This window comes from Novipirellula galeiformis (genome assembly GCF_007860095.1).
Classification (GTDB): domain Bacteria; phylum Planctomycetota; class Planctomycetia; order Pirellulales; family Pirellulaceae; genus Novipirellula; species Novipirellula galeiformis.
Genome location: NZ_SJPT01000007.1, coordinates 230,686 through 288,356 on the forward strand (window position 1 = coordinate 230,686; position 57,671 = coordinate 288,356).

43 protein-coding genes and 1 tRNA gene (2 of these 44 only partly in view) are annotated in these 57,671 nt (G+C 56.1%); 22 read left to right on the forward strand and 22 right to left on the reverse strand.

Features of this window, described 5'->3' with window-relative positions; translation table 11 throughout:
* Positions 1–954: the 5' portion of an AEC family transporter gene (locus Pla52o_RS19070; RefSeq protein ID WP_146596220.1), read on the reverse strand. It extends 21 nt beyond the left edge of the window; 954 of the gene's 975 nt are visible here — the first part of the coding sequence; its start codon is at positions 952–954; its stop codon lies off the left edge, out of view.
* A gap of 281 nt (positions 955–1,235) precedes the next feature.
* On the opposite strand from Pla52o_RS19070, the gene tatA reads away from it, so the two are divergent.
* From tatA to Pla52o_RS19090, 4 genes are all read left to right on the forward strand, one after another.
* Positions 1,236–1,457: a twin-arginine translocase TatA/TatE family subunit gene (gene tatA / locus Pla52o_RS19075; protein WP_146596341.1), complete on the forward strand. Its 222-nt coding sequence runs from the start codon at positions 1,236–1,238 to the stop codon at positions 1,455–1,457.
* A 2-nt stretch (positions 1,458–1,459) separates the two neighbouring features.
* A complete protein-coding gene (locus Pla52o_RS19080) occupies positions 1,460–1,729 on the forward strand; it encodes a Sec-independent protein translocase subunit TatA/TatB (RefSeq protein ID WP_146596221.1) in 270 nt (89 codons plus the stop codon).
* Positions 1,730–2,023: 294 nt separating this feature from the next.
* A tRNA-Val gene (locus Pla52o_RS19085) sits at positions 2,024–2,097 on the forward strand.
* Positions 2,098–2,322: 225 nt separating this feature from the next.
* On the forward strand, positions 2,323–2,988 hold the full coding sequence (locus Pla52o_RS19090) for a trimeric intracellular cation channel family protein (RefSeq protein WP_146596222.1): 666 nt from the start codon (positions 2,323–2,325) through the stop codon (positions 2,986–2,988).
* Positions 2,989–3,581: 593 nt separating this feature from the next.
* On the opposite strand, the gene Pla52o_RS19095 is transcribed toward Pla52o_RS19090, so the two are convergent.
* The 6 genes from Pla52o_RS19095 to Pla52o_RS19120 form a co-directional block, all read right to left on the reverse strand.
* Positions 3,582–5,843 carry a mechanosensitive ion channel family protein gene (locus tag Pla52o_RS19095; RefSeq protein ID WP_146596223.1) on the reverse strand — a complete coding sequence of 754 codons (2,262 nt, stop codon included), beginning with the start codon at positions 5,841–5,843 and terminating at the stop codon, positions 3,582–3,584.
* Positions 5,844–5,905: 62 nt separating this feature from the next.
* Positions 5,906–6,427 (reverse strand): transporter suffix domain-containing protein, encoded by a 522-nt coding sequence (locus Pla52o_RS19100; RefSeq protein WP_146596224.1) that lies wholly within the window; start codon positions 6,425–6,427, stop codon positions 5,906–5,908.
* Between the two features lie 131 nt (positions 6,428–6,558).
* Positions 6,559–7,059 (reverse strand): hypothetical protein, encoded by a 501-nt coding sequence (locus tag Pla52o_RS19105; RefSeq protein ID WP_197169363.1) that lies wholly within the window; start codon positions 7,057–7,059, stop codon positions 6,559–6,561.
* 396 nt (positions 7,060–7,455) lie between these two features.
* A complete protein-coding gene (locus Pla52o_RS19110) occupies positions 7,456–8,562 on the reverse strand; it encodes a FemAB family XrtA/PEP-CTERM system-associated protein (protein WP_146596226.1) in 1,107 nt (368 codons plus the stop codon).
* A gap of 68 nt (positions 8,563–8,630) precedes the next feature.
* Positions 8,631–9,518 (reverse strand): hypothetical protein, encoded by an 888-nt coding sequence (locus tag Pla52o_RS19115; RefSeq protein WP_146596227.1) that lies wholly within the window; start codon positions 9,516–9,518, stop codon positions 8,631–8,633.
* A 40-nt stretch (positions 9,519–9,558) separates the two neighbouring features.
* A complete protein-coding gene (locus tag Pla52o_RS19120) occupies positions 9,559–9,927 on the reverse strand; it encodes a hypothetical protein (RefSeq protein WP_146596228.1) in 369 nt (122 codons plus the stop codon).
* Positions 9,928–10,573: 646 nt separating this feature from the next.
* On the opposite strand from Pla52o_RS19120, the gene Pla52o_RS19125 reads away from it, so the two are divergent.
* A complete protein-coding gene (locus Pla52o_RS19125) occupies positions 10,574–11,506 on the forward strand; it encodes a PEP-CTERM sorting domain-containing protein (protein ID WP_197169364.1) in 933 nt (310 codons plus the stop codon).
* 1,147 nt (positions 11,507–12,653) lie between these two features.
* Complete coding sequence (gene dgt, locus Pla52o_RS19130) at positions 12,654–14,021, forward strand: dGTP triphosphohydrolase (RefSeq protein ID WP_146596230.1); 1,368 nt, start codon at positions 12,654–12,656, stop codon at positions 14,019–14,021.
* Positions 14,022–14,084: 63 nt separating this feature from the next.
* Here the strand turns inward: dgt and Pla52o_RS19135 are convergent, their stop codons facing one another.
* The 3 genes from Pla52o_RS19135 to Pla52o_RS19145 all read right to left on the reverse strand — a co-directional run bounded on the left by Pla52o_RS19135 (position 14,085) and on the right by Pla52o_RS19145 (position 21,438).
* On the reverse strand, positions 14,085–18,611 hold the full coding sequence (locus Pla52o_RS19135; RefSeq protein WP_146596231.1) for a PAS domain-containing hybrid sensor histidine kinase/response regulator: 4,527 nt from the start codon (positions 18,609–18,611) through the stop codon (positions 14,085–14,087).
* Positions 18,612–18,891: 280 nt separating this feature from the next.
* The gene (locus Pla52o_RS19140) at positions 18,892–19,632 is read right to left on the reverse strand and encodes a dienelactone hydrolase family protein (RefSeq protein WP_146596232.1); all 741 of its coding nucleotides are present in this window, start codon (positions 19,630–19,632) and stop codon (positions 18,892–18,894) included.
* Positions 19,633–19,932: 300 nt separating this feature from the next.
* Entirely contained in the window at positions 19,933–21,438 is a 1,506-nt protein-coding gene (locus tag Pla52o_RS19145) for a TonB-dependent receptor (RefSeq protein WP_231612474.1), read from the reverse strand.
* Positions 21,439–21,706: 268 nt separating this feature from the next.
* Here Pla52o_RS19145 and Pla52o_RS19150 point away from each other — a divergent pair, with 268 nt between their 5' ends.
* The 3 genes from Pla52o_RS19150 to Pla52o_RS19160 all read left to right on the forward strand — a co-directional run bounded on the left by Pla52o_RS19150 (position 21,707) and on the right by Pla52o_RS19160 (position 24,570).
* A complete protein-coding gene (locus Pla52o_RS19150; RefSeq protein ID WP_146596233.1) occupies positions 21,707–22,117 on the forward strand; it encodes a hypothetical protein in 411 nt (136 codons plus the stop codon).
* Positions 22,118–22,187: 70 nt separating this feature from the next.
* Positions 22,188–22,826: a tetratricopeptide repeat protein gene (locus Pla52o_RS19155; protein ID WP_231612475.1), complete on the forward strand. Its 639-nt coding sequence runs from the start codon at positions 22,188–22,190 to the stop codon at positions 22,824–22,826.
* 343 nt (positions 22,827–23,169) lie between these two features.
* Entirely contained in the window at positions 23,170–24,570 is a 1,401-nt protein-coding gene (locus Pla52o_RS19160; protein ID WP_197169365.1) for a cation:proton antiporter, read from the forward strand.
* Between the two features lie 172 nt (positions 24,571–24,742).
* Here Pla52o_RS19160 and Pla52o_RS19165 read toward each other — a convergent pair whose 3' ends face one another.
* Together Pla52o_RS19165 and Pla52o_RS19170 are read right to left on the reverse strand one after the other, a co-directional pair.
* A complete protein-coding gene (locus tag Pla52o_RS19165; protein WP_146596234.1) occupies positions 24,743–25,825 on the reverse strand; it encodes a calcium/sodium antiporter in 1,083 nt (360 codons plus the stop codon).
* A gap of 146 nt (positions 25,826–25,971) precedes the next feature.
* Positions 25,972–26,760: a dienelactone hydrolase family protein gene (locus Pla52o_RS19170; RefSeq protein WP_146596235.1), complete on the reverse strand. Its 789-nt coding sequence runs from the start codon at positions 26,758–26,760 to the stop codon at positions 25,972–25,974.
* 567 nt (positions 26,761–27,327) lie between these two features.
* Here Pla52o_RS19170 and Pla52o_RS19175 point away from each other — a divergent pair.
* Together Pla52o_RS19175 and yidD are read left to right on the forward strand one after the other, a co-directional pair.
* Positions 27,328–28,437: a calcium/sodium antiporter gene (locus Pla52o_RS19175; protein ID WP_146596236.1), complete on the forward strand. Its 1,110-nt coding sequence runs from the start codon at positions 27,328–27,330 to the stop codon at positions 28,435–28,437.
* 130 nt (positions 28,438–28,567) lie between these two features.
* On the forward strand, positions 28,568–28,798 hold the full coding sequence (gene yidD, locus Pla52o_RS19180; protein ID WP_146596237.1) for a membrane protein insertion efficiency factor YidD: 231 nt from the start codon (positions 28,568–28,570) through the stop codon (positions 28,796–28,798).
* A gap of 97 nt (positions 28,799–28,895) precedes the next feature.
* On the opposite strand, the gene Pla52o_RS19185 is transcribed toward yidD, so the two are convergent.
* The 6 genes from Pla52o_RS19185 to Pla52o_RS19210 all read right to left on the reverse strand — a co-directional run bounded on the left by Pla52o_RS19185 (position 28,896) and on the right by Pla52o_RS19210 (position 37,606).
* A complete protein-coding gene (locus Pla52o_RS19185) occupies positions 28,896–32,138 on the reverse strand; it encodes an efflux RND transporter permease subunit (RefSeq protein ID WP_146596238.1) in 3,243 nt (1,080 codons plus the stop codon).
* The gene (locus tag Pla52o_RS19190; protein WP_197169366.1) at positions 32,135–33,937 is read right to left on the reverse strand and encodes an efflux RND transporter periplasmic adaptor subunit; all 1,803 of its coding nucleotides are present in this window, start codon (positions 33,935–33,937) and stop codon (positions 32,135–32,137) included. The genes Pla52o_RS19185 and Pla52o_RS19190 overlap by 4 nt, the downstream gene beginning before the upstream one ends.
* Before the next feature lie 149 nt (positions 33,938–34,086).
* On the reverse strand, positions 34,087–34,854 hold the full coding sequence (locus Pla52o_RS19195; protein ID WP_146596240.1) for a CerR family C-terminal domain-containing protein: 768 nt from the start codon (positions 34,852–34,854) through the stop codon (positions 34,087–34,089).
* Between the two features lie 126 nt (positions 34,855–34,980).
* Entirely contained in the window at positions 34,981–36,249 is a 1,269-nt protein-coding gene (locus Pla52o_RS19200; protein ID WP_146596241.1) for a tagaturonate epimerase family protein, read from the reverse strand.
* A 135-nt stretch (positions 36,250–36,384) separates the two neighbouring features.
* A complete protein-coding gene (locus tag Pla52o_RS19205; protein ID WP_231612476.1) occupies positions 36,385–37,263 on the reverse strand; it encodes an amidohydrolase family protein in 879 nt (292 codons plus the stop codon).
* A gap of 97 nt (positions 37,264–37,360) precedes the next feature.
* A complete protein-coding gene (locus Pla52o_RS19210; protein WP_146596242.1) occupies positions 37,361–37,606 on the reverse strand; it encodes a hypothetical protein in 246 nt (81 codons plus the stop codon).
* A gap of 206 nt (positions 37,607–37,812) precedes the next feature.
* Here Pla52o_RS19210 and Pla52o_RS19215 point away from each other — a divergent pair, with 206 nt between their 5' ends.
* The 4 genes from Pla52o_RS19215 to Pla52o_RS19230 all read left to right on the forward strand — a co-directional run bounded on the left by Pla52o_RS19215 (position 37,813) and on the right by Pla52o_RS19230 (position 41,880).
* A complete protein-coding gene (locus Pla52o_RS19215; RefSeq protein ID WP_231612477.1) occupies positions 37,813–38,406 on the forward strand; it encodes a superoxide dismutase family protein in 594 nt (197 codons plus the stop codon).
* 558 nt (positions 38,407–38,964) lie between these two features.
* Positions 38,965–39,894 (forward strand): sigma-70 family RNA polymerase sigma factor, encoded by a 930-nt coding sequence (locus tag Pla52o_RS19220; RefSeq protein ID WP_146596243.1) that lies wholly within the window; start codon positions 38,965–38,967, stop codon positions 39,892–39,894.
* Positions 39,895–40,242: 348 nt separating this feature from the next.
* Positions 40,243–41,127 carry a leucine-rich repeat domain-containing protein gene (locus tag Pla52o_RS19225; RefSeq protein WP_231612478.1) on the forward strand — a complete coding sequence of 295 codons (885 nt, stop codon included), beginning with the start codon at positions 40,243–40,245 and terminating at the stop codon, positions 41,125–41,127.
* A gap of 15 nt (positions 41,128–41,142) precedes the next feature.
* Positions 41,143–41,880: a M90 family metallopeptidase gene (locus Pla52o_RS19230; protein ID WP_146596244.1), complete on the forward strand. Its 738-nt coding sequence runs from the start codon at positions 41,143–41,145 to the stop codon at positions 41,878–41,880.
* 308 nt (positions 41,881–42,188) lie between these two features.
* On the opposite strand, the gene Pla52o_RS19235 is transcribed toward Pla52o_RS19230, so the two are convergent.
* Both Pla52o_RS19235 and Pla52o_RS19240 read right to left on the reverse strand, forming a co-directional pair.
* Complete coding sequence (locus Pla52o_RS19235; RefSeq protein WP_146596245.1) at positions 42,189–42,497, reverse strand: Dabb family protein; 309 nt, start codon at positions 42,495–42,497, stop codon at positions 42,189–42,191.
* 122 nt (positions 42,498–42,619) lie between these two features.
* Positions 42,620–43,150 carry an FHA domain-containing protein gene (locus Pla52o_RS19240; protein WP_146596246.1) on the reverse strand — a complete coding sequence of 177 codons (531 nt, stop codon included), beginning with the start codon at positions 43,148–43,150 and terminating at the stop codon, positions 42,620–42,622.
* Between the two features lie 217 nt (positions 43,151–43,367).
* Here Pla52o_RS19240 and Pla52o_RS19245 point away from each other — a divergent pair, with 217 nt between their 5' ends.
* The 6 genes from Pla52o_RS19245 to Pla52o_RS19270 all read left to right on the forward strand — a co-directional run bounded on the left by Pla52o_RS19245 (position 43,368) and on the right by Pla52o_RS19270 (position 52,196).
* Entirely contained in the window at positions 43,368–44,459 is a 1,092-nt protein-coding gene (locus tag Pla52o_RS19245) for a TIGR01212 family radical SAM protein (RefSeq protein WP_146596247.1), read from the forward strand.
* 383 nt (positions 44,460–44,842) lie between these two features.
* Positions 44,843–45,220 (forward strand): hypothetical protein, encoded by a 378-nt coding sequence (locus Pla52o_RS19250; protein WP_146596248.1) that lies wholly within the window; start codon positions 44,843–44,845, stop codon positions 45,218–45,220.
* 350 nt (positions 45,221–45,570) lie between these two features.
* Entirely contained in the window at positions 45,571–47,157 is a 1,587-nt protein-coding gene (gene cimA, locus Pla52o_RS19255) for a citramalate synthase (protein ID WP_146596249.1), read from the forward strand.
* A gap of 251 nt (positions 47,158–47,408) precedes the next feature.
* Positions 47,409–50,501, forward strand: a complete 3,093-nt coding sequence (locus Pla52o_RS19260) for a valine--tRNA ligase (protein WP_146596250.1) — start codon at positions 47,409–47,411, stop codon at positions 50,499–50,501.
* 109 nt (positions 50,502–50,610) lie between these two features.
* Positions 50,611–51,492, forward strand: coding sequence for a hypothetical protein (locus Pla52o_RS19265; RefSeq protein WP_146596251.1), 882 nt, complete (start codon positions 50,611–50,613; stop codon positions 51,490–51,492).
* Positions 51,493–51,785: 293 nt separating this feature from the next.
* Entirely contained in the window at positions 51,786–52,196 is a 411-nt protein-coding gene (locus Pla52o_RS19270; protein ID WP_231612489.1) for an FKBP-type peptidyl-prolyl cis-trans isomerase, read from the forward strand.
* Between the two features lie 400 nt (positions 52,197–52,596).
* Here Pla52o_RS19270 and metX read toward each other — a convergent pair whose 3' ends face one another.
* The gene (gene metX / locus Pla52o_RS19275) at positions 52,597–54,381 is read right to left on the reverse strand and encodes a homoserine O-acetyltransferase MetX (RefSeq protein WP_146596253.1); all 1,785 of its coding nucleotides are present in this window, start codon (positions 54,379–54,381) and stop codon (positions 52,597–52,599) included.
* Between the two features lie 36 nt (positions 54,382–54,417).
* On the reverse strand, positions 54,418–55,731 hold the full coding sequence (locus Pla52o_RS19280; protein WP_146596254.1) for an O-acetylhomoserine aminocarboxypropyltransferase/cysteine synthase family protein: 1,314 nt from the start codon (positions 55,729–55,731) through the stop codon (positions 54,418–54,420).
* A gap of 700 nt (positions 55,732–56,431) precedes the next feature.
* On the opposite strand from Pla52o_RS19280, the gene Pla52o_RS19290 reads away from it, so the two are divergent.
* Positions 56,432–57,671: the 5' end (the start) of a PVC-type heme-binding CxxCH protein gene (locus Pla52o_RS19290; protein WP_197169367.1), read on the forward strand. Its footprint extends 2,153 nt past the window's final position; 1,240 of the gene's 3,393 nt are visible here — the first part of the coding sequence; it begins with the start codon at positions 56,432–56,434; the stop codon falls past the right edge of the window.

Here is a 57,671-nt window from a genome sequence, read left to right on the forward strand (position 1 = left end):
GCCGATCCCCAACCACAGGGGAACGAGCAGCAAGCCTGCGATCGAGGTCGACAACACCACTCGCAATGCCGTGGAGGTGTCACGCCCGTAGAGCCGCACCAACACGATTGGAAACACCGCTGCGGGCATCGCCGCTTCGAGCATCACGACCTGTTTCATGTCGAGCGGCATTAAGCTCGTGAAGGTCGCGATCAGCGAGGCCACCGCCAGCATCATTAGCGGCAGCACGAATTGACGAATTCCGATCGCCCAACAAACCACCCGGCCTGAACCCGACCAGCTCGTTTCCCGCAAATAGTCGACGATGATTGCGCCACTGAGCAGCAACCCCATCGGGATCGCACATTCGCCCAGCATCTCGATCGCACTGAGGCACGAATGGGGAACCAACGTTTCGAGCCCAAAGCGACGCATCAAACCGGTGACCACCACCGTCACCACCGGGGCACTCAATACCGAGCGTCGCCAACCGCTGCCGGTTGCCCCCGCGATAATGGCGATCCCCACGCTCCACAGCGCCATATCGACGCCAACGTTATGCAGAATCAAATCGACTTCGGCTTCGGGATAAAACCGCTGTGCCAAGGGCAGCGGGATGTAGCCGTAGTTACAGATCCCGACGCAAAGTGCAAACGTGCGTTGCTTCGAATCGCTATCCAGCCCGATCCAATGCCCGAGCGAGCGAGCGATTCCAAACGCCAGCAAGAATCCGACGGCGGTGCTCGCGAAGCCAAACGCCGGTGGAAACCATGCCGCAGAGAACTCACTGAGCTGATCGCTGGCCAAAATCCGGTTCGCGAACAGCGCCGGCAGCAGCACTTTGGCGGTCAAATTGGCGAGCGACTGGTCCGCTTCCCGCGTCAACCAACCGGTTTGCCGGCAGGTCGCGCCGATACCGATGACAAGAAAAACGCCCAAAACACTGGAAATAATCGGCCATAAATCAGAAAACATGGGGCTGGCATCTACCCCGCGGGGCATCGTGATCGAGGAAAGGCGTCAAAATCCGAACCCCAGTAGACCGTCAATCAGATTTTTGGACCACAGGACTTTGACTCTCGAGGGCCGGACAATACAATGGTGACAACGCGAGCGAAGTGGCTCGCCCCCATCCATCCCCGACCATCGGTTCTGGAGGTGTTCGATACTTGTTGTCGATCGACCTACCCGCTTTCGCCGAAGTTTGCGTCAGGATTCTCCTTCAAGAGCCTCGGTAGCGGAGTAAGAAAATGTTAATGATGTCGATGTTTATGGAAAGTGCGGTTTTGGCTTTCGGTTTCCCCGGACTCCCCGAACTGATGATCGTGCTCGTGATTGCACTGGTCCTATTCGGTGGCGCCAAGCTGCCAAGCCTGATGCGAAACCTCGGACGCAGTGCGAACGAATTCAAACGTGGCATGGCAGAAACGGTGGATGAGGAAGAGGAAGAAACCAAATCGCCAAGCGAAAAGGCGTAGCCATGTTTGGACTATCACCATTTGAGTTGATGGTGATCGGCGTCATCGCAGTCGTGTTGTTTGGTGGCAATCTTCCTGAGGTTGCCCGCAAATTTGGCAGCAGCTACCGCGATGTGCGTCGCACTCTCAACGATGTTCAACAACAATTTCGCGAGGCGGAATACGAAGCGAAACGCGCGTTGACATTGGACACCCCCGCCGCCAACAAGCTGGACGAACCCGAGGATGAGCCCGCCGAGCCAGCGGCTCCGAAGTTCAAACCCCCGGCGTAAGGCCCGAGTGGGTCAGGCGAGCCCGAGTTTGCCAGGCGAACGAGTTTGCCAGGTGAAATTGGGTAGCGCCACAAAAACCTCCACGTTCGGCTCGCAGCGATTGATTCGCTACGAGCCTGTTTGGCCTTCGGCAATGCCTTAGGTTGCGTCGGTTTGGCCCGCTGTCGATTCCACCCGAATCGGTCGCGATGAAAGAGTAAAAGATCAGCAGGCTAACCACTGGATTCGATTTGCGAAGCCGGTTACGCTTTGTGTCATGTCGTCAGTGCAACGCGATGACGACAGAAAAATTTAGGGCGATTGGCTCAGTTGGTTAGAGCGATGCTTTCACACGGCATAGGTCACTGGTTCGAATCCGGTATCGCCCACTCTCTTTAGTTCTGGTTGTTAGCCAATCCAGACTATCCGGCAAGTTGCCGTGCACCCCACGTTCAATGGAGTTTTTCGGTACTCATTACCGAAAACTCCGTAGGCAGGGGAAAGCACGCCACGTCTACGACTGGCGTCGCGTTGCGACGATCTCGATCAAGTCCAGCACCCAAGTCTTTCGTTAGGTTGCCGCGGCCTGCCCCCAGCAGTACGATAGCCGCACCATGACGATTCCGATTGAGCCGCTCAGCCCCAGCATCCTGGCAATCATGTATTTCGGAGATGCCGTGTTTGCGATCAGCGGAGCATTGACGGCCGCGCGATACAAAATGGACGTGCTGGGGTTCGTGTTGATCGGGACGATTACCGGGATCGGTGGCGGTACGATCCGGGACCTGTTGCTGGGACGCACCGTGTGGTGGACTCAGGATCCGACCGAGCTGATCTTATGTGTGGTCGCATCGCTCGCCACCTTCTTCTTGATTACCAGCGACCTCACGCGGCGCAGGGGAATGGCTTGGTCCGACACCCTAGGGCTCGCGGCATTCAGCGTGGTTGGCTGTCACATCTCACTCCAATTTGGATCGCCGTTTGTCGTCGCGGTGTTCATGGGCATGGTCACCGCGACGGGAGGCGGCGTTCTGCGCGACGTGCTGAGCAACACGCAACCGATGATTTTGTGCGGCCAACCCTACGCTACCGCTGCGCTGCTGGGCTCGTTGAGCTACGCGAGTCTTCGACACTTTGGTTTTACTCTCGTTCCCTCCGAGATGGTGGCATGCACCGCTGCGTTCGCACTGCGTGCCTCGGCCATTCTGTTCGATATCCGCATGGGGCCGCCCGGACAATTCCTGGCATTTGGAAATAACCCCAATCATCCCAAACCATGACGGCATAAGCATTTGTTAACTTTCATGTAGCTACCGTCGCCAGACGGTGGACCTTCATGTAGCTACCGTCACCAGACGGTGGACTTTCATGTAGCTACCGTCGCCAGACGGTGGACTTTCATGTAGCTACCGTCGCCAGACGGTGGACTTTCATGTAGCTACCGTCACCAGACGGTGGACTTTCATGTAGCTACCGTCGCCAGACGGTGGACTTTCATGTAGCTACCGTCGCCAGACGGTGGACCTTCATGTAGCTACCGTCACCAGACAGTGGACCTTCATGTAGCTACCGTCGCCAGACGGTGGACCTTCATGTAGCTACCGTCGCCAGACGGTGGACCTTCATGTAGCTACCGTCACCAGACGGTGGACTTTCATGTAGCTACCGTCGCCAGACGGTGGACCTTCATGTAGCTACCGTCACCAGACGGTGGACCTTCATGTAGCTACCGTCGCCAGACGGTGGACCGCGTTCAACGCGAACGCAGCTACGGTTTGAAGCCCACGTCATTTTTCAAAATGCACGAAGAGGCTTGTGACCGAAAAGACGCCACGTTTCCGCCTGCACCCGTGACCGACGTTCCCAGCAGCGTTTAATCGACGGGTTCCCCGCTCGTCTCAAGCACGACCTCGAGCGGCCCCTGATGGTCGTCGGTCTTCCAGTAGGTGTGCCGTAGCGGCAGCGAAAATTGGATGCCATGCTTGTCGAATGCGTCGCAAATGGCGAGATTGATTTTTTCATTGAACGCCATGAATTCCCAGTAATCGGCCGCCGCGTACCAATACACGATTCGGATCGCAAATGCACTCGGCGTGATGTCGCTGAAGTAGACTCGGGTTGCGTATCTCGGATCCAATTCGTCGTGGTTTTCTAGCAGCGCACGGATGCACTCGATCGCGAGCTTCACCTTGTTTAGAGAGGTGTCGATTGGAATGTGCAGTTCGCTCGAGCGGCGAATGAACTCTCGTTTGGCAATGTTCTCAATCTCCGCGTCGGACATCTGGTCGTTAGGGATTGAAATCAGCGGTCCCGACAGCGTGCGAATTTTGGTGCTGCGTAGACCAATCTCTTCGACGACTCCTTCGTGCCCCTTGACCACAATCCGCTCGCCGACGCAGTACGGTTTGTCAAGCAGGATGCTGACGGTGCCGAACAGACCTTTGATCAGACCTTGGGCGGACAATGCGATTGCCAAGCCTCCGATCCCCGCACTGGCAATCAACGTGGTAATGGGGAATCCGAGATGGCGCCCCCCTTCGAGAAACACAATCACCGCCGCTGCGATGCCGAGCACCCGGCAAATCAGACGGATCAAATTGGCGTCCAAGCCTTGGGGCGCAATGTGCGGCAAGGCAATGATCGTCTCGGCAATGCGACTGCTGCTGCGGACAATCAAAACCAGCACCGCCAGCAGGAAAACAACGTCGGCGGAAAAGTTCACGATGTAAATTGCCGTTCCACGGACCGTCAAATATTCCCACGCCACGTACTTGAACGCGACCGGAACGAGTAACGCCAGCAACGGAAAAGTCAAACTCAACCAATAACCGACCAGACTGCGATGGCGAACACGCTCGCCGTGAGTTCTGGCCACGCGAAATGCAAAGAACATCAGCATCAAGCTCAGCGGAATCGCGGGCAGCACACTTACCCACTGCCAAATCGCCATGCCCAAAAGTCGCTGTTGAAACCAAGTCGGCAACGTGTCGACGATCGCCGCGACGGTGGGATTTCCAGGGCTCGAAAGCCACCAGTGATAAAGACCTGCGGAGACGGCCGGTGGGATTCGCCGATAGGGTAGCGAGGCCAGCTTCTCGAAGAACTCGGGGGCCCGGTCCACCGTCTCCGCTGAAAACAGGAATTCGCCCCGACGCGGTCCTTCGTCGATTTTTGTTAAAACGATTTGAGTGCCGGGGACCTGCCAACGCACCAGCGAGTCCGCTCCATCGGGGGTGTCGACCGATTCAATACCGGGAATTGCTTCGGCGGGCGGTAACGGCACCCGGTCCAAGACTTCCTTCAGACAAACGGCGGCTTCGGCATCGAAGTAGTCGCGAGCGTAATCGGGCAATTGACTCGTATCGAGACACGAAATGATCTTCGCCCCAAGTCGATCGAGGTCAGGATTACTGCGGTCGAAATGCTGCTCTCGCCGGATCGCTTGGTGAAGTTCGTTACAGGAATTCAAGAACAAGTTCAACGTGCCGCGTGGGCTCGATGTATCGCCCGATCGCATGGGCGTCTGCTTAGTCATTGTGACGTAAGCATCGTGAAGCCCTTTGGATACCGCACGTCCACCGCTGCGATACGGTAACTCCTTGACCATGCGATAGTCTTGAGCAGCCCGCCGCACTGTGCCCGGCGTAAACAGATAGGCGTTTCGATTCGGTCCCAATTCCATTCGAGCGATCGCGATCCGCGTGTGAGGAATCTGCCAACGCAGTAGCGGTTCGTCTTGATCTAATTCCAATCCGATGCCCCCGGGGACCTCATTCTCCGGCGGCAACTCGATACGATCGAGCACCTCCTTTAGGAACAGTGCCGAATCGATGCCCGCCGTGCTCCTCAGGTCGGCGGGCAACTCGCTCAAGTCAAGGCAATCGAGCATTCGCTGAGTCGTAGGCAGAAGCTCGTTCGCACGCTCCACTGAAAACGACGGGTCGCTGATCAAGTCGTACAGCTCGTTGCATGCGTCAATCAAACCATTGAGCGTCGCTGCGGGACTGGAAGTATCCGAAGGTTGCAACGGATGCCGAGCGGCTAACGTTTGCGAGCTTGCCGGCGACGGCATTACGGCGATCCCTATCAACACAAACGCAGCAACGGCCCGAGTACACTGGATCACAATCGACATCAATGGTTCTCCGCAACTTCGAATGACTTCCCTCCATCGCAGGGATCCCGCCCAAGGTGCTCTCAACCTAAGCGTTTGTCAGGGATGACGGCATACGCATCGTGCCGCAACAGCGATCGCAACTTGTCCCAAAAACCGCCGCCAAGAACAAACAGACTCACCAATAACAAAACATCCAGCACGATCGCAGCGGCCAGCCCGCCCACCCCGAAGTCCGTCTCCGAGACCGCAAAATAATGTCCGATGTAGGGCGACGCCCAGCCGACCGCAAGCGGCGCCGCGAACATCACCAAACCAATCCTGTACCGAGTCGGCCCCACTTCGTTTGCTGGGCCGCGTGAATGCAGAAAGCCGAACACTGTCGTTTTGATAATGGCGAACCCCTCCTTGCCTGCGATGGCTGCGGCAGCGACCAATATGATTTCCGCAGCCACCAGCATCACGCCACTGATGGCTGCGGTCGCGGTGGTCGTCACTCCTAACAGCGGTAAAACGGGAATCAACACAGGCCATCCGATGCTAAGAACAAACATCACAAAACCGACCTTGGCTCGCCAACGGATTTGCGACGGTTCATGACTCATGAGTTCAACCAAAGAATAAATCGTGCCAAAGGTTATCACTGCTCTCCGCTATTGTCGTGCATTTTGCGTTTGCATTTGCTGCAACACTTCATCAACGCTCAAGCTTGAGCCCCTCGTCGCTGAGAATCCCTTCAGCGACTCGAAGTGATTGCGAACGATCGTTTCCGATAGATCCATGCTCCACATTTTGTCAGCCATCCAGCGCAGGTACATTTGGCGCTCGCCGATAACACGCTCGTACGGATCTGTCTTAGATTGACGCTTTTTGGCCAGCTCGGCTGTTTACGGTGAGCCGTAGTGATATCGCCATCCTGGATAGTGAAACGAAGTTTCCAATCTTTGTATCGAAGTGCATTGAGGTTGCCGCCAGCGTCAAAGTAGAGGATCTCTGCGCGGGCGACGGGGCCCGTGCCGGTGAGCAGATCGATTTGGTTGTAGCCATCCAAACCTGCTTTGAACGACGTGTCTCCGGCTTGATATCCCTTTAACCGTTTCTCTTTGACGTCGGGTTCGCCCGCCGCGGGAAGTCCTCCGCTGACGAACGGTGTGACGACGCAATTCACATGCCCCCTGATGCGGGATGCGTTTAGAACGCGGCCGACCTCTACCGCAGCGTGCGCAGTGCTACCCACAGGGCAACCCACAAGCGACGGAGCCGTTTCCTGTCGTGGGAGGCAACTGCACCGCATTTGATTGCATGCGAATCGCACCCCCTGACTCAGAAGGCTGGCAGCAAAGAAATCCATTTCTTAACGCACTCGCATGATGCTTCCACCTGTGCTCAAGGGGTCAACGTGTGCCCTCAGGACCAATGCAGCGTTGGTCGGAAAGTGTCAAAACGCAGGATGTGTGTCTCTGGCGAATGCATCGCGGAGGGCTAATCGTCGATGCGGAGACGTTGCATTTCGAGCGGTGCGTTCGTCCAATTTTGAGGGGCGGCTTGCAGCCTTCGCCGGCAGCATTTTTGCGTTTCCGCGACAGCCGCTTAGATTCCTCTGCCACTCTCACGGTATCCCACTCTCACACTCTCACGGTATCCCTCGGACGATCGAGGGTCCAATTAGACGGGTGAACCAGACGGGCAACTTCTGCCAGACGCGGATCAAACGCTGGTTGCCGGCGGCGTCCGGACGCATCGCTTCAACCGAGCCTTTGCGCACGTAATACTGCCAGGTCGCGGGATGGGGCACGGCGCCCCATTGCGCTTTGAATTTGTAGGTGCCGCTGCCGACGCTACTGCGTCCAAAGTCAAACGTCTCGCTGCCACGCTCAATCGCGCGGCGGAGCAAATGGCGGTACATCCACATATTGGCGCCGGTCGGATTGGCCGACCGCAGACAACTCGCACTGGGCACCTCGGTGCCCGCGTCGGTATGGACCAACAAGGCGGCGGCCCGCGGACCGCCCTGGCCACTCACGACGCACAACTCGGTTTGGCCGGGAAAGGCACCAAGCACCTCGGCAAACAATCGCCGCGAAAAGACGGGGGTCCCCAGGTCGCGCATGTTAACGGCAAAGACGTCGTAGAAGTCGTCGAGTAGCTCGGTGCCACCGAACACGACCGTATGATTCGATTGGCCCGCCTTGCGGACTTGGCTGCGCAGCTTGGACTTGAACGATGCGTCAAGCTGCTCATCGGTCACGGGCAACGCCAATCGCATATGCACCTTGCTGGCGTTTTCAAAGTTCAACTGCGGATGCGATATTGGCACCTCATGTCGCAGCTCGAGGTAACGAACATCGAGCTCGTCGGCCAACTCGCAGGCGCGGGTGACCAACCGCTCGGCGGCCAACGGATCACTGGCCCACACGCCGCCAGTGTTGATGTAGGGCAATGAGACTAGAAAGCGGCCAAAGATCGGGCCTTTGACCAGCATCAGTGGTAGCAGCCCGACGATCTGCTCGGCATCACGTACAGTGATCAAGAACCCAGGGTGCTTCAGTCCTTTGGCGATCGCGGTCCACCACTGGCGGTGATGGGCGGCCAAACGCGGCCACCGAGCGTCGCTAGCGCCTGCGACGCCGAGACAATCCACATCGACATCAGCAAGGTCATGAACCTCCACACACAAATCAGCCACAAGCCCGAGCACCCCACGAGTCCAGAAACAAAAAAAGAGGCAGGTTCTCGACATGAGAACCTGCCTCTAGCAGTTTAATTGGCGCGTCCTCGAAATCAGGACGCAAACCTCATATTCAAAACCTAAGCAGCCTTCAAAGCTTTACGACGACGACGTCCCATCGCACAAGCGCCAGTCACGCAGCCAAGCAAAGTCAGCATCGAAGCGGGCTCAGGAATTGGGTTGACCGCACCAAGTGAAGAAGAGCTACCACCAGCCGCAATATTATCCTGTCCTACGATGCCACCAGCGAATGAAAGACCAGTTGCTGGTGATGTGAAATTGGCTGCCGTCAAACCGAAATCATAACTTCCGGGACCAGGCCCCAGTTGAGGCAGGTTAACGGGAATAAAACTTGTGGGGGTCCAATCACTTGAAGATTCAAGCACATTAAGCCCTGCAAACAAGTCTACGCTATTCAAATTAAAGGTGCCGCTAATTGAAGAAGTCCCGAAATCAAGAAGTGCCTCAACCTTCGCAGTAGCAAACGCTGATTGAAACGCGCCATAATTTGAAAGTGGACCAACCGCAGCAAAGTTACCCGAGACTAATGCTACGGCGGCACTTGCCTGCTGTGTAAAACCAGCGAGTTGCCCTGCAAACAACTCAGCAATCGAACCGTTGGTGCCACCAACAGCACTTCGAACTAATGAAGCATCACCAAAGTCTACATCCGCAGAAAGAACTAAACCGAGCTGATTTTCTCCTGCGCCGCCATCATTACTACTCAACTTGTAAAACAGCAGAAGTTCGTCGGATTGACTGATATCCACACCGTTTGGACCAAACGGGGGGACAACATCCGTTTGATCTGAGTAAAAACCAGATACTGAGAACCGTAACCCGTTCTCGACACTGTCATAGGGACCAGAGTCAATAACTGTTGGAAACACTGAAGCGGCGTGGGAGGTAGCGGCAACAAAAAACGCGAGTACGGAAGAAGCTAGAAACGTCTTAACGTTAATATTCATTTATTTAAACCTGAAAAAGTAGAAGTCGAGAAAACACAAATCAACTTGGTTTTCTCGGCACCACTTCAATCGGTTCAGGGAATCGCAATGCTCGCAGGGTGTCTCGGCGCCAGCGAATCCACTGGCCGTCGAGGTCGCGTGCCAACCACATCCCGGGGCCGGTCAAGCCGAACCCGAGGCTGAGTGACGAGGGCGCTCCGACCGCTTGCATGTCCGATTCTCCGTCGGCATTTTCGACCACCAACGGTGGCTCCTGCGGTTCCGGGGCCATCGATTCGACCACCTGGAGCGTTGAATCAAGCTCCAACTGGAGCGCAGCGTGAGCCGGTGAAGCTTGCAAAATGCTGAAAAACAGCACTGCGAGCAACAGCAAACTGCGCATCACGGTTGGTTTGGAAAAGCGATCCATGGGCCCGATTATGATTCGACCGAGGGGGGCATGCAATCCCATTGCTCCGAAAAACCGGCATAAACGGCACTCGCTCGCTGGGGCCGCCAAGATCCACCCCAACGAGGCTGCGAAACATCCGACGTGGACATATCCCCCAGCGCCCTGGGGCCAGAACACCCAGGGTTGCGTGAGGTCCACCCACCGGGGTTTTCGGCAACGGGGATCAGCAACGGGGATAGAGCACTTTCTCGGGGGGGGGGGGGCCGACGGTGGACCGCGTTCTGGCGAACGCAGCTACGACTTGAAGCCCACGTCGTTTTTGAAAACACCCGGCAACGGGGACGGCAACGGGGACAGAGCACTTTCTCGGGGTATTTTGACCATTTGCACAGAAAAAAGGCTGGGCGCAACGCCTGCCAATCCCCCCTTAAAAGACCAGACATTCCTGAAGGACGGAGCGTCTTCCCTTTCCATTCACACCCCCGCAGAGTGACTAGGAACACACATCCACCCCCTCTAAAGCACTAGTCAAAAAAGCGTTGACTGACTCAATCGGTGAGCTATTCTGCTGCCACCTATCTGCTGGTTCTTCGGGAAATCCTGATTTTGTCAGTTAGGAAGAATCGTTAATTTCCACGCTTTAGAATTTAGAATGTTGAGACTGATGAGTGTACGAAGATGTTTAGTTAGCTTGAATCTGGTGGCGGCTTCTGCCTTGATTGCTTGCGGGATTACCAACACCCCTGTCTCAGGGGCCGTCATTACGGGCGACCCGACAACCACTACCGGGGCTGGATTGCAGCTAATCGGAAACTCCATGGATCCGCAATTCAAAGCCGACACCATTGGTGGTGGCTTTGCCTACGATGTTTACACGGGCCGGTACACCGTGTCGGCCTCCGATGTGATCGGGGGGGCAAATGTGATTGGAAACACCGGCCAGGGCGTGCAGGGCGGAGCGTTTAATATTGGCGACGACATTTTTGTCATCGGCTGGAAGTCGACCGCTGATAATGGATCTGGGGGATTGTTTGCCTCGACAGGTGACAATTTCCTTAAGCTGGATCCGAACGGCAATGCCGGTTACCAGCCTGCTTCGGCCCCCGGCGGAGCGGTTACCAGTTTTAGTAACTCGGATGCGGGCGACGCACAGCTGCAAAACTCTCGAAATGACGGAAATCAATTCCGCTTCAGGTCGTTTCGATTCAACGATGGTTCGGGCTCTAGCTATCCGTTGCAAGACGAGGTTGCGAGCGCCCCGTTCACCGATCCCCTGGAGGACCTACCGTTCCGTGCATTCGGCGTAAATACAGGCGGTGTGACGCCGAAGGTCGAGTCCCAGATTTACTTGCTGAACGTGACTGCTTTGAACAATTCCAGTTTTAATGGGACGCCATTTAATCCGATCGGCCAAGGCCTACCCTTTTACATGCATCTTGCCGGTGAATCAGGTAGCACCGGCGTTGCGATCCCGGCAGCAACTGTTCCTGAGCCCACTTCGTTGGGTTTGATGCTTGCTGGCGCAAGCTTGCTGGGACTGCGACATCGGCGTCGAAAGAACGGTGCGTCCACCGAACCGCTTCGCAGCTCCGTTTGATTCGTTTGTGAGAGCCCCCGCGCCAGTCGCGGGGACGCTGGACAAAGGAACTTCTAGAATACCCAGGGGTGCGTGAAAACCACCCTTCGGGGTTCCTGAAAACACCCGGCAACGGGGACAGAGCACTTTCTCGCATCTCACGACGAATGGTGTTCGATCCGATCCCGATAGGGATGGAGGAGATTAGCCGTAGGTAAGCGAAGCGCCACCTGCGGAAAGCAAGCGTACGAAATCGAGTTCGACCCTGAAGGGGTCGTAGCCCGGTCGTCTATGCCCCCTTCAGGGGCAATTCAAACGTTGGTTTAGGTTTTCCAGTGGTGTTCGCTACGCTCAAACCACCGGCGAATTTCTAAAATCCCTATTGGGATTCGACCGGCAACAAGGACAGCGCACTTTCTCGTGTCGCCCGGCGGCGGACCGCGTTCTGGCGAACGCAGCTACGGTTTGCAGCCCACATCGTTTTTGAACTTGAAGCCCACCTTATTTATCGCCGGCAACGGGGACAGAGCACTTTCTCGCATCTCACGACGAATGGTGTTCGATCCGATCCCGATAGGGATGGAGGAGATTAGCCGTAGGTAAGCGAAGCGTCACCTGCGGAAAACGAGCGTGCGAAATCGAGTTCGACCCTGAAGGGGTCGTAGCCCGGTTGTCTATGCCCCCCTTCAGGGTCAATTCAAAGAACGGCAACGGCGGCAACGGGGACAGAGCACGTTCTCGGGGGGGCCGCGGTGGACCGCGTTCTGGCGAACGCAGCTACGACTTGAAGCCCACATTCTTTTTGAACTTGAAGCCCACCTTATTTATCGTCGGCAACCAGTTCGCACCAGGGACAGAGCACTTTCTCGGGGGGGGCCGGCGGCGGACCGCGTTCTGGCGAACGCAGCTACGGCTTGAAGCCCACGTCATTTTTGAACTTGAAGCCCACCTTATTTATGAAAACGTTCTAGCGGCGGAGGCGGCGACAAAGCCCTCAAGATGCACTGCGTTTGTCTTGCTACAATCCGCAGCGATCGACGAAACAATCCATTTGGCTGAAATTCATGCCACATGGATTGATGCCTCCTAAGCCAAAACGCTGGGGCGACGTCGGTCGCGTTACCGCTGCACAAACGAACTGAACATCAAAAAGATCCCCCCCCAGCTCATGTCTCATTCACTTTCCTGGCGTCGCCTGCTTTCATCGAATCGCGTTTCACGCTCTGGATCGTCCACGACGGACAAGTTGTCCGGTGGAGCGAGCGGCAGAAAAGCCGATGAACGCACTCCGTTTGAGCAGGACTATGACCGCATCGTGTTTTCGCAACCGTTTCGGCGGATGGCCAAGAAAACGCAAGTGCATCCGATGGCCAGCAATGATCACATCCACAATCGGCTAACCCATTCGATCGAGGTGGCCAGTGTAGGGCGGGGGTTCGCCCACCGCGTGGGCGTGTTGGCGCGGCAGGCGAGCGATCTGCGTGCCGAGGACGTTGCCTCGTTGCCGTGGATCATGCAATCGGCCTGTCTGATTCACGATATCGGCAATCCGCCCTTTGGCCACGCTGGTGAAGAGGTGGTCCGTGCTTGGGTGCATGAGCATCCCGAGATGTTTGAACGCCAACGCTTTGACTCGGACGCGAGTTGTGAATCATGCCATGCGGATTGGTTGGGCTTTGAAGGCAACGCTCAGGGATTTCGAATTTCGGCGCGTCCGGACAATCCCAAGGCGGGTTACCTCCGTTTGACGCACGCCACGCTCGCCTCGGCGATCAAGTACCCGTGGCTTTCGACGGACCCACGTGCTGCGGCAAAACGCAAGCACAATGTTTATTCCTCCGAGACACAGATTTTTGAAACGCTAGTGGAGGATCTTGCGCTTCGTGATCGCTCCGGCGTCCCCTGTCGTCATCCGTTGTCGTTCTTGACCGAAGCGGCCGATGATATCTGTTACCGAATTCTCGACTTGGAGGATGCCGTCGAAATGGGGATTCGTGAGTTCGATAAGGTGCAAGATTTATTCTTGAGGATCTCGGGCAACCAGGAAAACAGCTCGATGCCATTGTCGCAGCTACGCGGTCAAGCGATCAAAAATCTGATGGACAAGTGTTGGCAGGTGTTTGAAGACGATTTTGATACGATCATGAATGGCGATCGCATCGAAGATTTGAAGTCCTCGCTCGATTCCGAAAGCGAACAACATCTGCAAGACATTTCGGACGCCTACGACGAAATTTTCGGTCATCGAAAAAAGGTGGCGACGGAACTAGGGGCCTATCACGTCGTGGGTCGGATTCTCAAAGCGTTATTTAAAACGGTCCAATCCATCGATGATGCCGCCCACTACAAAGACGTGCACTTCCTTTCCAAGCGGTGTGCCGAACTCGTTTGGGGCCGCAAGTATGCCGAGGAGAACTTGAGTCGCGACTATGCTTGGTGGTTAAGCCAGGTGATGGATTTTGTGAGCGGAATGACCGACGATTACGCTACCGACCTTTCGCGAGAAATCGGTGGTCTGGCACTCTCACAGCGATAACGCTCGAGAGCCGGTTGAAGGCCAGCGTCCCGTGGGCGTCCGCGCATCGACAATCGTTTCGCGCTAACCGAGAAACTTCTCTAGGGTTTCTCTCAACGTCTCGGGCTCGATCGGCTTGCTGAGGTAATCGTCCATGCCAGCTTCGAGACACCTTTGACGATCCTCTTTGAGCGCATTGGCCGTCAGCGCGACGATGGGAACTCGGCCGGCTAAATCTCCGTTCTTTTCTCGCGCACGGATCTCACGCGTGGCAGAAAAACCATCCATGCTCGGCATTTGGCAATCCATCAGCACGAGGTCGTAGCGTTTCTGGATGACGGCGGCCAACGCCTTTTCACCGTTCGCCGCTAAGTCGCTCGTGCAGCCGAAATGCTTCAGCAGGTTAATCACGTACAGCTGATTGATGCGGTTATCTTCGGCCACCAGAACGTGTCCCGAAAGTGCGGGCATCGGTTGCGGAGATGGCGTGACGTGATCCTGTTGCGGCGCGTTCGGGCTCTCCGTTTCCGAGAACACGGAAACCAATCGATCGAACAGGTCGCTGGGCCGGATGGGCTCGTTCAACCAATGTCGCACCCCGAGTCGGCGGAGTTGCTCTCTCGAAAACGGATGCGGCGAAAAATTGAATCCGATCCGATGTAACCCGGGAAACATCGACAATTCCTGAAGTGCAACGCTCTCGGACTCTGCGATCACGCTGCAATCCACCAAGACCACTTGGAAAGGCGTCTTAGCGGCCTCAGCATCTCGCGCGATAACGAGTGCTTCGCGGAGGGACGACACATGTTCGAAGCCGCAATGCCAACTTTGCAGTGCCTCGGCGAGTTGGTCTCGCACTCGATCTTGCTCGGCAATCACCAAGATTCGCGTCCCTGTCAGCAACCGTCGCCCGTGATCCTGGAACGCAACACGCGGTGTGGTCTCGAGGTCGAACTCAAACCAGAAAGTCGTGCCGACTCCCTCTTGGCTCTCCACACCGATTTCCCCTCCCATCAATTCAACCAACTGTTTGCAAATCGACAATCCGAGGCCAGTCCCACCAAATTGACGGGTGGTCGAATTGTCGACCTGAGAAAACACCTTAAACAATCGATCGAGTCGGTCGCTCGGAATGCCCACCCCGGTGTCCGAAACCTCAAACCGCAGACGGGTCGCTTCATCCGTGGCCGCCACCCGTTCCAAGCGGATCGTGACACTCCCAGCGGATGTGAACTTGACCGCATTGCCGATCAAATTCACCAAGATTTGGCGAAGCCGGGTGTCATCGCAGAGACCGGAAACACAGGCATTCGGAGAGACACGACAATGCATGGCCAGCCCTTTGCTCTGGACCGTATGCGACATGACCTCCGCAACATCGTAGACGAACGCTTCCAAGTCGCATTCACATGGATCAATCTCGAGTTTGCCAGCTTCGATTTTAGAAAGATCGAGAATGTCGTTCACCAGCTGCGTCAACACTTTGGCGCTCGAACTACAAGCGGTAACATACCGCTGCTGCTGCTCATTCAGCTCGGTTTTCAGCAGCAGTTCATTCATCCCGAAGATGCCGTTGAGTGGCGTACGTAATTCGTGGCTCACGATCGACAGGAAATCACTTTTGGCTTGACTGGCCCTGACCAACTCGGCGTTCGCAGTCAGTAAGTCTGCGGTGCGTTCGGCGACGCGATCGGCCAATACGCCACGATCTTTTTCAATGATCAAATTGGCCTGTTGCAATTCATTTGCAATCGTCCGAAGCTCCCCGACGATCCTTTGGCGTTCGGACACGTCGCGAACCGAAGCGGCGACCAAGGGGCCATCACTCGTCTTCATCGGGCCGAGGCTGATCTCGACGGGAAACACGGTGCCATCTTTTCGCGCCCCGAATAAATCGCCACGCTCGCTGCCCATCAAACTCGCGGACGCGGATTCGATATACCCCATGCGGAGATGAGGATGTCCGGCGCGTAACTCCGGCGGCATCAACACTTCAACCGGCTGCCCAACCAACTCGGTGCAAGTCCAACCAAACATCGTTTCGACTTGTCGGTTCGCTTCGACGATGATGCCCTCTTGGTTGGTGATCACAACGGCATCCGGTGCAAACTCAAAAAGGTCCGAAAAACGCTGTTCAACGGCCATCCGTTCCATCTCCGCCGCAACCGCGAGTCCAAACAACTGCGTAATCGCTTCCACATTGCCTGGGTTCGTCAACGCCCGTCGGCTCATCACGCCCACATTGCCGATTTGTTGTCCTTGGGCGTTGATGAAGGGGACGCCGACGTAAGCTTCGATTTCGTGGTCAACGAGCAATTCGTCGTCCGGATACGCTTCTCGCGCCCCGCTAGGAATCACGCAACGGTTACGATCGCCCACCTCTCCGCACGGCGTTCCTGCGATCGGATAACTAAAGTTCGCCTGAAGTTCTCCCTCCTTTGAAATCGCCAACGTCACAAAATTGCCTGGCTCCTTGGGGTCAGGACAGGCAATGAACGCCATCTCACAGTCGAGCAAATTGGCCAATTGCAGCACGACCGCTTCATAGAATGCCGAGCCTCGCAGCTTCGCGATGCTGGTCGAGAGCAGACGCAACGCTTGCTCGGTTTGTTTATGTTCGGTGACGTCGGTGTTTACTCGGATATAGCCGGTGACATTCCCATCGGAGTCATGCAGCGCCACCCCTTGGCTAATCACCCATACGGTTTCGCCGGAGGGACGTCGCAGGCGATATTCCGAGCGTAGGCTGTTGCCATCACGAGTGACCTCGCCCCAGTCACGCACGACTTGTTCGCGATCTTCAGGATGAATCGCCGCATGCCAACCATCCCCGCGCGCCTCATCCAAAGGGATTCCGGAAACTTCACACCAGCGTTGATTCACATCCACGCACTTGCCATCCGCGTCGTATAAAACGATCCCGACGGGCGACACGCGCCCCAGCGATTCGTACATCGCGTGGGTGGTCGCCAATTCTTTCTGGGTCTGACGCAACTCCGTAATATCAGTACCAAACCCCTCGATCGCATCGACCGCCCCATCTTGCCGGTAGATTCGACGTGCCTGGTCCAAAATCCACTTCACCCGACCATCGGAAAGCACCAAGCGATATTCACACTGAAGGGGCTGGCGGCTCTTTGCCTCTCGTTCATGACAAGCGACGACATCGGCATGAAATGCGATGACATTGGAGCGATCATCGGGATGCACGAGTTCCAGATAGGTTTGTCGCATGTTTGTTAGCGCCGCAGGTTCGACACCGAGTAGCTCCTTGCAGCCGTCGCTAACGAATTCCGTCGTCCAATGGGCATCGTCGCGACAGCGGTAAGCCATGCCTTGCAGATTCGCCAGCAGATCGCGATGACGCCGCTCGCTTTGGGCAAGCTCGTGGGTCCGTTTCTCAACACGGCATTCCAGGTCGGCATTGAGCTGCTGGAGTTCTCGCTCAAAATCACGTTCATTCGAGACATCATGGAAGACAAGCACGACGCCAATGATGCTACCCTCTTCGTCCCAAATCGGAGCCGCACTGTCGGCGATCGCCCATTCGGTGCCATCGCGTGAGATCAGCGCCGTGTGATTGGCCAGCCCATGAATGGTTCCGGTCGCCAGCACATCATCGACGGGGATGAGCGCCGGCTCGCGCGTGTCTTCATGAATAATCTGAAAGACTTGGTCAATGGGACGCCCGATGGCTTCGGCACGCGTCCAACCGGTCATGCGTTGGGCGATGGGATTGATCCGAGTGATACGTCGGTTGGCATCCGTGGCGATCACCCCGTCGCCAATCGAGTTCAGGGTGATTTCAAGATTTTGTCGGCTCTCTAGGAGAGCATCGACCGTCTGTTTGAGTTGCGTAATGTCACGTGCACTGGCGAACAGCGTCCCATCCGGCTGCGGGATCGAAGTCCATTCCAACCAACGATAAGTACCGTCTTTGCATTGATACCGATTTTCGAAGTTCAGCGTGGGTTGCCCGCTGCCCAACTTCTCGACTTCGCGCATCGTCGCGGCTTGGTCATCGGGATGAATAAAATCGAAAAACGGTCGGGACAAAAGTTCCTCAGGGGTCCACCCTAGCGTCCGGCTGAACGCAGGATTGACTCGTTTGAAGACGCCGCTCGTGCTCGCGATGCCGAGCATGTCGTGGGTGAGTTTAAAGAACTGGTCGCGTTCTTCCTCCGCCTGAAAACGGTCGGTCAGATCATGAGTGGTGCCCAAATAGCCGGTAATCGCACCGTCGGCATCGCGGATGGTGGAAACGGCGAGTTGCACCGACAAGCGATTGCCGTTTTTGCAAATGTAGGTCCACTCTCCTTTTTCATTCCGCTGGTCGCGGACTTTGGCCACCAAAACCTCGATGCCAGGCGATACCGTGCGGCCGAGTTCGCTGGACAAGGCGACCGCGCGGGCGGCAATTTCTTCGGCATCGTGCCATAACAGCGGTGTTTCGATCCCCACCACGTCGGCCGCGGACCAGCCGATCAATTGCTCCGCAGCAGGATTAAAACTGCGAACGATGCCGTGTAAATCGATAGCGAAAAACACCGTGCCCGCATCGTTCAAAACGGTTTGCAGTTCCGCAGACAGCGGGGAATCATTGGGTGGCATTGCTCAGCATCTCCATAATGTTTTCAGTCAATCCTGGATCAACGCGGAATCAAAAGGACTTCCGCTAATGCGACTGCCATCGCCACAGTCCGCGATGGTTGGAACTTGCGGTGCAGATTCCTGAACCAAGCGACAAAACAGAACCGAGCAGTAGAATTGGAATTAAAACAGTTATCGAGGATGGCGCCCACTACTTTGGAACCAATGGGATGGTTTTTGTAGGGGTGTTGGGGGGGGGGGGTGCCAGGCAATGTTCGCAACGCGTGTGTCACGCGAATCGCTACTTTAAGCGACTGGTGAATTGTTGGCACATCATGCCATTGAGCAGATTTGCCAGCGCGGGGTCATAGCGATGCCCCTCGTCACGCATGAACGCGTGTTCGCCGTTGAATTCATGCCAAGTGAATTGGGTCCCCGCGGCGGTCATGGCGTCGTAGATCAAACGCCGCCCCTCATTGGGGACGTGAGGATCTTGGCGTCCCCAAATCATCATCATCTCGCCCTGAATCTCGGGGATCCGATCCAAGGAATCGTCGCACATTCCTTTGCCCAGGCTGCGTTTATGAATATCGGTCGCGTAGAAGCAAACGCCGGTCTCGACCTCCGCATTCATTGCGGCGCGAAAGGCAAGATGTCCGCCGAGACAAATTCCGACCGAGCCGATGCGACCGGTACACTGTGGTTCGTTGCCAAAAAAATCAATGACCGCGCGTGCGTCGGCGTCGTAACTCGCTAACGCCTTGGTCGTCTTCAGTGCGTTACCACGCTCGGTGCCCGCCGCGTCATACGCAAACGCTTCACTCGGCTGCGTGAATTCGTGATAGACGTCCGGCACCGCGACCATGAAACCGTGGCCAGCGATCATCGCGGCGGTGCGGGCGATCGGCGCGGTCATTTGATAGATTTCGGCAAACAACACCACGCCGGGGAATTTGCCTTCACGATCGGGGCGAAACAGATGCGTCCGCATCAATCCCGATGGCGTTGTCAAATCCAGATTTGAAACGGGTTTAATGCGCATCGAAGTTCTTTCCAATGGATTGCGAGGACGATGGATTGCGAGGGCGATGAGAAACCGGGAATTCCACCCCGGGGTTGCGGTCGTGATCATAGATCATCCGCGTCCCTTGCCAACCGCCTTGCGCATTGGCAATGCCATCCTCCCCACGTCATCGCACCTCACCCGCCGAGCCGTCCGCTAGGCTTTCGATCGGGGCGGTTTCGAAGACTCTCTAATTCAAAGACGTCGCAAATTAGAGACGTCGCAAATTAGAGACGTCGCAAATTAAAGACACCGCAATTCAAAGCCGCCGCGGCGCACCTATTGAACGGTCAAGGATGTCAACAAGGGCGGCGTGACGGTGAGCGGCGCGATCGCAGAGGGCAACGCAGCGGCGGGCGACACCGCAATCGATTTCGCAGTCGCCGTGCGACGACAACCGAAAAAGCCTCGCTGTTGAATGATTTCGGCCACCTTGGCGGGAACGTGTTCGGTCCAGCTGGGATCCCCCACTTGAATCAAACGGAGCACTTCGCGTGAGAAAGTCGACAGATGTTCGGGATTGTAATCCTCGAGTTGTTCGATGCATCCCTTGTCCACCAAGTATTGAAACAAGGTGCGTAATTCCTGGGCGACCTTGAGGTTCTCGACCGTCGTCAACGCGCCCGTTTCGCGATTGAGCAGCGGATAGATGTACAACTTCAAATCATTTTTGAACAAGCGTCCAAAGGACTCGAGAATCCCGCCATCGAGTTGGGTGTAATATTTCTCATCAAACAATTCGACGAGGCTCGCAGCCCCCATCGTAATGCCGATTTTCTTCTTCGTGTAACGTGCCAAGTAGGCGGCCAAGCGGTAGTACTCGAAGTAATCCGAGATCAATACCGTCATTCCGCTGGCGGCGAGCAAATCGACTCTCGCCAAAAAGTCACGCAAATCGATCTGCCCATTGGTCTGCAAATTCCGCATCGTGATCTCAGCCAACGAAACCACTTCGTCCGCGTCGACGTCGGCTTCGGAGCGGAATTTTTCGTGAGCCGCTTGCATCATGTCCACGTTGACGTTCGTCAGCGGACGGAAGCTGCCTCGTTCGACCAGGATTGGTTTTTTATAGAGCACTTCGGATGGTTGCAACACTTCGCCGTTGGCCGAGAACATCGCCGCGCTGCTGAGCCCCAATTGCACCAAGCGTAGACTCATCACACGGTTGTCGACGTGGCGGAATGCAATTCCTGAAAACTCGATCATGTCAATTTCGATGCGGCGTGTGCTCAGATTGTCGAGCAACGATTCAATCAACTGATCGGGTTCATGGTTGAGAAAGAAAGCCCCGTACAACAAATTGACCCCCACGATCCCAAGCGCTTCTTGCTGTAACGCGTTCTCGGTATCGAGCATGCGAACGTGAAGAATGATTTGACTGTCTTGATCGCGCGGGTGTGCCTGGAAACGAATTCCCATCCACCCATGGCACTCATTGGTCCCGTGGAAATTACGAGCCGAGACGGTATCGGCAAACGCGAAGAAAGCGGTCGTGTCCCCGCGGCTTTCTCGCAAACGTTCGAGGTTCAACGCGTGTTCACGATCGAGCATGTCTTGCAGACGTTGGCGGCAAACGTAGCGATCGCAATGGCCATAGATCGCATCGCTGACGGACATGTCATAGGCCGACATGCTCTTCGCGATCGTGCCTGCCGCACCGCCGACACGAAAGAACCAACGCACCACTTCTTGCCCGGCACCAATTTCGGCAAACGAACCATAGCGACGCGCGTCGAGATTGACGGCCAATGCCTTACGTTCTGTGTTCGGTCGTTCCGCTGCCATCGCTCAATCCCCAAATGTAGCCTGAAAATTCAATGCACCGTAATGGTATGGGTTACCTAAAGCATGCGGGTTGGGAAAATCGGTGCTGTTACGCCAAGTTAAACGACTTGCGGACCCTAGGGTCGAAACAGACCGAATAACCCTGTCCGTAAAATCTTTACCGATGCCTCTTGCTTAGGCCCCGGTCGATCCGATAATGAAGAGACCGATCGCGCATTCGAAAGAAGACGTTTGTTCTTCGCAAGCATCGGTGGTTCGACTTTCCCCCATGGCTCAACGGCGTCTCTCTAGCGACCTCTCGCTTCCCGTGCTATTGCACGGTCGATGGCGTTTTGTCTTGCGACGACCGCTGAGCGTTCTGATCTTGTTGGCCGCGTTTGCCCAATTGATGCCAATGGGTTTCGCGGCGAAGGGAGGGCTCCGACCGGACTCCGCCCTGGGCGCATGCGATGTCACGGTGGCGACGCAGGTCGCGATTGCGGTTTGTCGTGCTGTGGGCCAGAGCATCCAGATTGCGGAAGATCGAGATCCCACGATCAAGCAGCTTGATTTTGCTTCCGCCCTCTTTGGCACCACCGATTCAGGCCAGTTTGCTTGGGATGCTACGCGATCGAGCGTGGGATCCTCTTTGGGGCATCCAGCGACGCTCGTGGATTTGCACGTACGGTTACAGATTTAAACGAACTCGGTTTGTTCCTTTTCATTCTGTTTTAACCAACGCAAATTGTCCTTTTTTGAGAGTCAATTCTATGGGTGCGCGCATCAAGAAGCCCGTCAAGAAATCCGTTTCCAACGCCAGCGAGGAGCGGGGTACAAAATCGTCGTCGACCTCCCCTGCAAACCGCTCTCCGGCTGCAACCAACCCTGCTGCCGCCATGCACCCCGCACTGGCGCGGGCGATCACTCGGATCCAGAAGTCCGACTATCACGGCGCCGCCGAGTTGCTGCGATCGGCCGGTCGTGACACCTCGGTTCGCAATACGTTAGGCGTCTGTTTGTTGCGGCTAGGCCAAGTGGACGAGGCCTTATCCGTGTTCCGCCAATTCGTGCTGTTGCCGGGCAACGTGACCGAACGCCCCGACATCAGCAATGCGTGCAAACGCAATTTTGCCACCGCACTGCTATTAAAAGGCTCCCCGAGCGGAGCGTTGACGGTAATCCAGGAGACGCGTGAGGCCAATCATCCGATGGCGGTGCGGATCGGCCAGTCGATCCAACGGTGGGAAAAGTCGTTGTCATGGCTACGGCGGCTCGATTGGAAGCTCAATCGGATCGAACCACCGCATTGCCAAGTGCCGATCGACTTTGAGCCGGGAGAGTTCGAATTCGACGTGGTGCAACGACAACCGCACGGCGCATCCGGCAACGCGTTCGAGCTTGCCGTCTAAGCCGCTTGGCAGAACGGACGGTCTCGATTCAGCCGCTCCGCGTTTTTCCTGCTCTAACGTTCGGAGGTCGTGCGGCCTTTCGCTCGCACGAATCCAATCGTTTTGTGTGCTTCACCTTACACGCAACCTGTTTCGGAGAACTCCGAACGAGCGGAGCGGGTTCGCCGCGGGGCAGCCGCGGTGTATTTGAGACGCTGAACGGACACGCTCAGCGTCAGCAGTCCGTTGCGCGAAATCTTTTCGTTGAAGGCTCGATTTTCGACTCTCCCAGCCCCAGATGGGAGAGTCAATCAAATGCAAGCCGTTGCCGTGGTGGTCTATAATTGTTCGCGGATGACGTAGGGTGCGTTGTCCGTCGCCGAGTGATGCATCCACTTTGCGAACGGCTCGCTATCCGATGCGTGAATGGGTGCTTTTCCCGCCGCCGATGAACAACCTTGATTTAAGTCTGCATTTGTTTCTGCAAATTGCAGTGATTTTATTATTTTGTCGCGTCGTGGGTTTGATCGCCGCGCGGCTTGGCCAACCCCAGGTGGTCGCTGAGATGATCGCCGGGGTCGCCCTGGGACCGTCGTTGTTCGGGCTGTGGTTGCCCGAGTGGCAGCAGGCGTTGTTTCCTTGGGATGCCAGCCAAACAACGCGGGATTCGCAAAGCTATCTGTATCCGCTCTCGCAACTTGGCTTGGCGCTGTACATGTTTGTCGTCGGGATGGAGTTTCGCGTCGACATCGTTCGTCAGCACTTTCGCAGTTCCGTTGCCGTCTCGGTGGCCGGCATGTTGGTTCCCTTTGGATTGGGGGCGGTGCTTGCTTGGTTTTTCGTCCGTCACACGACGATGTTTATGCCGCAAACGGGCATGATCGAAGCGATGTTGTTTTTGGGTGCCTCGTTGTGCATCACCGCGTTCCCGATGCTCGCTCGAATCATTCACACCAAGGGACTTGCGGGGACCCGGATGGGAACCGTCGCGATCGGGGCAGGAGCGATTGACGATGCAGCGGCTTGGTGTTTGTTGGCGGTGGTATTGGCCAGCTTCGATAGCGACTTCTCATTGGCCTATCGCAGCATCGCGGGCGGGCTCGCCTTCGTATTGATTGCCGCCGTTGTGATCCGACCGCTGTTGAACCGGTTGGCTCGCTTCGCAATCCAAAAAGAAGGACAACTGAGTGACGCCGGGTTGGTGATCGCGCTGGCGTGCATGTCACTCGGTGCGTGGTTCACCGACATGATTCAATTGCATGCGGTGTTCGGCGCCTTTGTGATCGGCACGGTCATCCCGCGAGGCCCGATCAGCCGGCAATTGATTCAGCGAATCGAACCGTTGACGGTGGCCATTTTATTGCCGTTGTTTTTCACTTATTCAGGACTCAACACGCGGATCGGAGTGCTCGACAGCGTTTATTTGTGGAGTCTCTGTGGCGTGGTGTTGTTAGTTGCGGTGTTGGGAAAAGGAGTCGCGTGTGCAGTGGCAGCTTGGCAAACGGGCGTTCCCGCACGCGAATCGGTGGGGATTGGCGTCTTGATGAACTCGCGAGGATTGATGGAGTTGATCATCATCAACATCGGACTCCAACGTGGTCTGATCTCGGAAGAGTTATTTGTGGTGTTGGTTTTGATGGCGATCGTCACGACGTTGATGGCGTCGCCGATTTTCGATTGGTTGGTCCCCCGCTCCGAACCCCGCCCCGATCCCCACAGCGAACCCGCTGCGATGCAAAGCGAAATCCCCCCCGTGACAACCTAATCACGATGACCGCACGCTTGTGCTTCAGCAAACGGTGGAACAATTCGCCGACGACACCCAGCGTCGCCTAGGCAGCGAAACTCATGGAGCCACGTTCACGTGGTGTCACGAGCGTATCTCGGTCACGGGCCTATTCGGTTGCGGGCCTATCTCGGTTGCGGGCCTATCTCGGTCACGGGCGTATCTCGGCTGCGGGCCTATCGAGCCGATAGTGTTTCCAAGCGAAATAACTAACGCCCACACAAACGGTCGGGAAGATTCCGAAGACAAGCGTCGTCTTCATCGCAGGAGCATATTCCCAGTGTATCGAATCGCCAATCAACAAGCCGTTGTAACTCAGAAATAACGCCAGCATCACGATGCCTTCGCCGCGAGACACCACCGCGTGGCTGAAGAAGATCGGCCAGCACAACAGGGCCACCCAAACCATCACGGCCAAGTCGAACCACAACACCGAAGGCGACACCGGGACGCCGGAGCTCGATAACACCGATGCGACCGCTAACACCATCAGCAGGTTAAAGACGTTGCTGCCGACGACGTTGCCGACCGCGATGTCGCGTTGTCCTCGGATCGCTGCAACCATCGAAGTGGCCAACTCCGGCAGTGAGGTCCCCGCGGCAACGATCGTCAATCCGATCACTAAGTCGCTGACTCCGAATTGGCGGGCAATCTCCGTCGCCGAATCGACCAGCATGCCGGCACCATACACCAACAATCCCAAACCGATCGCGAGCAAGACAACATTGCCAACCAGTTTTTGCCACGATGACTTTGGCGTGGGTTCCGCCAGCGAATCGAGCGGCTTGGATTCCCGGCGTCCCGCCCGAATTAGCCAACCGGTATAAAACAAAAATGCGGCCAACATTCCGGCGCCTTCGTATCGCTCAATCGATCCATCGTAAGCGGCCAACCAAACCACGATCGATGCGACGATCATGATGGGCACATCCAAGCGAACCAATTGCGACGAAACCGAGAGCGGCACGATCACCGCCGAGACGCCCAGGATCAACAAGACATTGAAGATGTTGCTGCCGACGACGTTGCCCAGCGCGATCGCCGAATCGCCCTCCAGCGAAGACACTGACGAGACGGCCAATTCCGGCGCACTGGTGCCAAACGCGACCACGGTCAAACCGATCACCAGCGGTGAAATGCGTGCCAACTCAGCCAACGCCACTGCACCCCGCACCAAGAACTCCGCCCCCGCCACAAGAATGGCCAAGCCGAGGAACAGCCATACGTAGGTCATCGGAGGATGTCAACTTTGGGGGTGGAAGGGAGAGTCACAGTCGTTGCGTTGGAGAAAGATCAATCTATCGCAATTTTGGCTTTCGAATAGCTGGCAAGATTCGAAATGACTTGCCAATCCAAAAACCGATTTCGAGCGCCCGCGTTTTATTTGTCCGATTCGAAAAGCTCAGCAAAGAACGATTTCATCGCAATCCAGGAGCGATGGTCGGCTTTAGCGTTGTAGGCGGCACCCTGTGAATTGTCATTCCCCGCCATCGGCTGGGTAAAGGAGTGAACGGCACCGGAATAGTAGATCATTTGCCAATCGACGTTAGCGTCGTTGAACTCCTTTTTCATCGCATCGATGTCGGCCTCGGGCACAAACGGATCATCCGCACCGTGACAAATCAACACTTTCGCCTTGATGTTCTTGCCATCTTCGGGTTGGGGTGAATCAAGCGCCCCATGAAAGCTGACGACGCCATCGACATCCGCTCCACTGCGTGCCAACTCGAGTACCCCCTTGCCGCCGAAACAGTATCCGATCGCCGCGATTTGCTTCGTGTCGACACCCGGCTGAGCCAGCAACTGTTCAAGCCCAAGATTCAAGCGGCGACGATACAATTCGGCATTACTTTTAAAGGTACTCGATAGCTTCGCCGCTTCCTGACGATCCGCGGGACGATTGCCTTTGCCATAAATATCGAGTGCAAAGGCAACGTAACCCAGTTCCGCCAACTGTTTACAGCGGCGATGTTCGTAAGCGGTTTGCCCCATCCATTGATGGACGACGAGCACGCCGGGGGACGTCTTCGAGGCCGTTGCGGGATCCCAGACCACCAAGCCTTCGAGAACGAGGTCCCCATCGTGGTAAGTGACCTGTTTGGTTTGAACCTCGGCATTGGCAGATAAAAAACCGACACCGACCATCAACAACGCTAATACCGTACGCATAAACACTTCATCCAAGTAGTGAGACAGGCAAGTGGGAGGAACGAGTCAGCAGCGAACCACTCACTCGATTGGGCCCCATTTTATCGCAGCATCCTGAAACCGTCAGCCATAGGTGCGGGGGGGGGGGGGAGTAAGGAGTAAGGAGTAAGGAGTAAGGAGTAAGGAGACAAGGAGACAAGGAGACAAGGAGACAGGGAGATAGGGAGATAGGGCCTGATACGACGGGCGGATTGCTGGTTTCCCAAATCCCGGATGCCTGGGCCCCTGTTTCGTGGACCTGAGAGTGGTCGTTTGAAGTTGCGTTTCAAAAGGCTGGTCCAAGCCCCAATCGATGGCATTGGATGCTCCATTGGGATCCGCTAGCGATCTTGTCATCCCCCGCCTTGGAACGCGTGTTCCTGGATCCTCGATTTCCGCATAGAATCGTCTAGGCGCCCCGTTGCCCCGACCGAAATGTGGTTTGCTGATATCGCGTTGGGCTGATATTGCGCTGGATCGCGTGCTAAATCACGACGTAGCGCTCTCGGATTTCGTTTCCTTCCTCCTTTCGCTGAGTTTGATTCGCTGATGACCTATGTGCTGCTGCTAGTTGGATTGATCATTCTCGTACTCGGAGCGGAGTTATTGGTTCGCGGTTCCGTGACGCTGGCTTCGTTTGCGGGGGTTTCGCCGCTGATCATCGGTTTGACCGTGGTCGCGTTCGGCACCAGTGCGCCGGAGTTGGCCGTATCGTCGGTTTCAAGTCTGAAAGGGGATTCGGCGATCGCGCTGGGCAATGTGATCGGCAGCAACATTTGCAACATTTTGTTGATCCTGGGGATTTCTGCGGTGATCGTGCCGTTGTCGGTTTCGTCGCAATTAACCCGCTTGGATGTGCCTGTGATGATCGCGGCATCGGCGGCGGTTTGGCTGGCCGCCTACGATGGCACAATCGGTCGCTTCGAAGGCATCGGGCTGTTTGTCGGCTTCTTGGTCTATACCGTTTGGATGATTCGCAAAGGGCGTCGAGAGGAAGCGTTGCGTCGCAATGCAATCGAACTCGACGCGAACGATCCCTCCCTGCAACCGCTGTCGCTACGAAACGGCTTTTTGAACGCGTTTTATATTTTGCTGGGCCTGGGGATGCTTGTGTTGGGGGCTCAATTGCTAGTCGATTCGGCCACCAAGATCGCGATTGCTTTTGGGATCAGCGAGATTGTGATCGGTTTGACCATTGTTGCGATCGGCACGTCCCTTCCGGAACTCGCCACCTCGGTGGTCGCCGCGATGAAGGGTCAACGCGATTTGGCGGTAGGAAACGCCGTCGGCAGCAACCTATTCAATCTCTTGATCGTTTTGCCAGCCGCTTCGGTATTGGCCCCTGCCGGGGTGCCGGTCGAATCGCCGGTGCTGTGGTTTGATCTTGCCGTGATGGCGATGATCGCCCTGATTTGCTGGCCGATTTTCATCAGTGGTTCAACGGTCTCTCGATTCGAAGGCGCCGTGATGTTGATGCTGTTTACGATGTACTCCGTCGTCCTGGCCGCTGAGACGATGAAGCTCGACTCGTTGACGACCTTAAAAACCGGCTACTCGCTCTTGGTCCTGCCGCTGGTGATCGTCGTGGTCAGCTTGTCCGCTTGGAACCACATCAAATCGCCCAGCGCGAAGACTCCGATCGCCTCCTCGAAGACCTAAGCCCCCACCGCAAAAACGATTCGGTGTCATCCCGATTAGCCGAGCCGGCGTTAAATCCAGTCAAGACGAGCCCCGCCGCTAGCGTCGAGCGGCTCCATTTGCAGAACAACTCCTGCCTAGGTGCATAGCGATGCGAAAACAGCTTCACCAATGGGCGCTTCGATTGGTCGTCGCCCCGATTCGTTTTTATCAATTGGGGATCAGCCCGCTGCTCGGTCCGAGTTGTCGCTTTACGCCCACTTGTAGCCAATATGCGATCGAAGCGATTCGCAGGTACGGCATTTTTCGAGGCGGTTTCCGAGCGGTACGTCGCATTTTGCGCTGTCACCCATGGAACCCCGGCGGCTACGATCCACCGTGACGCAGCGATGATCTTCCGTGATGCCCGCCTCCGCTAACGATCAATCACCATCACTCGGACCGCTTGTTCCCCCGAAGCGTCCCCGCAGGTCCGCTTCTCATTCATCCTCGATTGCCGAGAACCCCAATAGCTCAATGATGCGGATGTAGATCAAGTAGAACACCGGAATCAACAACAACACCAACGACGTCGCTAACATCAATCCGAACGCCAAACTAGCGGCCATCGGGATCAGCAACTGAGCCTGAAACGATCGCTCGGTCAACAACGGCAACAACCCCGCGATCGTCGTCAAACTTGTCAACATGATGGGGCGGAATCGTCGCTCACCCGACTCCACCAACGCAACTCGCGGCGGCACCCCTTGGCGAACGCGTGAGTTGATGAAGTCGATCAACACGATCGAATCATTGACGACCACTCCCGCCAACGCGACCAATCCGAACATGCTAAACAAGGTCAACGGCAGCCCCAACAAGGCGTGTCCCCAAACGGCACCGATCATGCCGAACGGCACGATCGCCAAGATCAACAATGGTTGCACGTAGCTTCGAAACTGCAGAACCAACAACACGAACATGCAAACGATCGCGATTCCAAAGCCGACCATCAAGCTGCCGACCGATTCATTACTCTGTTCACGTTGGCCTTCCCAACGCAGTGAAACAGCGGGATAGTCCTTCATCAACTGCGGCACAAAATCTTTTTGCAGCTCACCAATGATCAAATCCGCATTGGCGGTCGTCTCATCCAAATCGGCCGACACGGTGACCGACCTCATTTGATCGACGCGGTTAATTTCCGAGAACCCACGCTGTAAATCAACGTCGGCCAACTCGGTAATCGGACGCTGTGTGCCGTCCGCCGTGCTGACGCGAATTTCGCGAAAATTGACTAAGCTGTTTCGCTCTTCTTCGGGATGCCGGACCATCAATTTGACTTCATGGCGGCCCCGTTGCAGTCGCATCACTTCAGCACCGAAGTACGCATTGCGAACGGTTTCGCCCAAATCCGTTGGCGTGACTCCGGTCGCGAGTGCACGCTCTTTGACCTTGAATTGGAACTCCCATTTCCCCGGAGTGTTGTCGTCGACGATATCGTAGACACCGGTAAAACCGTTCAAGCGTTGCTTGATCGCTTCGGTTGCAGCGAGCAATTGGTCCACATCTTGGCTCTGTGCCAACAGCTTGAATTCGATCGGTTTGCCGTTGGGACCGACGCCCACCGATCCGTAGTTGGTTTTCTCGGCCCCGGCAAACTCGCCCACCTCCTCGCGCCACATGGCCAGCAATTGGTCGCTGTGGATGTCGCGAATTTCGGTATCAAAGAGCTCCACAAACACCTGTCCGACGTGGCTGCCACCGCCACCGTTTCCCCCCATCGGGCCTTGCGTGTTCGTGATCTTCCCGTTTTCCCGGTAAGTCAAACGGACTGGACCAAAGTTGTCTCCCTCGGACTCGGTGTAGATCTCCGCGAGCGGCAAACCGCTCCGTTTAGCACGCTCTGCGGCGACACGCAGACTGACACGACGAATCGCTCGCTCCATCGCCTGGGTCGCTCGATCGGTCTCCGTCGCAGGAGTACCGTCGGGGAAAACCACGCTCGCTTGTAGAAAATTGTTATCCGACTTTGGAAACAGAATACTTTTCACAATGCCGCCACGGACCATCCCAATCGTGATCGCAAACATTGCGATCGCAACCGCTAACATGAATGGAGGGTACCGCAGGCTGAACTTGAGCGTAGGAACATAATATTGGTTACAAATCCAATCCATTCCCTTGGTCGCTCGCACGCTTCCCCAAGCAAGCAACAAACCAAAGGGTCGCAGCGGATACATCAAAACCGAGATCAAGCGAAACACGCCATGGTGACGATGCGCCAAGTGGCACGGCAAAACAAACGTGCTTTCCCAAAGCGAAATCAAGAGCATCGCAATCACGGCAAAGGGAATCACCGCCATGAATTTCCCCATCACCCCCGAGACAAAGAACATCGGTGAGAAGGCGATGACCGTGGTCGAAACGGAGGCCGCCACGCTGGGGAGCACTTCGGTTGCACCGTCGATCGCGGCTTCGAGCAGCGGTTTGCCCATCTGTTGATGTGCATAGATGTTCTCGCCAATCACGATCGCATCATCGACCACAATTCCCAACGCGACCAAAAACGAGAACAAGCTAAGCATATTGAGCGTTTGATCGCCCCACGACAACATCGCTCCGGCGCCCAAGATCGAGATGGGAATGCCGAGTGCGACCCAAAACGCCAACCGGATTTCAAGAAACAACGCCAATACAATGAAGACCAAGAACAGCCCTTGCGCGCCATTGCGCAGCAGCAACGAGAGTCGATCGCGGACATCTTTGCTGCTGTCGCCCCAAATCGCGAACCGATAGCCCTCGGGCAGTTCTTTTTGATCCACATAGGCGTAAACGGCATCGACCATCGCCAACAGGTCTTCGCTCTTGGTCCGTTCGACATTGACGACCATTGCCGGTTCGCCATTGATTTCGCCAGTCGCGGTGACGTCAGCAAACTCATCTTTCACAACGCCTAGATCGGCCACCGTCAACACGACGCCGTTGGCTTGGGTGACCAACGGAAGCTTGGCAATTTCTTCACCGATCCGCCCCTTATTTTTGGCGCGAAGCAACACCTCTTGGCCATCGGATTTCAATTGCCCGCCGGGTAACTCGATATTGCGAGCGCGCAAAATCGACGCCACTTGGCCAAGCGACAGCCCGTAACTACGCAGCGTCGCCTCGGGAATCTCCACATCGATCTGATAATCGCGTGTGCCCATGATCGAGGCCGAGGAAACCGCCCCAATCTGAAGCACGTCGTCGCGGACGTCCTCGGCAACCTCACGCAGACGCAATTCCGCTTCCCGCGAGCGATCATTCGGTCCGATCACCCCAATCCGAATCGCCGCTTCACGAAACGTGATCTGCTGGATTTGAGGATCTTCGGCCAACGCGGGAAAGCTGGGGATGCGGTTGACTTCGCGATCGATCTCGGACATTACCTTTTGCACATCTTTGACGTCGCTGCGCAACTCGGCCAAGACATAACCAGAGCCTTCTTGGGCAATCGAGGTGACCTTTTTGATGCCATCGATCGCGCGGATCGCCTCCTCGATTTTCTGACAAATGGCTTCCTCGGTGTCTTGCGGCGTCGCGCCCGGATAAGGCACCGTCACCATCACGACTTCGAGTTCGAACTCGGGAAAGACCTCCCGTCGCATCTTCCAAAGCGACAAACCGCCCACCAACATCAACGCCAACATCAAGACGTTCATGCCCGGCGAATTCTTAATGGCCCAGCCAATAAAACGCTTCACTTGACGGCCTCCTTATTCGCTTCGCGTTGGCCATCGGTCGCGATAACCGGGTTAGCTGCTGCCGGGTATTGAGCGGTCGTTTCTTCGTGGGCGGGCATGCTCGTGGGCATCTGGGCGGGCATGCGGGCGGGCATCGTGTCTCCATCGACGACTCCCACCGGCGAAACCACCACGTACGCCCCCACCTTCATCGTTTGGTTTTGGACTTCACAAACCCACCATTTCCTGTCCCTGTTCTGTAACGGATTGTCTTGATCGGATTCAGCGAACACGCCTTCGACCGACAACGATTCGACCGGAAAAATCGAATCACGATTCACAATCCGGCCCGCTCGCCACTGCGATGGGTTAAATGCATTCGCCGTTTCACTGGAGGTTGTCGCACCAGAGCTTTGCTCTTGGCTAGGCTGAGTTCCCCCGGCTTCGCCCTCGACCGCGTTGACTTGTGACACGATCATCGTTGGCGTCGGATCCCCATCAACGCCCAGCTCGTCGGACGCCGTGGCAGCAGACGGGGGCAGCTGAAGCACCGATTCATCGGGCACAAATTCCCAAGCTCGGTTGCCTGGCTTCATCGCTTCGGCCGGAATCACCACCAATGGCGTCTTGGGCTCAATCAGCAGTTTGACGGTCACGTACATACCGCGCACCAACGTGGTCGGTCCCGACAACGCCGCAGCCCCGCCCTGCGTTCGGAACGCTTTGGGATCGTCGACCAAGATGCGAACCGGCACCGTCCGTGTTGCAGGATCGAGGCCGATGCCGTCGTAGCTCATCAAGCGTCCGTCCCAGCGGTACACCTTGCCCTCGCGACCGGAGATTTCAAACTCGACGATCGCCGCCGTTTCCGGGATATCGTACCCCCGCGAGTCGGTTTGCGGAGCGGTGGACGAGCGATCGGCTTGATCGAGCACCCAATACAGTTGATCCATCCGCAAACTGGTCGCCACCTCGACTTTCGTGGTGTCCTCGATCGTCACGATCGTGTTGCCCCGCGCGACAAAGGTGTTCAACTCAGCATCCTCGTTGACAATCACGCCGTCGATCGGCGAGCGGATTTCCGTTCGCTCCAAATTGACGTTAGCCGTGTTCAATTGTGCAGCGGCCAAACGCTCCGAAGCTTCCAATCGCGAGCGACGTTTGCGAAGCAAGTCGAGTTGATTCTCGTAACCGACCCGCTGCTGAGTGGATTGCAGTGCGGCGCGCTTCGCCTTGTCGATCTCACCTTCGCTTGCAAACCCATCGGGAAGCGACTTCAATCGATCGACCTCACGTTGTTGAAGCGTTTCGTCTTGCGTGGCGACCTCGATCAATCGCTTTGCGTTGGCCATCTCCTGGTCGACCTCGCCGAGCGCCTCGTACTCTTGCTCTTTCAAACGAGTCAAGCGAGCCACTTCGAGTTCATAATCGGTCGGGTCAATCCGCATCAACAAGTCACCTTTCTTGACGAAGGCTCCCGCCTCGCACTTGTCCGACTTGAAAACGATTTGCCCCGCGACCTCCGTTGCAATGCGAACTTCACGGAACGGCACCACCGTCCCATCGACTTGCAATTGCAAACGTTGATTGAAATCGCTCATCGATTTGATCTGCTCAGCTCGAATCGGTGTCAACAACTTCATTCGCCCCGCTCGACTCGCGTCGGCAGGCGGTCGCTGAGCAGGCTCGACTTTGCCCAACCACCACACGGTGACGACCGCGGCGACAACAATCGCAAACGGAATAATGAGATTGAACAACCACCAAGACGCGTGGGCGTGGGGCTTTCCAGCCAGCTTGTCTTTGGGCTCAGAAGTCATGGGGGAAACCGTGGAAGGGGTAGACGCGACCGCGCTCGCTGGGGGAGCGTCGTCCGTCGCCGTCGATGGCGCGGTCGGAGTCGATTTCGTCAGAGAAGATTTAGACAGAGTAGGAGAAGCCATGATGCAGTCGTGGTCAAAACCACGTCTTAAGGTTTGTCGTGAATGGAAGTGGCGTGAGACTCGATCAGCTCAGTCAATTTCCGCTTGTGTTTCAACAACGCGGCTTGATCCGCGGACGCCAAAATCACAGCCGTGATGTGATGACTTAACGACGACACGTCATAGTGTTGCTCGCGCTGATCCGCGGGAATCAACAAGTGGACCACCCCCGAACTAACACGGTAATACAAACATTGCCCCACCGCGCTGAGCGCTAGTTGATCGATCACGTGCTGGGGCACCGGTTGGCCAATGATCGCTTCGACCGCGTTGCGGATGCGATCAAACAAGGGGCGAAAAAATTCATTCACCAACTCGCGGAATACTGAAGTGGGATTCTGCATCTCACGCAAAAACAATTCCGTCTCCCAACCGCCATCATCCTTCGCCAAAATTCGCGAAAGCAAGGTGTTGACCAAACGGAACAAATCATAACGCGGCTCATCACCCGAATGTTCTGGCACCGGAAACGCATGCTCGCGCGAGCGACGAACCGTCTCGATCACCTCGCGATAGAGCCCTAGCTTGTCGCCAAAGTAGTATCCCACCGAGGCAATATTGACGTTCGCTTCGCCGCAAATCTCGCGGACCGTCGCGCGGTTGAACCCGCGGCTGGCGAATACCGCTCCCGCCGCCATCAACAGACGGGTCCGCGCGTCTGCCGTTCCATCGGACGCGGTTCCATCGGACGCCGTTCCATCGGACGCCGTTCCATCGGACGGGGGCATCTCCGATGGGGGGTTAGGTTTTGACAAGACGGTTTTCACTTGGGAGACAAAAGAACGACATTAAACACCTGTTTTAAACAATTGTTTGAAATCATCAAAATGTCAAGTGCCAAGTCGGCACTTTGCCGTCCCCCGAGTGTTGGGATTGGCACGCTACATTCCGCTCCGTAAAGCGTCCAAATGGCGGCCAAAGTGGTCATCCAAGACCTCCGTGTAGGTGTCCGGATGCGATCGCAAACAATCGATCACGATTTTGCCGAGTTTGGCATCGGTCAGCACGGAGCCGAACGTGCAGTGCAGGATTTGACGGCCCGGTTTGGTGAATCCCTTTCCGAGCGGGACTTCGCTCCAGATTTCCAGGTATTCGCGTTCCAGCGTGGGGCCGTCGACGGCCGACGGTTCCGGCGCGTCGGCCAGCGTGGCTGAGACGTGGTAGGTTGCCTTGTCCGTTTGGTAGCGAGCGCGTGAAAAGTCGATGATCTCGCGAAACGCCGCCGCATCGTGACGGGCGACCACGCGCAGCGCTTCGAGATAGCTCGTCCCGGCGGTCTTGACGTGGAAACGCCCCTTCGTCGAACTCGCCAAAATTTTGTACATCGAAACTTTATCGCTGCCGGAGTGCAAACTCAACTTATAGGGGCCGAGCATTTCGGCGACGGCGGCGTGGTCTTTCAGCGAGAGTTCTAATGCGGCGAGGTCCCCTTTAAAGTCCACTCCCTTTTCAAAGTCGCCGATGAAACGGGGCGCCAAACTGACCAACTTCATGCCTCCGCCAAAACACTGATCCGCAATGATGTAGTGCTCGGCCAAGGTGGTGGGTTGATCGGTTTCGTCGACCGACAATTCGATTTCGTAATCGTGACCGGCTTGCTCGTTGACCTGTTTGATGTAATCGCCCAATTTGAGTGCACGGCGAATCGCCTTGCCATATTTCACCGCCGCCCGCATACAAGCTTTTTCGCCGAGTTCGATCACCGAGCCGGTGTCGAGCTTGATCGATTTGCCGAGATAGCTCTCGTACCATGGTGCATCGTCACGACGACTGGCGAATTTTTCCCGCAACGTGGCTTCGTCGTAATCATCGGCCTGTTGATCAACATCGTCCGATGGATCGATCGTAAAAAACGTAAAGCCAACCGCCGCGGTCACATCAACGTCCTGGTTGACCTTCAAATGATCAGCATCGGCCCCGATCGGCCCGCTCCACCCGGCTGCTTCGGCACCGCGGCACGCGTCCTCCATGACTTGCGGTGGCGTGCGTTGGGTGCGAAACATTTCGCGAATCGATTGCTGAGGGTAAATCGCTTCGATCCCGGCACCACAGCGTTTCATCGCCGCGACGTGCCCCGCCGTCGCCAGGCCCGTGCGATCGCCAAAGCCAAAACTCGGGGCCAATCCTAAGGTGACACATTTCTGCGACATACGATTCACTTTGCTTGAGTGGGGAGGACTTGGATCGCACGCACGATCGTTCTGGGTTCGCACGATGTTCCTGGGTTCGCAGGCGAGACGAAAAGGATCGCCGTTAGAGCCCGTCGATGTTAGAGCCCGCCGATGTTAGAGCCCGTAAACGCGAATTGCGTTGTTTGCGAAGAAATCGGCTTGCTCGCTTGGCGACAATTCGCTTGCCAATTCACGAACCACCGTCAACCAACGTTGATACTCGCAGGCCAACAAGCAAACCGGCCAATCGCTGGCGTACATCAACCGCTGCGGCCCGAAAGCGTCCAACGCCACATCCCAATAGGGGCGTAGCGTTTCGATGTCCCAAGTCTCATCACGCACTTGGGTCGCAATGCCTGAGAATTTGCAGGTCATGTTATCGTGTTTCGCGAGTTCACGAAGATGGAATTCCCAAGTTCGATCGAACTCGGACTTCTTAATCTCAGGCTTGGCGATGTGATTGAGTACAAATGGCTGTGCGGGATGCTGGTTGGCAAACTCGATCGCCGCAGGTAATTGTCGGGCCAAAATCAAAACATCGTAGACCAAGCCATGGTCCTTCAATTGGGCTACTCCACGGTTGAAGTCACGTCCCAACAAGAATCGATCGTCGGGTTCGTCTTGCACGACATGCCGAACCCCTTTGAGCAGTTCAGCCCCGGCGTAGCGGTCCAACACGTCTTGGATGTCGGCCGCCGCGAGCGGAACCCAACCGACGACGCCGCGAATGAGGCGTTCGCTAGCGGCAATGTCAAGCAATTCGTCGGTTTCCTGTAACGATTGTCTCGCTTGAACCGAAACGAATCCGGTCACTGCTGCGTCATTTGAAGCTGCGTCCTTTGAAGCTGCATTTCTTGCAATCGAATGCAATTCCGGCGCCAGAAAATCCCGCTTCAACCGCGACATGTCGTCTGAAATCCACCCGTATTGCTCGGCCGAATAGGTCCACAGGTGGTGATGGCAATCGATCAACATCAAATGTTTATCCAACAATTCAAATGGTCTTTCGGAACGGAACCGCAAGCGTCCGCAGAAATCGAAACACGATATCGGTTGCCCAAGGGGACGACAATCCGCTGCGGAATCACGCTCAAATTGCACCACCGCGGTCCGCCGCATCACACGGAACTTCGCCCCCATGACTGACTTGGGTTGCGTTTACGATCTTGTCGACCTTGGCTTGTCGACCTTGGCTTGTCGACCTTGGCTTGTCGACCTTGGCTTGTCGACCTTGGCTTGTCGACCTTGGCTTGTCGACCTTGGGATACTGCTCGACATTGGGATACTGCGGCACCCTCGGCACCCTCGGCACCCAAGGGTTGTTCAGGATCAGCATCGATCGGTTTCAAAAATGACGCCCATTTGACTATCATTCAGGAACACCCTTTGCAGGGAGACTCGTTTTCCGTCCATTCGTGGCTTTACGAGAACGATATTGGGTTGCGGAGCGTGTACAATCGCGGATTCAGCCGAATCCGTATTCCCCGAATCCGTATTCATGGTGCCTTCCCACTTCACTTCACTTACAACAAGAGACTTTCGATGCAACTTGGATTAATGAAAACAGCAACGGCGATGGCATTCGTTGCGATCGCAGCCTTTTTCACTGCTCCGGTCGCCAGCGCCGACGATCACAAACACGACAAAAAGCATGATCACGCCCACGGCGAACTGCCCACCCTCGGCATTTGCGTGCTGATGCCAACCAAAGGCAACAAAACGCGTGGCACGCTGCGCTTGGTACAAAAAGGGGATGCATTGACGATTACCGGGCAAGTCCGCAACTTGACGCCCGGCGAACATGGATTCCACATTCATGAATTTGGCGATCGACGCGCTGCGGATGGAACCTCCGCAGGCGGTCACTACAACCCCGACGGACACGAACACGGTGGCCCTGGAGCCCACAGCCACGCGGGCGACCTCGGCAATATCCTGGCCAATGCCGATGGGGTTGCGAATGTCAACATCACGACCAAGGACACCGCATTGCACTTTATCCTCGGACGCTCGTTCGTCGTGCATGCAGGCGCGGACGATCTGAAGAGCCAACCTTCGGGCGATGCTGGCCCACGCGTTGCCGTTGGAATCGTTGGAATCGGCAATCAAGGCTTCAAGCCCAACGCTAAAAAATAATCATCGCGTCCCGCTGATTAACCAAATTCGAACGCTGGCTGGATTTTTCCAGTCAGCGTTTTTTTTGCGCTTCGTGACTTAAAAATGACCAACGCCGCAATGGGAAAAACGATCCAAGCCCCAGCGCACCCCTGCAGAGGCGCCCGAGCACCCGTCCCGAGAACCATGTGATAGACCGTACTTTACTGCCAAAACGGGAGGTGACGTCCTCAGGCCGACCGTCTGGGCCCGCTGGTGAATTCGCTTCCTCCGCCCCCTCACCCGGCATACGCTTCGCAATCTTTTCCTAACCCGAGACGGCCCCCTAACCGGAATAACCAGCGCCACCAATCCGCTTTGACGAGAACTGGAGTGAGAGCGACAAAGCTGCCGATGCTAGCAATGTTCACCTGACCTCCATCCCTGTCGAATACCGACTTCCGGATCACGTAACCTCCCATTCGCTTGAACTTTTTGCTTGCCGCGATGTCTCTGATGTCCATCGCGTGGTAATCCAGAACGAACAAGCGGCGTGATTGACGAGAAGGCGACGTTCGGCATCTCGCGTCCGAGCAATCCATGTCACAATCCGAAATACTTTCTAGCGATCACGACACCGAAGTGGACACCGAACTAGCGGAGTCCCGAATTCGCCCGTCAAAGCAAACGCCTTCGCGCAGCAGTGCGGCCCAGTCTCCCCTGGAAACGTACCTGCGTGAGATTAACGAGACCGCCCTGTTGACGGCGGATGACGAAACCGAACTGGCGACCCGAATTGCGCAGGGCGACGCCTTGGCTCGCGATCGCATGGTGCGAGCCAATTTGCGTTTAGTCGTGAACATCGCTCGCGGCTACACCGGCAAAGGCTTGGGGCTGCAAGATTTAATCGAAGAAGGCAACCTAGGTTTGCTGCGAGCCGTCGAAGGTTTCGACCCCACGATGGGAACGCGATTTAGCACGTACGCCAGTTACTGGATCAAGCAATCGATTAAACGGGCGTTGATCAACAGTGCCAAAACGATTCGCATTCCCGCCTACATGGTCGAATTGCTGAGCAAGTGGCGAAGAGCTACAGCGCGTTTGAGCGAAGACCTTGGACGCACTCCGTCCAACGAAGAGATCGCCCGCCTATTGGGATTGCCCAAGAAGAAGTTGCCGATCATTCGCAAGGCGATCCGGATTAGCAACAGCACACCGCAAAGCGATCAAAGCGAATCGGGTTGGTCGCTCGGCGACATGGTCATGGACGAGCGTTTGAAGGCGCCCGACGAGGAGATGCTCGATCACGACATCCTTCGTCATGCGATGGAATTGCTCGGAAACCTCGAAGAGCGTGAAGCGACGGTGTTGAAGTTGCGATTTGGGCTCGATGGCTGCGATCCGAAAACGTTGAAGGAAATCGGTGCCGAGCTAGGTTTGACACGCGAACGCGTTCGTCAAATCGAAACCGAAGCGTTGCGACGCCTCGCTGATGGTTTGTCCGATCCGCACGAACGCATGTTCGGCTAAGCTGCGAAATGGGGATGAGCCCCAGCCATGCATTGACCGGCTGTGATCCAATGACTTGCGTTTTATTAGCGACGGTGAATCGCGAAAAAAACGCAGGCATCAGGGCGAGATAACGGCCCCCGGATCGCGGCTGAAAACGCGAAGGCATTGCCGCAGTCCACGTTCCACCGTCCACCTGCACACGAAGTGATTGGGGTCACGCTTCGCGTAAACAGGGGACGTGTGAACATCGGACGTCGCGACATGTGGGAACGGGCACGATTTCCGATTAGAATGGGGGGGAATGTTCACAAACGTCCCCTTCCCACCTGCCGCATGGGTTCTTCCTGCGGCCCCGGAGACTTTCGCATGCCCTTGCTCCCTCGCCCGATTGCTTTTTTTGCCCTCGTCTGGCTTGTGGTTCCTGCCATCGCCGTTTACGGCCAAGAGACGCCTGCGGATCCGCCCGCTGCGGAAACCGAGGTCGCCAAACCGTTGTTTCCCGACACGGCGCTAGAAGCGGCCGTGCGAGCCGAAGTTTTCGCGAAACGCAACAATCAAGAGCCCATCACCAAGGAAGACGTTGCCACCATTTCACGCGTGGTCGCGTCGGGCAAGAAGATCAAGAGTCTAGAGGGACTCGAGCATTGTCCCGCACTGATGATGCTCGATCTTGCCGACAACGAAATCACCGACCTGAAACCGATTGCCGGACTCAAACGGTTGCAATCGGTCACGCTCGCCAATAACAAGATCACGGACATCGCGCCGCTAGCGGAATTGACGGCGATGCAACTGTTGGATCTGTCGGGCAACCAACTCAGCGATACATCCGCATTGGGCAAGATGGCGAACCTGAGAACGTTGTATTTGGCCAAAAACCAGTTGAAGTCGATCGACGGAATCAAGGGTCTCAGCAAGATCTGGTCGTTGGATGTGTCGGAGAACCAACTCACCGATCTCGCTCCCGTCGCTAAGTTGACTTGGCTTTCCACTCTCGACATCGCCGGCAACCAAATCGCGTCACTGGAGCCGCTCACCGGGCTCGGCGAATTGAATATGTTGATCATGCAACGCAATCAGGTGAGCGACCTTTCCCCTTTGGTGGAAATGTGCCGCAAGGATTTCCAAGGGGACCGGCGCTTCGCTCCGTTTCTGCAGGTTTTCCTCAGCGAAAATCCGATCGAAGCGAAAAAGCTTGAAACGCAGCGCAGCGAACTTCTGTCGTTCGGTGTCAAAGTCACCGAAAAATAAGGTCACCGAGAAATCATGTGGTCCTTCTTTCGCAACCGTCGTCGACGAAAGTTGCTGGCGGTTGCATTGCCACCCCTGCAACTCGAAATTCTGAAACGCAACGTTCCCGCTTTCAACCGCTTGTCGGAGGAGAAGCAACAGCGGATGCTTGATTGCGTTCGCATCATGATCGCCGAACAACACTGGGAAGGTTGCGAGCGATTGGTGGTGTCCGCCGAGATGAAAACGACCATCGCCGGCCACGCCGCGCTGATGCTGCTGTGCTCAGGCGATTATTACTTCGACAGCGTGAGTTCGATCTTGGTCTATCCGAGCGTCATGGTGCGAAACCATGACGGCGTCATCGAACACACCGTTGGCGAAGCCTGGGACAACGGTGGCGTGATCCTATCGTGGCCCGAAGTGCTGCAGGCAGCCAATCATCGCGATGGCGACAATGTGGTCATCCACGAGTTTGCTCATCACTTGGACGGATTGGATGGCGAAATGGGAGGCTCGATTTCTTTCGACACAAGCCGCGATCAAAGCGAGTGGGAGCACGTCGCGAGAACGGAATTCCAGCAACACGTCCAAGCGGTCGAAGCGGGACGGCGAACGCTAATCGATCCCTACGGCGCAACCAATGAAGCGGAGTTCTTTGCGGTCGCGAGCGAATGTTTTTTCGAACGCCCCGCACCGCTGCACGACCGCCATCAGGCGTTGTTCACGCTGCTGAAATCGTACTACCGAGTCGATCCACGCGATTGGCATTAATGCAGCCGGCATTAAGTGGCTGGCGTTAAGTGGCTGGCGTTAAGTGGCTGGCGTTAAGTGGCTGGCATCACCCTGGATCTTTCATCACCCCAAGCGTCAACGAGGGACCGAGCCAAGGCCGAGATTCCCTCGCTCACGCGTCGGGTTGTGATTTTGTTTGCGTCCATCATTCAAAATGCGTAATACGTCGTTAGCGCAATTTGCAAAATGCAATTTGCAAAATGACGTGGGATTCACGTGGTAACGGCGTCCGCCAGAACCCGGCCCACCCTCTAAATGAGGGTCGCTACAGCAAAATCAAAAATGTTCTAGCGTAGGTTGCTGTCACACACTTTGACTTCCGCCCAACTCGCTTTGTTCTCGGCAATGAATTGCAAGTGCCGTTCGGCAACTTGGTAGGCATCGTGGGCGGCGCGATCGACAAACACGGTGTGCAGCGAAACATCAAAGTCGTGATTGACCGGACGAGCAAGCTCTTTTTCGCGTGTTCCCACGGCGAAATCGACCAGCCCCGGATGATTGTCCAGATATTCTAGGCAGGCTTGGACGAGTGTCTCGACGGCTTCGTCGCTGCGGTCTTTGAGGGTGAAGAAAACGTGATGTGCCAATCGAGTCATAGCGATACTTTGCGCGCGGGAGGTTACCAGAAACGTCACAGGGCGCGCGGGTGAACTCCACCGCAGGACGCCCCACCTGAGCCAGCGACGGCGCCAAAGTGGCCATCGCGGGACCGCTAACCTTACTCGCTTCGATTCCGGTTTGAAGAGGGGCTCTTGGGATCACGTCGCGCCAAACCGGCTCGGTCCATCAAGGAACTCTTCATCAAATCTTCGAGATAGTCATCATCCGCTGGCGGCGGCCCGTAGGCCCCCAACATTTGCGGTTCATATTCGATTAGGTATTCGTGGCGGGCGATGGACACTTTGCTATTGGGGTCGATTCGCTTACGCTGAACCGGCCGACCATCGACCTTCAAGCCATTGCGGCTATTCAAGTCGCGAATAAACCAATAGCCGTGCTCAAGCGTCAACCGGCAATGGTGGCTCGAAACATTGGCGAACTTCAACTGGATATCGCATTCATTACGACGTCCGACCAACAGTCGGTCTTTGATAAGCGGAATCGGATCGCCACCGCCACAAGGGGTAAGCTGTCCGTAAGCTCCCGCAAATTTAGGTTTTGAATCTTCGTCTTCAAATTCCACGATCCAAGTCTTCCCGTTAGAGTCCGAATAAATAGAGAATAACGAAAACGGTGAATTACCGTTCATTTCGCAATTGATAGATTGATAAAACCGAAATCATGAATCCTGCATCCGGTTAACGCCTGTGCGTTGCCTTCAACTTGGATTCCATATTCAAATTCAATATTCCGTGTGATGGAAGCATCGTGTTATCGAAGCTTTTCGTGTTGAAGAATCCCCCCCGCCATTAGAGCAGTGGCTTCCCGTTCACGTTCATCTACCTATTCTGACCAAGTTCTCATAAATGGCAACGGCTTGTAAATTGATCGACCCAGATTCCAACGAACGATTGCGATGGCAGTCGGAAAAATTGCCTTTTAACGCTTTTGGCGCGTCGCTCCGCCGTCAATTTGGCGGGCGAATCCAACGCGTTAGCATTGATGCGGGGTTCACCTGCCCCAATGTGGACGGTGCCGTGGCGCGAGGGGGATGCAATTTTTGTGACAATCGCTCCTTCAGCCCGTCACGCCGCGTCCGTTTGAAGCAGGTCAGTGAACAGCTTGCCACCGGGATTGAAACCGTCACCCAACGGTACGACAAAGTGGCAGGTTTCATTGCCTATTTCCAACCCGCGACGAACACGTATGCCCCCGTTGAACAGCTCGAAGAGGTGTTCCGATTGTCGCTTTCGATCAGCGACCGGGTGGTGGGATTGGCGGTCGGAACACGCCCGGACTGTGTCCCCGAAAGCGTGCTCGAGCTGCTCGAAAGACTGAGCCAAGAGACCTACGTTTCCTTGGAATTCGGCATGCAAACGATTCACGAACCGGGGCTTCGTTGGATGAATCGCGCCCATGACCACGCGAGCATGATCAATGCGATCGACCGCAGCCGGGGGCGAGGATTCGAATGTTGTAGCCATGTGATTCTCGGCATTCCTGGGGAAACTCACGCGATGATGATGGAAACGGCCGTCGAGATTGGTCGTCTCGGGTTCGATGCGATCAAATTGCACAACCTCTACGCCGTCGAGGGAACCCCGCTGGGAGACCAGGTGAAGAGCGGTGAAATCACCCTGATCGAGCGAGAGGAATACATCCACACGGTGGTCGACTTTCTGGAGCGGATTCCGCCGGAGGTGATCGTGGAGCGTGTGAGTGGCGATGCCCCCCCCAATTTTCTGATTGAACCGAAATGGTGTTTAGAAAAGTCGTCCCTGCGGCTGGCGATTGAGCAGGAATTCAAACGCCGCGGCACACGTCAGGGCTCGCACTACACGGCGCCCGACATCCTGCCTCACCTACGCCCTCGGCCTGCGGATGAAACCCCCGAGGCGATTCGCGCTCAAATTGACCTGCGACGCCGATTGCCAGTGCTAAAGATGGAACAAAAGTAATCCAATTCGCCCCGCTGCGGCTGTAAAATAACGAGCGGAGCCCCCCCAAATCGCAGCGGGGGCTAGGATCCAGTGGCACTTACTTTAGTCGCGGTCGGGTGTGAGGCTTTGCCCGGATGCCGCGAGTGAAATGTTTGCAAAACAGCGGGCGACTCGTGCTGCTCCACTACAAAAACCAACCAAAACCAACCGATGAGTGTCAAAGTAAGTGCCATGGGGCTAGCATCGCTGGGGCAAAATCACCAGCTCCGCAGCCGCCCCACTCCCGCAGGGCTCGCGACGCGTGAGGCCCCTCGCCCCGTGCCGCTGGGGACGATACGATTTTGGGCCTGGGGAGCCTGGCAGCGGAGAACAGCTCCTTTCTTAGTGCGGAATGACGACTGATGTCACGGATTGCGATCTTTTTCGGCTTGCTGTTATGCACGGTAACGTTGGCGGCATTGATTGCCTCGATGCAGAAAATCCCAGCTCAATTCTGCCCGATGATGCTGGGAATCCCGATGCTGTTTTGCGGCGTCGTCGGCTTGAACCCTCACCGTCGCAAACACGCCATGCACGTCGCTGCCGCGATCGCGTTGCTGGGGACATTGATGGGGGGCAGCAATACCCTTTTCACGCTGTTTCGTTTACTCCGCGGGATTGAAGTGAACCCGTTAGGAATGCGAATCGTCATGGTGATGACGGTCCTTTGTGTGGTATATCTCGTGCTCAGCATCGTCTCGTTTATCCAGACGCGTCGTCGTCGGTTGACCGCCAGTTAGCTACGATTGACAGCGGCGACAAAAAAACTATCCTCTGTACTTCCAAACTTCCTAAAAACCAGACAATTCCGTGGCATACAACAACATCATCCCAACGGTGATTATTCGCGTCGTCGGCAACATGAGCCGGCCGTAACGCGGGGAACGAATCGGAGCGACCGTCATCGATACGGGACACTGCTCGGCTCGAAATGCCACTTCGACATTAACCCCCGAGGCCACTCATAGCTTCGGGGGTTTTTTCGTTTTCCCAAGATCCAACATCAAGCCTGACGGCTGCGAATTCCCGCGACACGCATCCTCACGCTCCCAAACGCACCTCCGCTAAACCTCGATTCAAAACGCAAGCGATGAACGCCAAACCTATCTTGATCTACGACACAACCCTGAGAGATGGCTCGCAGGGTGAAGGGGTTAGTTTTTCACTTCAAGACAAGCTAAACATCGCGGAGCGTCTGGCGGAAATTGGCATCGATTTCATCGAAGGGGGCTACCCCCTTTCGAACGAAAAGGACGTAGCCTTTTTTCGTGAAATCAAAAAACGCGACCTCGGCCAGAGCAAGGTTTGCGCGTTCGGTATGACGCGTCGCAAATCGATGCAGGCGAAAGACGACCCTGGGATGAAGGCGTTGGTCGAAGCGGGAACCCCCTGCATCACGTTGGTGGGCAAAACGTGGGACTACCACGCCACCGAAGTGCTTCGTGTCACGCTCGAAGAAAACTTGGCGATGATCGGCGAGAGTGCCGAATTCCTCTCCCGCAATGCCGAATTGATCTACGACGCGGAGCATTTTTTTGATGGGTATCATGCGAATCCCGAGTACGCGATCAAGACGTTAAAGGCAGCTGCGGCCGGTGGCGCGACTTGGCTAAGCCTTTGTGACACTAACGGAGGCACGCTTCCCGAACGCGTCAGCGAAGTCACGCGTGCGGCAATCGAAGCATTGGCCGACTACAACGTCCAAATCGGAATCCATTGTCACAACGATTGCGAACTCGCCGTCGCCAATTCCTTGGCCGCCGTCGACGCCGGAGCGACTCAAGTTCAAGGAACGATCAACGGCATCGGCGAGCGGTGCGGTAACGTCGACCTGATCTCGATGATTTCGAACCTGGCACTCAAGAAGAAGGGCTTCACGGTGCTGGGTGGCCGCTCGCTCAAACCGCTAACGCAACTGAGCCGCTTTGTTTACGAAACCGCCAACCTTCAATGGCGAAACAGTCAACCGTTTGTTGGGCAAAGCGCCTTCGCCCACAAGGGCGGCATGCATGTCCACGCGATTAATAAAGCGGCGAAAACCTACGAGCATATCGACCCCGCGTTGATCGGAAATGAACGTCGGATTTTGGTCAGCGAACTCTCGGGGCGAAGCAACATCACGGCACTGGCGACGAAACACAAACTCGAAGACGATCGAGAGTTGATGGACAAAATTTTGGCGGAAGTCGTGCGGCTGGAAAACCAAGGCTACCAATTCGAGAACGCCGGAGCCTCCTTCGATCTGTTGATCAAACGAATCGCCGGTTCCTACACGCCTCATTTCGAAACCATCAAATACCGTGTCGTGGCCGGAGACCGAAACACCGAAGGCGAAGCGAGCGGGGTGTTCGCCGAGGCGATCATTAAACTGAAAGTGGGCGACGCGTTATGGTTTGATGCCGCCGAGGGGCACGGACCGGTCAATGCACTCGATGCTGCACTCCGCAAGGCGCTGTCGGATGAGTACCCGCAGCTCGCTGAAATGCGTTTAACGGACTACAAAGTGCGCGTCGTCGATTCCGGTTCCGGTACCGCAGCATCGATCCGCGTGAACATTGAAAGCACGGACGAGCACGAATCGTGGGGCACGATCGGCGTGAGTGAAAACATTATCGAAGCGAGCTGGAATGCGCTCGTCGATGCCGTCGAGTACAAACTGCACAAATCCACCCCCTAAACCTGCATCGCTGGTGGACCTCGTGTCGTGGACGACCGTGGTGGAGCGTCGCTTCGCCGCCAAGACCCACAATCGGGATGCCCCACAACCGAGCATCAGGGCATGGCCAGACCGACGCGGCCAACCCAACACTAAAAAACGAACAAGCGGTCACGAAACGCCCTGAACCCCGTCTGTGGGGGCCCCCGGGGTCCGTGACTTCACTGAGACCGAGACTTAACCGAGACACCCTGTTTAGCGATAGTAAAATCATGACGATTCCGACTCGATTTGATCATTCGGACGCAGCGGCGGACATTGCCAAAGCCTGGGAAGACGCGCGGTGTGCTCACGCCGAACCCAACCCGAACCGCAAACCTTTCACGATCGTAATCCCGCCACCGAACGTGACCGGGGCGTTGCACCTCGGGCATGGTTTGAACAATACGCTGCAAGACATCGTCGTTCGGACCAAACGGATGCAAGGGTTTGAAGCATTGTGGATGCCGGGCACCGATCATGCCGGGATCGCAACACAAGCGGTGGTCGAAAAGCGATTGAAGGAACAAGAAAACAAGACGCGTCACGACTTGGGTCGCGAAGCGTTGGTGCAACGGATCTGGGACTGGAAAGAACAATACGAAAAACGGATCCTCGGCCAACTAAAGCGGATGGGTTGCAGTTGCGATTGGGAGCGGACCCGGTTCACGTTGGACGATCGCTGCGCCGCCGCAGTGCGCGCGACCTTCTTCGATCTGTTTAGCAAAAAACGCATCTATCGCGGCAAACGACTCGTCAACTGGGATACCTATTTGCAGACGGCCGTCAGCGATGACGAAGTGATCAGCAAAACCGAGAAAGGTCACTTTTGGCATCTGTTCTATCCTGTCGTGGATCCCAAACCGGGAGAACCGACACGGATCGAAATCGCGACGACTCGTCCGGAAACCATGCTGGGCGATACCGCCATCGCGGTCCATCCCGATCCCGAGGCCGCCTTCGACAAAATCGAGGCCGAGCTCAAAGCGAAACTCGAATCGGCCTCGGCCAATGAGAAAACCGAGCTCAACAAACAAATCGATGCATTAGCCGAACGCCGCAAGACGATGCTACCGCAATTGATCCAATTGCGAGACATGGCCCTGGACGGTCGCAAGGTGACCTTGCCACTGATGAATCGCGAGATTCCGATTGTTGCTGACGAATGGGCGAAACCCGAAATGGGAACGGGATGCGTCAAGATCACCCCCGCACACGATCCCAATGACTACGAAGTGGGCAAACGCGTCGGCTTGGCGATGATCAACATCCTCAACTCGGACGGAACGATGAATTCCGAAGCGGGCGTTTACGAGGGTTTAACGATCAAGAAGACTCGCGTCAAAGTGCTCGAAGACCTCGAAGCACTCGACTTGGTCGGTGAGGTCGAGGACCGTGAAATTGAGCTTCCGCTTAGCGACCGCAGCAAGACGCCGATCGAGCCCTACCTCGCCGATCAATGGTTCGTCGCGATGGAAGAGCTCGCTCAATCAGCAATGGATGCGGTTACGAGTGAAGAGGTCAAAATCTTTCCAACCCGTTATCGCAAAGGCTACCTGGATTGGCTGAGCGAAAAACGCGACTGGCCCGTCAGCCGCCAATTGTGGTGGGGACACCAGATCCCGATCTGGTCTCTCAGCGGTGTGGCGTCGGATTCGGCCAACGCGGCTTCCGAACAACTTACGACGTTTCCCGAATATGCATCCGGCAAGATTTCGCACCGGGTTGATGAAAACGAAGACGGTACCTATTCGCTGTTCGTCTGCTTGCGTAGCGAAGACGCGGCGTTGGAAGCCAAGGTTGAAGCACTCGGATTGGTCCGTGACCCCGATGTTTTGGACACCTGGTTCTCGTCCGCCTTGTGGCCTCATAGCACTCTCGGATGGCCCGAACAAACGGCAGAGCTTGAGTACTTTTATCCCACCAGTACGCTGATTACCTCGCGTGACATCATCACGTTATGGGTCGCGCGGATGGTTTTGATGGGGCTCAATAACGTTGGCAAAGTGCCCTTCAGCGAAGTCTTTATTCATCCCAAAATCCTGGATGGATTAGGGGAAACGATGAGCAAGAGTAAAGGCAACGGAGTCGATCCGATCGACGTGATCGAAAAGTTTGGTCCCGATGCCTTGCGTTTTGGATTGGCACGATTGGCGACCGAGACGCAAGACGTGCGGATGCCGGTCCAGTACGAATGCCCGCACTGCGAAAAACTGATCGACCAAACCAAGAAAAACCGAGCACTACACACGGTCGAGTGCCCGGCGTGCAAGAAAACCTTCTCGACGCAATGGGCTGAATCGGCGTCCGACAAAGCGTTTCCTCGCGCCGCGGTAGTCAGTGAACGCTTTGAAACGGCCCGCAACTTCGTCAACAAATTGTGGAACGCGGCGCGGTTCGCGCTGATGAATTTCGAAGGTTATTCGGCGCAAGAAATCAATGTCGCAGAACTACCGCTCGAAGACCGATGGTTGTTGAGCCGTTTGTCGACCGTTACCAAACAAGTCACCGAAGCGACCGAACATTACCGCTTCGCCGAAGCTTCGCGCATTCTTTATGATTTCGCTTGGGACGAATTCTGTAGCTTTTACGTTGAGATCGCCAAGCCGCGATTGGCCGATGATTCCCTTCGCGCGGTCACTCAATCGGTAATCGCTCATGGGCTCGACACGTTGCTACGTCTGTTACACCCGATCACGCCCTTTGTCACCGAATCGATCTGGGGCTATTTGAACGAAGCCGCTCCGAAACGAGGATTGCCCGTACCGGTCGAAGCCCCCAAGTTCGTGATGACCGCGTCGTGGCCGATTGCCGATGCGTCACATTACGACGAAGGCATCGAGCGCCAATTCAATGAATTCCAAGAGGTGGTCGGAGCGATCCGGCGGATCCGGGCCAGCCAGAATATTGCTCCGCGCGATACCGTGCCGGTTGCCATCCGCTGTAGCGAGTCATCGCAAGCGTTGTTGGAACCGATGCGAGCCTATTTCCAAGGGCTCGCCGGCGCCGAGGTGCTCGAGTTGGGTTCCCATGCCAAGCCATTCGAAATTGACGCACCGCTTGCGATTAGCGGGTTGGATATCGACGTGCATGTCGACTTGGAACAGTTCATTGATGTGGAAGCCGAATTATCGCGTCTGCAAAAACTGCTCGACCAAATCGTCAAACAGATCAGCGGCAAACAACAAAAACTCTCCAACGAGAACTTTGTCTCGCGTGCGCCCGAAGAGGTGGTGGCCAAAGAGCGTGAGTCGTTGGATGATTTGAAACGGCAACACGAATCGGTTGAAAACGACATTGTGCGATTGAAGAGCAAAGCGGTCTAAACGCCTGGACTCGGGTCACGCGGGGATTCAAGATAGTTCGATGGAGGCCGGCATCCGCCGCCGCCATCCCACGCATCGTCATTCACATTATTCTCATCGGCTGATTGCAATGCCTATCAAAATGACTTGCCAATGCGGCAAAGCACTCAACATCCCTGACGCGGCTGCGGGCAAAGCGGTGAAGTGCCCTGGATGCCAAACGGTGTTGAGGGTGCCCGCCTCAGGAGCAGCTGCAGCGTCAGGCCCAGCAAAAACTGGCCCAGCAAAAACAGCCCCAGCTGGCTCAGCCCTCGCGAAGCCGCAACGCCCCGCCGCGCCGCAACAAGCGGCTCGCCGCCCGGCTCCGGCCGCTCCGGTCGCGGTCGACACCAGCATGGATGATTTGTTCAACGAAGAAGGCTTTAGCCAACAGGTCGCGGCCATCTGCCCCGCGTGTCGTGCCGAGATGCAAGCCGACGCGGTGTTGTGCACCAAATGTGGTTTCAACAAACAAACCGGCACGCAACTCTCTGGACACAAAACGCCCGGACTCGACATCTCCCATGGAACCATGGCGCTGCAAAAAGCGGCCGCCGACATGGCGCGAGCCAAGGAAACGCAAGATCGTTTGAGCGGCAACGTTGGAATGCCGTGGTGGATGTTGACGCTCGTTTTGTTTTTGATCGTCAGCTCGACTGCGATCACGGTGATCGCCATCAATGTGTCACGCCAAATCGATAACGAGGGAGGGGGCTTCAATCCGCTGGCAACGTTCCTCGCGCTTGGCTTCGGAGCCTGCCTCACGATCTCCTTGGGCGCTCAATTTGTGTTGATCTTCCAAGCGTTCAAGCAGAATGTCAAAACGGGTTTGTTGACCATGTTTGTCCCCTGCTACATCCTTTATTTTGTCGCCAAGAATTGGGTCCAAACGAGGCGCATCTTTGCGATCTTGGTACTGATGGGAATGGTCGCTGGCGGTTTCCTCGCAGGCGCGTTTGCTGCAGGTTTGTAAACCTGCGGCATGGGGACTGCACCGAAGCCAGCCGCTCGTTTGCAAACGCGAGTTTTGCTGTTGCCGGAACCCCTTATGCAAACGTCTCACAACGCAGGCACACGGCGATTTCGTTTAGTGCCTCTTGGCATTTGCACAACCACGTCGATATTTTCGCTCCCACGTAGTGATTCATTCGCCAAGCGTGTATTGTAGCGACACCCCTATGCGGCTGAAACGAAAGCTGCCCAAACGCGTCCCAAGCAACAGATTCGAGGAACGAAATGATGAAATATTTTGCCGCCACCCTAGCCATGCTCCTGCTCTGCGGATGTGCCTCCAAAACCCCAACCGGGCTCAGCAACGTCGATCCCGATGCGCCCACCGAATTCACCGAGACCAAATCGGGATTGAAGTATCGTATCTTGCGAAAATCCGCTGGCCCCAAACCGTCGCCCACCGACAACGTAACCGTTGACTACACCGGATGGTTGGACAATGGCACCGAGTTCGACAGCTCGTATGCGAGACGCCAACCGACTAGCTTCCGCTTAGACCAAGTCGTTCCGGGATGGACCGAAGGACTGCAATTGGTGGGCAAGGGAGGGATGATCGAACTGGAAATCCCTTACGAACTTGGTTACGGTCCTGAAGGCCGCCCGGGCAGCATCCCTCCCTACGCGACGCTGCACTTCAAAGTCGAACTGCACGATATTAACCCATAGTCGCAGTTTTGAAGTGGCGTGTTTGCCGTTTCCCAGCAACAGCGTTCCCGCAACGCACCGGATCGTTGACTTTACGTCGACGAAGGCAAACCATTGAAAAAATGGCGAATTGTAAATTGACAATTCTTAATTGAAAGACACCGCACTGCGTCGCGAGCCCCTCGTGAGCGCCCCGCAACTTTCCCCAATTTGCAATTGTCAATTTAACTTTTTCAATCCGCCACACTTGCCCGTATGCCGCGTCCCATCCGGTTCGTGATCGACAAAAGAGCGTTTCGGCTTGGAACGCTCCTCACCCGAGGCGCCGGCGAGAGTGCGAGCCAAGCTCCAATCGCCCCCCCCCCAGGCAACGGTCTCCCGTAACGCGGAGTCGCCCTCGGCGATGCTCCGCCGGTACGCCTTACTCGCCGCTGCTCTTGCTGAACAACAACACCGCCAGATCGGCATTCAAGTTAGGGTCCGCATCCGCCGCGATTTCGCATTGATTCTTTGAATCGCGATAGATGGCACGGTGGACGATCGCTTGCTTGGTGCGGCACAGATCATGCACGTCCGCAATACTGGGGAAGCGGCGATTGGGCGTATTGTACCACTCGTGATCGTACAACCCGGTCGCGCGTGGCGATCGACCGCGAGTGACATAATCCTCTCGCAAGGAGCGGTGCGCAAAGTTTTGGAATGCAACAATCACATGCTTGCCCACCCGCAACATTTCTTCCATCAACGTTTCAATATTAGCAACGACTTGCAACGTCTCACTAAGTATCACAAAGTCGAACTGTTGATCGATAAAGGCAGGCAACCCTTGGTTCAAATCACAATCGATGATATTCAAGCCCTGGGCTGCGGCGGCGTGAATCCCATCCTGGGCCACTTCAACGCCGATCAATCGGTCATGACCACGCTTGCGCAACTCAGCCAACAAACCACCTTGCCCACACCCCAAATCCAGCACGGAAGCCCCCTCGGGGATCAAGCCCATGATGAGTTGCTCGGCCTCGGTCGTTTCGGGTGGTGGAGGTTCGTGTTCGCTCAAGCGCGCTCGCACAAGCGGTGCGTACTGATCGATATCCGCATCAATCAAAAACGCGTCATGCCCGGCAATCGTCGTGATCTCGGCGTACGTGACCGGTTTGTCCAATGCGGTTAAAGCGTTGACGATCTCACACGATTGTTGCGACGTGAACAACCAATCGCTGCTGAAGCTGATGATCAAAAAATCGCATTCGCAATCATCGAACGACTCCATCAACTCCAACCGCGACCTGCCCAAATCCATCAAATCCATCGCCATCGAAAGGGTGATGTAACTGTTGGCGTCAAAGCGAGTGGTAAATTTCTGGCCTTGATGGGCTAGATACGACCCGACGCTAAATCGTTGTTCGAAGGAGGATGCAATATGACGCGGATCGTGGCGGTCAGGATCAAATTTACTATCCATCGCTTCACTCGACAGATAGGTAATGTGCCCCAGCATGCGTGCGATCGCTAAACCGGTCGTCGGCTTTTCCGCGCGGTCATAGTACTGGCCGCCTGCAAAATTCGGATCGGTTTGAATTGCATTGCGAGCGACCACATCGAATCCCAGCGCCTGCGACGTCAACCGAGACGACGTTGCGATGGCGATACAATGCTTCGTCGACTTCGGATACCGCGTCACCCAACTGAGCGTCTGATGCCCACCGAGCGAACCGCCGACAATCGCATGCCAACGATCGATGCCCAAATGATGGGCCAAGCGGCGTTGCAGATCGACCATATCGTTGATCGTAATATCTGGAAAATCGGCCCCATAGGGTCGCGATTCCCCGTTGGTTCCCGCCGAGGGCATTGGATCACTCGGGCCGGTCGTTCCTCGGCACCCGCCGAGGACGTTGGGACAGACAACAAAATAGCGGTCGGTATCGATCGGCTTGCCGGGGCCGATCAAACGCTCCCACCAACCGGGCGCATCATCCGCATCATGCGATGCGGCATGCGAGTCTCCCGAAACCGCATGGCACACGAGAATCGCATTGGAGCAATCCGAGTTCAGCGTCCCCCAAGTCTCAAAGGCGCAGGTGACCCGCGGCAAACTGCCGCCGAGTTCCAGCGCAATCGGGCCTGCGAAGGAGACCTGCTGCAAATGCTTCAGCGGTCCCTCGACACGAATGTCATCGGTGCTAGTCACGTGTTCCATTTCCATGCGATTGCGTTCGACGGGATTTGATTTCTCGCAAGGTTACGCGCGAGTGGCCTCGAGCGCCTGAGCCAAATCGTCGATGATGTCGCGAACGTCTTCAATCCCTACGGAAATTCGCACGTACTCAGGCAACACGCCGGCCTGTTTTTGCTCTTCGGCGGACAATTGCTGATGCGTCGTGCTGGCGGGATGAATCACGAGCGTCTTGGCGTCGCCGATGTTAGCGAGATGCGAACAAAGTTTGCAGGAGTTGATGAATTTCTTGCCCGCTTCGATGCCGCCCTTGATTCCGAAACCGAGAATGGCACCTTGGCCGTCGGGCATGTACTGTTGACCGCGAGCGTAGTCTTTATGCGACTTCAATCCGGGATAGTTGACCCACTCGACCAACTCGTGCGCCTCGAGGTACTCGGCAACCTTTTTCGCGTTTTCACAGTGACGTGGCATTCGCAGGTGCAACGTCTCGAGGCCTTGCAGGAACAAAAATGCAGCAAAGGGACTCATCGCCGCCCCGGTATCACGCAACCAATGGGTGCGGGTGTGCAGCAAATACGAAATGTTCCCCATCGGGCGCAGATGCTCTTCGAACACAGCGCCGTGATACGAAGGGGATGGACCGCACAATTCAGGCCACTTGCTTGGATTGTCGGCCCACTTGAAGTTGCCGCTGTCGACGACCGCGCCACCAATGTGCGTTCCGTGACCGCCGATGAACTTCGTTGTGCTGTAGACCACAATATCCACCCCATGCTCGATCGGGCGCAACAACATCGGAGTCATCACGGTGTTATCGCACATCAATGGCAACGCACCGTGGGGAGCCGAATGAGATGCGTCGGCGATCGCTTTGAAGTCGGGCACATCGTTCTTCGGATTGCCGATACTCTCCATGTAAACCAGACGGGTATTCTCGTCGACCAAGTCATGGATTTGCTCGGGATGATCGGGGTCAAAAAAGCGAACTTCAATGCCGAGATTCTTGAACGTCTGGGTAAATAGGGTCCAAGTGCCACCGTACAGCGAGGTGCCGCTGACAATGTTCTGGCCGCTATGAGCGATCGTCAAGATCGCGGCGGAAATGGCCGCTTGCCCCGAGGCAAAACAGAGGCCGGTCACGCCCCCATCCAGGGCGGCCAAACGCTTCTCGAGCACATCCACGGTGGGATTCATCAAGCGGCTGTAGATGTTTCCAAATTCGCTTAAACCAAACAATCCCGCAGCATGCTCGGTACTGTTGAACGTATAACTGCTGGTCGCATAGATCGGCACGGCGCGACTATTGGTGGTCGGATCAGGCTCCTGGCCAGCGTGAATCGTCTGGGTGGCAGGGCGGAACTTGGAAGTATCGGACATCTTTTGTTTCTTGCCAAAGTGAAGGAGAGAGAGTGGAAGGAAAGCAATGTCAACCTGCTCGGTAGAATCGCCCCAAGACGGCACGCGTTGCGAGCCATAGCCCCACACACTGGGGGAAAAAAGACCCCAGTTTTGCGGCGGCAGCGAGGCCTAGCTTGCCTCGGCTTGCAACGGTTGAGCTATACCAATCGGTGGCGGACTAGCATACTCGATCAGCCCCCGCCGCGAAATCCTCCTCCGCGGTGTTGCCTCGCGTCTGATTCAAAGCCGCAGGCTCAGCCTGCCAAGAGAAGCAAAGCGAGATCCAAGCGAGGCCAAATCGGGCGAGTTGCAAACTTTTGCCAATTGCCATCCGGTCCCTCGCGCCCTCGAGGAGGCAGTTGGCTCTCGCGGAGGCATTGGGGTACGAATATTTGCTTCGACGACAGCCACTTCCATTGATTCACAGCCCCACCGGCAAACCGGTAGCGGCAAACCGGTAGCGAAAAGGAGTCCTCGGTTGGCTTGCAGCGTTCGCGGGGGGCAGAAAAGTTGACCGGCCATTTTCAATCGATTACGCTCAGATGACGCAGCTCCCGCCTTCCTTCTCTCGGCTTCCCACTGAATTCGTCCCGCGCCGGACTCGCTTCAACGGGCCGCTCCCAACGAGTTCATGCCGAGCGGCCCCTTCGCTCACTCACCTTGCCCAAAGGCACCTACTATGCGAACGCTGAGTTTGATTTGTTTGTTGGCCTGGTCGCTGATCCCGATCCATCAAGGACGCTGCGAGAGTCCCGGCGTCGCCCCGCTGCCAGACGACAAACCATTGAAGGTTGGCTTCCTGGCCGGACGCCCCAGCCATGGTTATGGTTCGCACGAACATTACGCTGGATGCTTGCTGCTCGCCAATTCGCTGACCGAAGCACTGCCCAACGTCGAAGTGAAGGTGATCAAACAGGGCTGGCCGGATGAGGGCGTCAAGGCACTCGAAGGTTTCGACACGCTAGTGGTTTATTGTGACGGAGGCGCTAGACATTTGTTGAACCCGCACATCGACGAACTCGATCCGTTGATGAAGAAGGGGGTGGGGTTGGTGTGCATTCACTACGGGGTGGAAACGCCCGCGGGGAAAACCGGTGACGCGTTCCTCGATTGGATCGGCGGCTATTTCGAGGCGAATTGGTCGGTCAATCCGCACTGGGTCGCCCAGTACGAAACGTTCCCCGAGCATCCGATCAGCCGCGGAGTCAAACCGTTCGCCATCAATGACGAATGGTACTATCACATGCGATTTCGCGACGAGATGAAGGGCGTCACGCCCATTTTGTCGGCTCATCCGCCCGTCGACACGCTGCGCCGCCCCGATGGTCCGCACAGCGGCAATCCCGCGGTTCGCAAAGCGATCGCCAATCACGAAATCCAACACATGGCGTGGGCCGCCGAGCGTGAAGGTGGTGGCCGCGGATTCGGCTTTACCGGTGGCCACTTTCATTGGAATTGGGGCGACGAGAATTTTCGCAAAGTGATGCTCAATGCCATCGTGTGGACCGCTCATGGCGAAGTCCCGCCCCAGGGCGTCTCGAGTGGCGATCCGTCACAAGAGCAACTCGAGGCGAATCAAGACGAGCCGAAGCCTGCTGAGGCGGCCTCCCATGCCAAACAAAAACCGGATGCCAAGCCCCGAAATGCCAAGCGAATCAAACGAGGTGTGCCGCAAGACGCCAAGGCAAACGGGTCGTCCAGTGAAGCCGCACAGCCGATTTTCGCGAGTCAGCCGGTGTCCAAGCAAACGCCCGGGCACGCGGTTGCGATCGATGTTCCCCTCGACGGAGCCCAACAGCTCTTTTTGGTCGTCACCGATGGGGGAAACGGTATCGCGTGCGATTGGGCCGATTGGGCAGAACCTCGCTTGCTCGGCCCACGCGGTGAACTGAAATTAACGGAGCTGAAGTGGAAACAAG

Bases quoted from the DNA above. Each gene is read 5' to 3' on its own strand.
- tatA (WP_146596341.1), top strand. From the start codon at position 1,236: ATGATGTCGATGTTTATGGAAAGTGCGGTTTTGGCTTTCGGTTTCCCC.
- Pla52o_RS19080 (WP_146596221.1), top strand. From the start codon at position 1,460: ATGTTTGGACTATCACCATTTGAGTTGATGGTGATCGGCGTCATCGCA.
- Pla52o_RS19090 (WP_146596222.1), top strand. From the start codon at position 2,323: ATGACGATTCCGATTGAGCCGCTCAGCCCCAGCATCCTGGCAATCATG.
- Pla52o_RS19095 (WP_146596223.1), bottom strand. From the start codon at position 5,843: ATGTCGATTGTGATCCAGTGTACTCGGGCCGTTGCTGCGTTTGTGTTG.
- Pla52o_RS19100 (WP_146596224.1), bottom strand. From the start codon at position 6,427: ATGAGTCATGAACCGTCGCAAATCCGTTGGCGAGCCAAGGTCGGTTTT.
- Pla52o_RS19110 (WP_146596226.1), bottom strand. From the start codon at position 8,562: ATGTCGAGAACCTGCCTCTTTTTTTGTTTCTGGACTCGTGGGGTGCTC.
- Pla52o_RS19115 (WP_146596227.1), bottom strand. From the start codon at position 9,518: ATGAATATTAACGTTAAGACGTTTCTAGCTTCTTCCGTACTCGCGTTT.
- Pla52o_RS19120 (WP_146596228.1), bottom strand. From the start codon at position 9,927: ATGGATCGCTTTTCCAAACCAACCGTGATGCGCAGTTTGCTGTTGCTC.
- Pla52o_RS19125 (WP_197169364.1), top strand. From the start codon at position 10,574: ATGAGTGTACGAAGATGTTTAGTTAGCTTGAATCTGGTGGCGGCTTCT.
- dgt (WP_146596230.1), top strand. From the start codon at position 12,654: ATGTCTCATTCACTTTCCTGGCGTCGCCTGCTTTCATCGAATCGCGTT.
- Pla52o_RS19135 (WP_146596231.1), bottom strand. From the start codon at position 18,611: ATGCCACCCAATGATTCCCCGCTGTCTGCGGAACTGCAAACCGTTTTG.
- Pla52o_RS19140 (WP_146596232.1), bottom strand. From the start codon at position 19,632: ATGCGCATTAAACCCGTTTCAAATCTGGATTTGACAACGCCATCGGGA.
- Pla52o_RS19145 (WP_231612474.1), bottom strand. From the start codon at position 21,438: ATGGCAGCGGAACGACCGAACACAGAACGTAAGGCATTGGCCGTCAAT.
- Pla52o_RS19150 (WP_146596233.1), top strand. From the start codon at position 21,707: ATGGCTCAACGGCGTCTCTCTAGCGACCTCTCGCTTCCCGTGCTATTG.
- Pla52o_RS19155 (WP_231612475.1), top strand. From the start codon at position 22,188: ATGGGTGCGCGCATCAAGAAGCCCGTCAAGAAATCCGTTTCCAACGCC.
- Pla52o_RS19165 (WP_146596234.1), bottom strand. From the start codon at position 25,825: ATGACCTACGTATGGCTGTTCCTCGGCTTGGCCATTCTTGTGGCGGGG.
- Pla52o_RS19170 (WP_146596235.1), bottom strand. From the start codon at position 26,760: ATGCGTACGGTATTAGCGTTGTTGATGGTCGGTGTCGGTTTTTTATCT.
- Pla52o_RS19175 (WP_146596236.1), top strand. From the start codon at position 27,328: ATGACCTATGTGCTGCTGCTAGTTGGATTGATCATTCTCGTACTCGGA.
- yidD (WP_146596237.1), top strand. From the start codon at position 28,568: ATGCGAAAACAGCTTCACCAATGGGCGCTTCGATTGGTCGTCGCCCCG.
- Pla52o_RS19190 (WP_197169366.1), bottom strand. From the start codon at position 33,937: ATGACTTCTGAGCCCAAAGACAAGCTGGCTGGAAAGCCCCACGCCCAC.
- Pla52o_RS19200 (WP_146596241.1), bottom strand. From the start codon at position 36,249: ATGTCGCAGAAATGTGTCACCTTAGGATTGGCCCCGAGTTTTGGCTTT.
- Pla52o_RS19210 (WP_146596242.1), bottom strand. From the start codon at position 37,606: ATGCTGATCCTGAACAACCCTTGGGTGCCGAGGGTGCCGAGGGTGCCG.
- Pla52o_RS19215 (WP_231612477.1), top strand. From the start codon at position 37,813: ATGCAACTTGGATTAATGAAAACAGCAACGGCGATGGCATTCGTTGCG.
- Pla52o_RS19220 (WP_146596243.1), top strand. From the start codon at position 38,965: ATGTCACAATCCGAAATACTTTCTAGCGATCACGACACCGAAGTGGAC.
- Pla52o_RS19225 (WP_231612478.1), top strand. From the start codon at position 40,243: ATGCCCTTGCTCCCTCGCCCGATTGCTTTTTTTGCCCTCGTCTGGCTT.
- Pla52o_RS19230 (WP_146596244.1), top strand. From the start codon at position 41,143: ATGTGGTCCTTCTTTCGCAACCGTCGTCGACGAAAGTTGCTGGCGGTT.
- Pla52o_RS19235 (WP_146596245.1), bottom strand. From the start codon at position 42,497: ATGACTCGATTGGCACATCACGTTTTCTTCACCCTCAAAGACCGCAGC.
- Pla52o_RS19240 (WP_146596246.1), bottom strand. From the start codon at position 43,150: ATGAACGGTAATTCACCGTTTTCGTTATTCTCTATTTATTCGGACTCT.
- Pla52o_RS19245 (WP_146596247.1), top strand. From the start codon at position 43,368: ATGGCAACGGCTTGTAAATTGATCGACCCAGATTCCAACGAACGATTG.
- Pla52o_RS19250 (WP_146596248.1), top strand. From the start codon at position 44,843: ATGTCACGGATTGCGATCTTTTTCGGCTTGCTGTTATGCACGGTAACG.
- cimA (WP_146596249.1), top strand. From the start codon at position 45,571: ATGAACGCCAAACCTATCTTGATCTACGACACAACCCTGAGAGATGGC.
- Pla52o_RS19260 (WP_146596250.1), top strand. From the start codon at position 47,409: ATGACGATTCCGACTCGATTTGATCATTCGGACGCAGCGGCGGACATT.
- Pla52o_RS19265 (WP_146596251.1), top strand. From the start codon at position 50,611: ATGCCTATCAAAATGACTTGCCAATGCGGCAAAGCACTCAACATCCCT.
- Pla52o_RS19270 (WP_231612489.1), top strand. From the start codon at position 51,786: ATGCTCCTGCTCTGCGGATGTGCCTCCAAAACCCCAACCGGGCTCAGC.
- metX (WP_146596253.1), bottom strand. From the start codon at position 54,381: ATGGAAATGGAACACGTGACTAGCACCGATGACATTCGTGTCGAGGGA.
- Pla52o_RS19280 (WP_146596254.1), bottom strand. From the start codon at position 55,731: ATGTCCGATACTTCCAAGTTCCGCCCTGCCACCCAGACGATTCACGCT.